This window comes from Rhizobium sp. SVR5-2C (genome assembly GCF_056755115.1).
In genome coordinates this window covers 1-57,671 of the sequence record NZ_JBNDHT010000003.1, presented here as the reverse complement: position 1 = coordinate 57,671, position 57,671 = coordinate 1, and the positions used below count along the sequence as shown (strand labels likewise).

Sequence of the window (57,671 nt, the reverse complement as noted above, 5' to 3'; positions counted from 1 at the left end):
ATGCGGCCTTGAACGAGCGCGCCCGCCAACTCAACGACATCCTGATTGCCCGCACCCGCGAAATCAACGACAGCTTGACCGGCGGTGAACGCGACATCACCGGGGCGCTTGACGACGTGCTCGCCAAGCTCAACGCCACACTCGACGAAAAAGGTGCAAGCTTCCGTCAGAGCCTGCAGTCCACTGCCGATGAGGCGATCATGGACCTCGACCTGCGCTCCGGCTTCTTCGACGAGCGTCTGCAGGCAACCGTTGGCCAGATGTCGACGGCGTTCGACGAGCGGGTGGCGGAATTTACGAACGCCTTCGATAAGCGCACCGGTTCTCTCGATGCCAAGCTGATGGAAAGCCTCGCCCGTATCAACGAGACGCTCGCAGGCGGATCGGAGTCGATCGACGGCATCCTCAATTCCAGCATCGAGCGGCTTGGCGCTTCGATCACCGATCAATCCTTCGCTTTGGCAACGGCGCTGAGCACCAGCCAGGAAGTTCTCGAAGGCGCGCTCGGCAACAGGGTCAACGAGATCTCCGAGGCGCTCTCCACGCGCACCGGCGAGATCACCACAGCCCTGCGGGCGGCGACCGGCGATATCTCCGAGGCGCTGACCTCCGGCGTTTCCGAGCTGCATGGCAGCCTTTCGGGCCGCACCAGCGAACTGACCTTTGCGCTGCAGAGCGCCAGAGAGGAAATTTCCGGAGCCCTGGCATCCGGCACGTCCGAACTACAGACGAATCTCTCGAGCCGTACCAGCGAACTGACGTCCGCGCTGCAAAACGCCAAGGGAGACCTCTCCGAGGCTCTCGCATCCGGCACCGGCGAACTACAGGCGAACCTTTCGAGCCGCACCCGCGAACTGTCCTCCGCGCTGCAGAACGCCACCGGCGATATTTCGCTGACGCTTGCCACCGGCACGTCCGAACTGCACAACAATCTCGCCGCACGTTCCACGGAATTCCGTGAAACCCTCCTTTCGACGACGTCCGATCTCACCGCTGCGGTATCCGCCGGCACGGAGCAGATCACCTCGGCATTCGGCCGCGCCGACGAGCTCAACGACGTGATCTCCCAGCGCGCCGCAGCGATTACGCAGGCGCTGGATTCTGCCCATGAGCGCATCGATGGCGTCATGGTCGAGCGCAGCAATGCGCTCGTCGACGCCCTGTCCAGCAACCACGACCGCCTGACCGACGCCCTCGATGAAAAGACGATGGCGCTTGCCATCTCGCTCGACGACAGCCAGAGCCGCTTCGACAATGCGCTTGAGGCGCGCACCAACGCGATCCTCGACACGGTTGCGGGCGTCGAGGCACGGGTTGCCGGCGCCTTCACCGACAAGACAGACGCGATCCGCAGCGCGTATACGGAAAATCAGGACAGGCTCGAACGTTCGCTCGGCCAGCACGCGGAAGCGCTTTCCTCCACGCTCACGCGCAACAGCGACCGGCTGGAGACGTTGACGGGCGAAGCGGCTGCGCGGATGGAAACGCTGACCAGCGAAGCAGCCGACCGCCTCGACGGCGGCCTTGCCTCCGCCCACGAGCGCATCCGCGCAACGCTCGATGACCGTTCGAACGCGATCAACCTTTCGCTCAACGAAGCGCATGCTCAGATCCGTGACACGCTGTCCGACCAGGCGATGACCATCAGCGCCTCCGTCGCGGCAAGCGCCAGCATGCTCGAAATGTCGCTGGAAGATCACGAAGCTTCGCTCCGCCAGACAATCGACAACAGCGCCAAGTCGCTGGACGAGCGGCTGCGCGAAGGCGTCGGCCAGATCGCCGGCCGCTTCCAGGACGCGGCGGGCGAAATCTCGCGTTCCGCAGAAACCTTTTCCACGCATCTCGATCAGTCCATCGATGGCATGACGAGCCGCTTTGCCGAAACCGGTTCGCGCGTCGAAGCCGGGCTCACGGCTCTCGAAAACCGCATCCGCGACGGCGTCGGTGGTGTCGCCGAACAGGTAGACGCCGCAGGCCTGCGGCTGTCCGGGACGCTCACGGAGAGCATTTCGCAGTTGCGCGAACTCGGCGACGATGCCGCGCTGCGCGTTACCACCGTGCTGGAGAGCACCAGCGATACGCTCGCCAGCGCAATCGATGAGCGCACAGCGCGTCTGGCAACAACGATCGACGAAAGCGCGACAACCCTGACGACCGCCGTCGACGAGCGCGCGGCAAATCTCACGGCGTCGCTGGACGATCGTGCGGCAAATCTCACACAATCGCTCGACGAGCGGGCTGCACAATTCACCGGATCGCTTGCCGATCGCACCGCAAATCTAACGGCCTCGCTCGACGAGCGCACCGCCAATCTCACCGCTGCACTTGACGATCGGACGACGGGCCTCAAGACGTGGATGGACGAACGTGCCGAAAGTCTCGCGTCTTCGCTCGACGAGCGGACGGCAAACCTTGCTCTGGCCATGCATCGCGGCGGCGAACATCTGGACGAACGCCTGTCCACAATGGATCGCGCGCTGACCCAGGGCCTCAACGCGGTGAACCAGACGATCGAGGGCAAGGCCGCTGGCCTCGCATCGACGCTTCGCACCGCCGTCGCCGACGCTGCCCAGGGCATGGACGCCGAAGCCGCACGCACGGCAGAACTGATGGCCCGTACCGGCCAGCAGTTCACCGAAGGCCTCGATCAGAGAAGCGGCGAGTTCGCGCGTGCCATGGACGAGCGCTCCGAACATATCGTCAGCCGCGTTTCCGAGGCACAGAACCGCCTTGCAAGTCAGGCTGCCGCCGTCGCCCAGACTTTCTCCGAAGCGGGCAATGCGATCGTCAACAAGGTCGCCGAGGCCGAGGGCCTCGTCAGCGGCCAGGTCAACGCCATCTCGCAGGCCCTGTCGGACGCACAGTCGTCGCTTGAAACGCGCGGTACCGCGATCCGCACGACGATCTCCTCCGCCAGCGACGAGATCGCTGCAAAGATGGCGGAAGTCGATCGCGCCCTTGAAGCCCGCGGCAGCGCAATTCGCTCCGGCCTGGAAGAGCGCGCTCGCGAGATCGACACGACTTTGACGGATGTCGAAAAGGCGCTGGAAGCCCGTGGCAATACCATCCGCTCGACACTCGACGAACGCACTCGCGAACTCAACTCGATGCTTGCCGGCCGCTCCTCCGAGCTGTCGCGCCTCATCGACGAGACCGCTCGTCCGATCATCGAGCGCTATTCGGAAACCGGCAAGGAAGCGGCGGCCCGCATCGCGTCTGCCGCAGAGCAGAGCGCAGAGCGCCTGCGCGCCGAAAACGCCGCACTTGCGAATGCGATCGTGGCACGTACGGAGAGCGCGGCCACGGCGGTCAACGCAATTGAAGGCAGCCTGCTTGCAAACGTCAACACGCTGATCGAGCGCCTGTCCGAAAACAGCGCCTCGATGGCGCATATGATGAACCGCGCGGCAGAAGATCTGACCAACGTCGACGGACGGCTTGGTGAAACCACCGCGCGCTTCACCGACTCTGCGTCCAAGGCTGCGGAAATGGTATCAGCCTCCACCCGCCTTCTCGAAGGCAAGGTCGACCGCCTCTCCAACATATCGGGTCAGACGCTCGCGCAGGTCGGCGGCATCGTCAGCCGCTTCGACGAGCACTCGAAGGTGCTCACCCAGGCGTCGACCCTGCTCGGCGCTGCGCAGTCGAACCTGGTCTCGACACTGGAAGAACGCGAAGGCGCGCTCCAGAGCCTGTCGGTCAGCCTCGTCCAGCGTTCCGAAGACATCGAGAAGACGATGCATGCGCTCTCGGGCATGGTCGAAACCGCCTTCGAACGCGCCGAACAACGCGCCAACCAGGTCGCCGGCAATCTGCGCCAGGGCGTGCAATCTTCCTTCGCCGATGTCGGCCGCGTGCTCTCGGAGACCGAAAAGCGGGCCGAGGAAGCCGCCGCCGCGCTGCGCAATACCATCGCCAAGGCCGGCGAAGAGGCGAACGCTGCTATCGAAGGAACCTTCGGCGGTGCTGAACGCCGCTCGAACGAGTTGTCGAACCGCCTTCGCGGCGGCCTGACGGCATCGCTCTCGGAGGTCGAGCGGATGCTCGGCGAGGCGGGCCGCGCTTCAGATGGCGCCTCCCAGAAACTCCGCGAATCGCTCCGCGAGGCCGTCGACGAGGCGATTGGCCGCTTCTCTGGCGCCACCGAGGAAATTCGCCGCTCGGCCGGCGAGATCCGCAAGGAACTCGACATGACGCGCAGCGAGCTGAAGCGCGGTGCATTCGACCTTCCGGAAGAAGCCAAGGAAAGCGCAGCCGCGATGCGTCGTGCCGTTGCCGAGCAGATCAAGGCGCTGCAGGACATCTCGCAGATCGTTGGCCGCTCCACGCAGCAGCTCGAAATCTCCGAGCCGGTCGCACGCGCGGCAGCCCAGGCCCAGCCCGCTCCGCGTCTGGCACCGGCGGCGCCACAACCGGCCCCACCCCCGGCTCCGGTCCGCCAGCCGATCGAGGACGGCTTGACGCTTCGCGGCACGATCGCGCCGGCAAGCCCGGCCGCACCCGCTCCGCAGCGCGCCGCACCGGCGCCGGCCACGCCTGCCCGCCAGGAAACCGGTGGCTGGATCAGCGATCTTTTGCGGGGCGCCTCGCGTGACGAAGCCGCTCAGGAAACGCCTGCGGCCCGTCCTGCTGCTCCAGCCCCCGCCCCGGCACAGCGTGCCAGCGACAACCGTAATCCCCGGCACGTCGTCGAATCGTTGAATTCGCTCTCGGTCGATATCGCCCGCGCCATCGATCACGATGCCTCGGTCGATCTCTGGCGCCGCTATCAGCGCGGCGAACGTGACGTCTTCACGCGCCGCCTCTACACGCTGAAGGGCCAGCAGACCTTTGATGAGATCAAGCGGAAGTACGACCGCGAGCCGGAATTCCGGACCGCCGTCGATCGCTATATCGCCGATTTCGAGAAGCTGCTCTCCGACGTCGCCCGCACCGATCGCGACCGCACCATCACCCAGTCCTACCTGACCTCGGATACCGGCAAGGTCTATACGATGCTGGCCCACGCCGCGGGCCGCCTGAGCTAACGGTAGCAAAGCGAAAGATTGCTGCAGAAAGGGCCGCCTCTAGGCGGCCCTTTCTCTTTGCGAGATCATGTGGCCGCGCACCTAGCGAGCTGTGTCCTCAAGGTTCGAGGCTAAGATTTGTGCACCTTGATGATCAGCGACGGCATGTCGAATTCGATCGTGCCGCCACTGGTCACGAAAGGCCTGAGCGCCGTTTTCGCCTCCTTGAGGAGCTGCTCGAACTGTTCGTCGGTCAGCACGCCGCCGAGCGTCCATACGCAGGCGCGTTCGGTCGACACCAGTGCATCAATCGACCTGAAGCGGACCTTTCCATTACGCTGGACGATCTCCGCGCCCGGTATACCCGCCCCATTGCAGATTTCACGCAGTCTCCCGGCGTCGCCGAGGCTGAAGGGCGCGCGGAACGCATCCCCCACCTCCTTGCCGAACAGCCTGTCGAGCAACGGCGCGAAGGTGCCGTATCCCGGCGAGTTTTCGACCGCATCGCACACCGCAACGGCCAGACGGCCCCCCGGTTTCAGGACCCGCATCATCTCGGCAAGCGCCTTCGGCTTGTCCTCGAAGAACATCAAGCCGAACTGGCTGACGACGGCGTCGAAGCTGTTGTCCGGCAAAGGCAGTGCCTCGGCCACTCCTTCGATCCATTCGATCGCCACCGGCTTGCGGCGCGCAACCGCCAGCATCTCCGGATTTGCGTCGAGCCCGACAACCGAGCCCGAAGGGCCGGCGATCTCGGCTAAGGCCAGCGTCAGGGCGCCTGTACCGCAAGCCACGTCCAGCACGCGGTCCCCTTTCCGCACCCCGACTTCCGCGGCGACGACCGGCCCCCATTGCGCAAACAGCGCCGGCACGAAATGGGCGTCGTAGATCTCGGCCGGACCGCGCACCTTCTCAAGTGTCGTCATAGCTTCCTCCACCTTGAAATTCAGGCAGCCGCACATCCGGTGGATATGCCGGCGGGGATAGGATACTCTCTAAGCATGGTCCAAGGCCATGACCGGACGTCTTTGTCGCTTGCCGTATCGTCCAAGATGCTCGATGCGGGGCGGTCAGATGGCGCTTCTTCGGAGGTGAAGCCGGCTGCCGGGGACAGACCGTTCGGCGCCGACCCGCTTTCGGACGTCCTGGGTACCGTCAAGCTGACGGGCGCGCTGTTCTTCCTGGTGGACGCGTCGTTCCCCTGGGGCGTGGCGGTGCCGCCGGCGCGGGCGTTTTCCTCCATCATCCTGCCGCGCGCCCAGCATATCGTGTCCTATCACATCATCCTGAAAGGCTCCGGCTGGGCCGGCATTCCGGACGTCACCTCCACGTCGTTCGAGGCCGGTGACGTGCTGGTGCTGCCGCATGGCGACCCCTATTCGATGCTCAGCGAACCCGGCCAGCCGCCGGAATTCGACGCCGAAGCGACGATGGATTTTTTCCGGGCCATGGCGGCGGGCAGGCTGCCGTTCGTGGCCAGGGAAGGCGGCGGCGGCGAGCCGCGCTGCGAATTCGTCTGCGGCTTTCTCGGCTGCGATATGCAGCCCTTCAATCCCCTGCTCTCGACCCTGCCGCGCCTCCTGCGGATCAAGCGGTCGCACGACGGGCGCGAAGGTCTCTTGAGCAGCCTCATCGACCTCACTCTTGCCGAGGCGCGCCGGGCGCGGATTGGCGGCGGCTCCATCCGGATGAGACTGAGTGAACTCATTTTCGTCGAGGTGATGCGCCGATATCTGGAGAACCTTCCGGCTCATGAGACCGGCTGGCTCTCGGGCCTGCGCGACCCTCAAATCGGCAAGGTCCTGATCATGCTCCACGAGCAGCCCGCATATCCGTGGACGCTGAACGAGCTGGCAAGCCGCGCCTGCATGTCGCGCGCCGCCCTCGCGGCCCGTTTCACCCATCTCGTCGGCCACGCCCCGATGCAGTACCTAGCGCTCTGGCGTATGCAGATTGCCGCGCGCCTTCTTGGCGACAGTTCCATGAAGGTGGCCGCCGTGGGCCGTGAGATCGGATACGAATCCGAGGCTGCCTTCAGCCGGGCGTTCAGGAAGACCGTGGGCGTCTCGCCCGCCGCTTGGCGGGGCCCTTACATGGGGTGATCGGTGAACTCGACCTTCACGCCGGTCTTGACCATCCCCGCCAATTCCTCCGCATCCCAGTTTGTCAGGCGAACGCATCCGTGCGATCCGGCCTTGTCGATGAGGGACGGTTCCGGCGTGCCGTGGATCCCGTAGGTTGGCTCCGTCAGATCGATCCAGACGCTGCCGACGGGTCCGTTGGGGCCACCGGGCAGCTTTAGGACCTTCCTGTTTTTGCCTTGCTGGAAGTTGACTTTGGGGTTGTAGGTGTAGGTGGGCATTCGAACGACGCCCTTGACCTTGTGCATGCCAGAGGGCGAAGGCGTCTCTTCGCTGCCGATCGTAGCGGGATAGACGGCAAGCAGCTTGCCATCTTCAGCAAAGGCCAGGACTTGCCCCGCTTGCCTGCGAGCTTCTATCCGCTTGACCTTACCCTCCCTCGCGACGCCGGGCATCGCGACCTGCACAGTCCCTCCGACGGCAAATGCCGAGCCCGGATTGAGCGCCTTGAGAAGGTCGATGTCCATATGAAACCGCTCGGACAGTTTCTCCGCGACGCTTGTATATCCGAGGCGCTTCATCTTTGCTTGCTTTGCGTAGTCTCCGGGAATGCGATCGACGAGACCCCTGGCATCGTCTTCCGAGATGACATAAGGCTGGATGACAGGCCCATCGTTTGAAAGTCGACCGATCACCGCGGGGTCCGGCTTTCCGTCAACCGGAAGACTCTGCATGGCCTCAAATCCGGCAATCGCCTTGGTGACATTCTCGCCGTAGAAACCGTCGATTACCCCAGGAGATGAACCGGCGCGGTCCAGAAGAACCTGGAGATGAACGATGGCGGGATCTGGTCGGGGCGCGGCCTTGGGCGGCCGCTCCGGCGAAATCGAGGCGATCGAAGCATTGTTGATGGCGTCCGGCTGAAGCTCCTGAGCACTGGCGGTGCCATAGAGGACCAATGTCAGTGATGCTGCGATGAGAGTCCTGTTCATCATGAACATCAAAGCCGCAGCGGCCGAACTTGTTCCGCCTGATGGCTTCGGGCATTCGGATCAACCTTGACCTCCGCAGATGTCCAAAGCGGGCGCCAACAATCGCCACAGTCGCGTCAATAATACCAGGTCAGCCTTGAAGGTGAACGTGTGGTTGAATTGATTTCCCAAGAGCACTTTTCAGCACTGAAGCGGACCGTCGTGCTTCCCGGCGGGCTCCGGCTTGCCTATTTCGAGATGGGCGACCCCAACGCCGTGCCCGTCCTCCTGCTCCACGGGTTTACGGACAGCGCGCGAAGTTGGAGCCTCACGGCGCCGTATATGGGGACGGGCTTTCGCGTCGTTGCGCCGGACCTGCGCGGCCACGGAGACTCCGACCGGCCTGAGGGCTGCTACACGATTCCCGAGATGGCGAATAATGTGCGGTTGCTGATAGAGGCCTTGAGCCTCACACCCGCCCACGTGGTCGGCCATTCGCTTGGCGGACGGCTTGGCCAAGCGGTCGCTGAGCGGTGGCCCCATCTCGTCCGCAAGATCGTGCTGATATCGACCTCCGCCGCGTTGCGCGAACGTCGGGGCTGGTTGTGGGAAAACATCCAGATGCTCCGCGATCCAATCGATCCCGAAAGCACATTCATCCATGAATGGTGTTCCGGGCAGTTACGGTCGACGAGAGTTTCCTCGCCCATATGAAACGCGAGAGTGCCGCACTGCCGTCACGAATCTGGCATTCGATTTACTACGAGCAGCTTGCCTATGATCCGTCAGCGCTTCTGCAGGATATTTCCGCGACGACGCTCATCCTATGGGGCGAAGAGGACATGATCGCGACTGAGGAGCATCAGGCCCGGATGAAAGATGCAATCGTTGGTGCGGAGTTCGTTTCCCTTCCCGGCCACGGCCATAACCTCCATTGGGAAGCCCCCGAAAAGGTGGCCGGCTTGATCCGGGGATTTCTGGAGCATCCGTGACAGGGCCTGGCGCGAAGCCGTCGTGTCAAACCGGCTCCTGTACGGAAATGTATCCATCTTTCATGACCGGAAGCGCTGCATTTCGCACGGCTTCAAGCATATGCCGAAAGAAAAAGGCCATCACCGCCTCAGATCGAGGTCAATGTCCAATTAACGATCTGCCCCGTCACCGCCGCGAATGCGCGGTCGAGCGCCTTCACATATCCTTCGCTCGAGCCGCCGCCCGCCGGCGTTGCTGCACGGAAGACCCTCTGCGCGCGGACGGTGCCGTTGCGGTCATTGAGGATCATCGCCGAAATTTCAACAACTGCCTGGTTGCCGGCGCCCGCGTCGATCTCGAAGGAGCGTATTTCGGTGACGACCTGATAATCGATCGCAAGGCCCTGCCCCGGCTTGCCGACGCCGCCGAGTTTGCCCGAGTTCTGGTAGGCCTCGACGAGCTTCGACTGGACCATGCGAGGCAGGCTGTCGCTCCACTGCGAGCGCGCCAAATACTGGATCACGGAAGGAGAGACACGGACAACGATCTGATCGCTGTTCAGCGGCTTCAGCGCCGTCGGCTCCTGCACGAGAATTTGGCTTCGCCTGGCCGCCGGCCCCTCACCGCTGACAGGCGCTGACAGATCAAAGGTGTCATTCTTGGCAGCTGTACCGCAGCCGGTCACTGCTAGCGCCACCAACGGCATAAGGATTGCGGTCCTCGCCAGCAAGGCACGGCACGCCCACACATGCGATACGCCCATATGCTACCTCTGCTTCCTAAATATCCATGTCAACGGCGCGTCCGGCCGTCATATTGCTTCACTGTATCGCCGCCAAAAATGAGCCGCTGCGGAGAGCGGTCGAAATTGCTGATCGCATCGTTGAGATTCTGCACCGTCCGGCGGGCATCGTTGACGAGCGCCTGCACGTCGCCCAGCCCGCCGCCCGAGAATTTCTGCAGATTGTCCGCGATCGGACCGATGCGGGCATTCAGATTGTCCGCCACCTTCTTGAAGGATTCGAGTGTTGTGCGCGCTTCCGCAAAGAGCGACTGCGAATTGTCGGTGCCGAGCATCGCGTCGAGCTTGATCAGGATGCCGTCGACGCGGGTGGAAGCCGAGTTCAGCTTGTTCGCCATCTGCGAGACGTCCTGGATCGTCTGGTCGATATCTTTCTGGTGCGCCGACACCGTATTGGCAACGTCGCGGATGGAAGCGACCGCAACGCGCGCGTCCTTGGTCGTTTGCGCGATATCCTCAACCGACCCCTTCACCTTGGCGGGATCGATCTGCGCGATCAGCGTATCGACGCGGTCGAGCGTCGTCTGCGCCTTCTTGCCGAAGTCGTTGAAGGTCGTCGCCGTCTCGTTGAACCTCTGAACAGCACCCTTCAGATCGCCCGACGCATTGGCGATGTCGGTGCTGACCTTTTGGGCGTTCGTGAGGATCGTATCGATCTTTTTGGCATCAACGGCCTTCACGAGCCCCTCGATCGCGACAAGGGTTGAATCGACACGGCCGGAGACGTTGCGCACGGTCTCCGAAAGCTGACCGACACTCTGCAGGAAGGAATCGATATTGCCGGAATTCTTCGCCAGTGCATCGGAGAAGGTTTCCGCATTCTGGAGCGTTTTCGTGAGCGACGGGCGGGCATCCTGGACAAAAGTCTGAATCTGGCCGATCGCGTCATTTGCGCGGTCGAGGATCTTGTCGGCCGTCGCCAGCAGGTTCGTCACGCTAGACTGGTCTGCGACGATCACCGCGCGCTGGCCGGTTTCCAGCGACTTCTTCAGGATGTTATCTTCGCCGACCCTGCCGCCTGAGAGCTCGATATAGGCCGCTCCCGTCAGGCCCTGGATTTCAAGGATTGCCTTGGTGGACGGATAGATGGGGGCGTCGACGCGCACTTCCGTGAACGCAAGCGAATATTGCGGATCGTCGGCGTCGATCGACAGCGACGTCACGGAGCCCACCTGAATACCGTTGAAACGCACCGGCGAGCCGACGCTGAGGCCGTTCGCGGAACCCGGAATGCGAACCACGAGCTCCGCCATCGGACCGCTCCGGCCATACTCCGCCATCCAGTAGACGAAGCCGAAGGCGGCAGCGATCACCAGAACGGTGAAAAAACCGACGATTGTGTAATTCGCTCTCGTTTCCATCGTTTACTTCCCGCTGCCGTGTTCGGCGCTCTCGGCGCGGCCAGCTGCGTTTTCTCCTTGCGGTACGATCGCGCGCGCGCGCTTACCCTTGAAATAGGCCTGAACCCACGGATCGTCATAGGCCAGCATATCTTCGATCGTTCCCTCAACCATTACTCGCTTGTGTCCAAGCACGGCAATACGGTCGCAGACGGAAAACAGGCTGTCGAGGTCGTGGGTTACCATATAAACGGTCAGTCCGAGCGTATCGCGCAGGCGGGCAATCAGCTCGTCGAATTCCGTAGCGCCGATCGGATCGAGGCCGGACGTCGGCTCGTCCAGGAAAACCAGGTCCGGGTCGAGCGCCAGAGCGCGCGCCAGTGCTGCGCGCTTGATCATGCCGCCGGAAAGCTCGGATGGATATTTGTCCGCCGCATCCGCAGCAAGGCCGACGAGCCGGATCTTCAGGTGCGCCAGCTCGTCCATCAGGGATTTCGGCAGATCCAGATATTCCCGCATCGGCACCTGGATGTTTTCCTTCACCGTCAGCGAGGAAAACAACGCGCCCTGCTGGAAGAGTACGCCGAGGCGCATGTCCAGCGCATTCCGCTCGGCCTCGCCGAGCTCATCGAAGTTCTGGCCAAGGATCTTGATCGTACCGGATTGGCGGGGCAATAGCCTGAGGATGGTCCGCATGAGGACGGATTTGCCGGTGCCCGATGCACCGACGAAGCCTAGGATTTCACCGCGGTAGATGTCGAGGTTGAGCTTGTCGAGCACGATCTTCGAGCCAAAGCCAACGGTGACGTCGCGCGCTGACAGCACGATGTCCCGCTCCTTCTTCCCGCCCGGCTCTGGTACCTGCCCGTCCACGCTGAACCCTTAAAAATCGATGGCCGCATAGAACATGGCAAACAGCCCGTCCATGAGGATGACGACAAAAATCGACTTCACGACCGAAGCCGTGACGTGCTGGCCGAGCGATTCGGCGCTGCCTCCGACCTTAAGGCCTTCTACGGCGGCGACAATACCGATGACGAGCGCCATGAACGGGGCCTTGATCATGCCGGAGAGCACGGTCGACAACGTGACCGCCTCGTGCAGGCGCGAAAGGAAGGTCGCGAAGGTGATCCCGGAATAGGCCCAGGCCACCGTTGCCGCACCGAAGAGCGAGGCGAAGTTTGCAAGCACCGTCAGAAGCGGCAGCGCCACCGTCAGCGCCACAAGCCGCGGGAAGATCAGCACGCCTATGGGATTCAGGCCCATGACCTTCAGCGCGTCGACTTCCTCGCGCATCTTCATGGAGCCGATTTCCGCCGTGATCGCGCTGCCCGAACGGCCGGCGATCATGATCGCCGTCAAAAGCACGCCGATTTCGCGAAGCTGGAGGATGCCGACAAGGTCAACGACGAAGACCTCAGCCCCGAAATACCGGAGCTGGAAAGCGCCCTGCTGGGCGATGATGGCGCCGATCAGATACGACATCAGCAGGATGATCGGCACCGCCCGCACACCCATATGATCGATCTGATTGACGATCGAAGCCGGAGAAACGCCACTGCCGCGCCCGAATTTCATCTGCGCGCCGCGCACGGCGGACCCGAGAATATACATCGCAGCCGTGAGGTTATTCCAAACCTCGACAGTCATCTCACCGATCGGCGCGAAAATTTTCTCCGCAATGCCGGTTTTCTTCGGAGCCTCGACTTCCTGCTCCGCCGGCTTTTCGGAAAATTCTTCGATCAGCTCATCGATATGTGGATTGGTTCCCTCGAATCGAACCTTCCGCCCGGCCTCCTCTCCCTGCTGCTTGAGGCGGCACAGCAGCCACACGCCAGCGGTATCGATATCCGTGACGTGGGACAGATCGAGCGTCAGATCGCCTTTGCCGTGGGAAATCTTTTCGAAGTCGCGCAGGACGAGATGGATGTTGGCGCTGCGCCAATTGCCTTCGAGATGAACGCGGCGCTCTCCACCATTGGCTTGGTCGTCAACATACAGAGAGGCGGCGCTGCGGGTCTCGGGCTTCAAAACGCTTGTGTCTTTCAGGGCTTGGGGCGACATTGCCGACTCGCGAACATATCGCTCGCGCCCGGCGCGTTAATATACCGAAAACACCTAGAATTTCCATGCTCGTAGGATTGCAATTATGCCACGCTCGCTCGAAATCGAGATGAACTCATTTCCCATCGCAGGCACCTTCACGATCTCCCGCGGTGCAAAGACTTCGGCGGAGGTGATTACCTGCGTTCTTACCGAAAACGGCAGGCGTGGCTGGGGCGAATGCGTCCCTTACCGCCGCTACGGCGAAACGATGGAAAGCGTGGCGGCACAGATCGAAGCCGCCCGGCCGCTGATCGAGCAAGGCATTTCAACTGAAGACCTGCTGCGCGCCATGCCCCCTGGCGCGGCAAGAAATGCCGTCGATTGCGCGATATGGGATCTGGAGGCCAAGCTTGGCGGGCAAAGCGTCGCCGAACGCCTTGGCCTCGGCTCTCTGCAGCCGCTCACGACCGCCTATACGATCTCGCTCGGGGAGCCGGAGGTCATGGCGGCGCAGGCGCGCGAACATTCGGCAAGGACGCTGCTGAAGGTCAAGGTCGGCACTGGCGACGACGAAAGCCGGATCCGCGCCGTGCGCGACGCCGCACCCGATAGCATCATCATGCTCGATGCCAACGAGGGCTGGCCCGAGGAAACGCTCACGCATCACCTGCGCATTTCCGCCGAAATGAAGATCGCCCTCGTCGAGCAGCCGCTGCCCGCAGGCAAGGACGAAATGCTCGCCTGTATCGAGCGCCCGGTTCTCGTCTGCGCCGACGAAAGCGTTCATCATACCGGCGATCTCGCCAGCCTCCGCGACCGCTATGACGCCATCAATATCAAGCTCGACAAGACCGGCGGCCTGACGGAAGCCCTTGCGATGAAGCGCGAGGCACAACGCCTCGGCTTCCAGATCATGCTTGGGTGCATGGTCGGAACATCGCTTGCCATGGCGCCTGCCGTGCTGTTGGCGCAGGACGTCGAATTCGTCGATCTCGACGGCCCGCTGCTTCTCGCCCGCGACCGCGAGCCGGGGTTGCGCTACACCGCCTCTCTGGTCTTTCCGCCGGAGAAGGAGCTTTGGGGCTGAAGGTAATAGGCCGTGAAGACGAGGGCCATGCCCAAGGCTGCGGCCAGCGCCATGACATAGTAGCTCGCGAGGCCGAGCCAGCTGTAGATATAGCCCGAGGCAAGCGTCATCAGTCCCATCAACATACCGTTGTAGAAGAAGTAGGCGCCTTGGGCGGATGATTCCTGCGTTGCCTGAACCGTGGCGACGATCCGGCGCTGTACACCGGTATGCACAAAGGCATACGTGCAGGAGTGGAAGCACTGCAGGAAGAAGAAGCCGGCAAAGCCCCAATGCATCGGAAACAGGATCCAGCGGCAGATGCACACGGCACAGCCGATCCGGATGAGCGTCCAGGCGCTGAAGCGGCGGTTGAGGTGCTTTGAAACGAAGAAGACCATAACCTCGGAGGCGACGCCGGCGCTCCAGAGAATGCCGACCTCGGTTCCCGAAAAACCAAGCTGGTGCCAGTAGATCGAGGCAAACGCGTAGAGCACCGCATGGCTCGACTGCTGTATCGCGACGCCCCAAAGCAGCACCAGAAGATGCGGCTGCCGGAGCGAACTGCCAGTCGCCGCCGGTATGTCGACTGGCGTGCCGCGCCGTCGCGTCGGCCCGATGCGCGGACAGTAGATCGCCATCAGCATCGTCGCGACGAAGCCGAAGATCATGACCGGCAGCACCATGGAGCCGCCCCAATGGCCGATCATTTCGCCGCCGATCAGCGTCGATGCGATGAAGGCGATCGAACCCCAGACCCGCATCGAGCCATAGTCGAGCCCCCACCGGCGCACGCCGGAAATGACGATCGACTCCACGACCGGCACATAGGGCGCGAAGGTCGCTCCCTGCATCGTGAAGACGATCAGCACCGGCCAGAACGTTGTCGTCCAGTAGAGCGCCACCGCCGTCAGCAACGACAGTCCGCCGGACCAGAGCAACACGTCGGCACGCTCCTTCATGCGGTCGGCATACATGGCAACGATCGGCGCCACGAGAACGCGCACGACCATCGGCACCGCCAGAACGACACCAATTTCATGATCCGTGAATTTGTGGACCGCGAGCCAGACGGGAAAGAAGGGAAGAACGACGCCGTTGACAATCAGGGGGGCGCAGTAAGACAGGGCGCTGAGCAGCCGAAAGCGCGGCGGCGGCCCCTTACCTGTCGGGGCGTTTTGGGCGGGAATCATTGGTTGACCTGTAGGAAACTGTGCGTCACCTAGCACATCAACCTAAGCGCGACTATGGCGAGAAATCGCCTCTCTGAAACGTTTTAGAAAATAAGTAGGGCTGTCGCCGGAAGGCAACGGCTAGATGCCTTCCCAATAAAAAATCAGGCAGCCTGCGGCTCAAGCTTGCTGTCGCGATGCTCGATTGCCAAAGGAATGGCTTGGGCGTCCGTAATGGCCTGGGAGTCCATAATCGAGCGCCAGGTAATGAGTTCGAACGTGCCGTCCTCATGCTCGGCGATCGCCGTGCAGCTCTCCACCCAGTCGCCGGTGTTGATGTAGCGCACGCCGTCCAAATCCTCGATTACGGCATGATGGATATGGCCGCAGATGACGCCGTCAGCACCGCTCTTGCGCGCTTCCTCGGCGACCACGCGCTGAAACTCTCCGATGAAGTTCACGGCATGCTTTACCTGCAGCTTCGCCCAGGCGGAGAATGACCAATAGGGCATGCCCATCCGGCGCCGGATGGCGGCCAGCACGATATTGATGCGGATCGCCATGTCATAGGCCCAATCGCCGAGATAGGCGAGCAGCCGCGCGTTGCGCACGACGACGTCGAATTCGTCTCCGTGAAGGATGAGATATTTCTTGCCGTCGGCTCCATCGTGCATCATGCGCTCAGCCACTTCGATGCCGCCGAAATGCATGCCCGGGAAGTCACGCAGGAATTCGTCGTGATTGCCTGGAATATAGACGACTCGCGTGCCCTTGCGCGCCTTGCGCAGCAGCTTCTGCACCACGTCGTTGCAGACCTGCGGCCAGTACCAGCTCCGCTTCAGCCGCCAGCCGTCGACGATGTCGCCGATGAGAAATATCGTATCGGCTTCGTGATACCGAAGGAAATCGATGAGGAAGTCTGCCTTCGCCGCCTTGGAGCCGAGATGCACATCGGAAATGAAGAGAGTACGGAAGTGTCGGGTATCCATATTGTCTTTCACAGGCGTCCTGCCCGCCCCCATCGTTCATCTGGTCTTCCAAAATCAGACTCGTGTTTCAGGAAGATGACAGGAAGGCACATTGTCGCGCCTGCGCGATTTCCACGTCGATGCCGAAATTCTGACTGGCCCGCTCAGCCGATTGTTGTATGGAGGAGTCTCGGAAAAGTGTAAGTGCGGTAGTGGAGACGGCAATGGATCATCAGGAAAAATCCAAGACGGACAAAAATGAAACGGGCGGAAACCTCGACGAACAGGCGCTTTTCTTCCACCGTTATCCCCGTCCCGGCAAACTCGAAATTCAGGCGACCAAGCCGCTCGGCAATCAGCGCGACCTCGCGCTTGCCTATTCCCCGGGCGTCGCAGCACCCTGCCTTGCGATCCGCGACAATCCGGAAACCGCCGCCGATTACACCTCGCGCGCCAATCTGGTTGCCGTTATCTCTAACGGCACCGCCGTTCTCGGCCTCGGGAATATCGGCCCGCTCGCTTCTAAGCCGGTGATGGAAGGCAAGGCGGTTCTCTTCAAGAAGTTTGCCGGCATCGACGTGTTCGACATCGAAATCGACGCGTCCACCGTCGACCAGATGGTTTCCACCGTATCCTCGCTCGAACCGACCTTCGGCGGCATCAACCTCGAGGACATCAAGGCGCCGGAATGCTTCGAGGTCGAGCGCCAGCTTCGCGAGAAGATGAATATTCCCGTCTTCCATGACGACCAGCACGGCACCGCGATCATCGTTGCGGCCGCGGTCCTGAACGGTCTGGAACTGGCCGGCAAGAAGATCGGGGATGTCAAGATCGTCACCTCGGGCGCGGGTGCCGCGGCGCTCGCCTGCCTCAATCTTCTCGTCGAGCTCGGTGCCAAGAAGAAGAACATCTGGGTCCACGACATCGAGGGACTGGTCTATGACGGCCGCAACGTGCTGATGGACGAGTGGAAGGAGGTCTATGCCCAAAAGACCGACAAGCGCGTGCTCGCCGACAGCATCGGCGGCGCCGACGTCTTCCTTGGCCTTTCTGCAGCCGGCGTCTTGAAACCGGAACTGCTCGCGCAGATGGCCGAGAAGCCACTCATCATGGCGCTCGCCAACCCGACGCCCGAGATCATGCCGGAGCTTGCGCGTGCGGCCCGCCCCGACGCGATGATCTGCACCGGCCGGTCCGACTTCCCGAACCAGGTGAACAACGTCCTCTGCTTCCCCTACATCTTCCGCGGCGCGCTCGATTGTGGCGCCACGGCCATCAACGAACAGATGAAGATGGCCGCCGTCAAGGCGATTGCCGGGCTTGCCCGCGAGGAAGTATCGGACGTCGCCGCCCGCGCCTATTCCGGCGAGACGCCGGTCTTCGGTCCTGATTACCTCATCCCCTCGCCCTTCGATCCGCGTCTCATCCTGCGCATCGCTCCGGCTGTCGCCAAGGCGGCCGCCGAGACCGGCGTTGCATCGCGGCCGATCGCCGATTTCGACGCCTATCTCGATCAGCTGAACCGCTTCGTCTGGCGCTCGGGCTTCGTCATGAAGCCGATCTTCACGAGCGCCAAGACTGCCGACAAGAAGCGCGTCATTTTCGCGGAAGGCGAAGACGAGCGCGTCCTGCGTGCGGCCCAGGTACTGCTGGAAGAAAAGATCGGCGAGCCGATCCTGATCGGCCGTCCATCGGTTATCGAGGCGCGCCTGAAGCGCTTCGGCATCCGCATTCGCCCGAATGTCGATTTCGCCGTGGTAAACCCCGAAGACGACCCCCGTTACCGCGACTACGTCGACGACTACTTCGCCCTCGTCGGTCGTGCGGGCATCAATCCGGAGGCCGCCCGCACCATCGTGCGCACCAACACCACCGTCATCGGCGCCTTGTCGGTGAAGCGCGGCGAGGCCGATGCCCTCATCTGCGGCGTCGAAGGCCGGTTCGACCGCCACCTCAAGGACGTAGGCCAGATCATCGGCAGGCGGCCGGGCGTCTGCACCTTTGCCGGCCTCAGCCTGCTGATCACCCAGAAAGGACCGGTTTTCTTCGCCGATACTTTCGTGAAATACAATCCGACGCATGATGAGATCGCCGAGATCGCCCTTCTCGCGGCCGAGGAAGTTCGCCGCTTCGGCATAACGCCGAAGGCCGCGCTGATCTGTCATTCGAATTTCGGCTCCCGCGACTCCGAGAGCGCCCGAAAGATGCGCGACGCCCTGCAGCTCGTGCGCAAGCGTGCCCCCGAACTCGAGGTCGACGGTGAAATGCAGGGCGGCTCGGCGCTATCGGAAACACTGCGCAAGCGCGCCATGCCGAATAGCGCCCTGACCGGCGAAGCCAATCTCCTGCTCTTCCCGAATCTCGATGCCGCCAACATTTCGCTCGGCATCGTCCGCACGATGATGGATGCGCTTCATGTCGGCCCGATTCTGCTTGGAACCGCGCAGCCTGCGCATATCCTGTCGACTTCGGTCACCTCGCGCGGCGTCGTGAACATGGCGGCTCTTGCGGTCGTTGAGGCTTCGCAGCCCGCATAAGTTGCTGCCAAACGGGAAAATGCGTTAGAATCCGTCGCTAGCCTGTTAACGGAAACAGGCTAGAAAGGCATACGCGGCGAATGCTCCGCCGCGTACCGGCCTGGCTTGCTAGCGGGATGATACCGTGAAACGTCGAAACCTGACCCTTGCGCTTCTATTTACCCTCGCAGCTCCCGCGGCCGCGCAGACGAATGCGATCTGCCAGGACCTGCGCGCCCGCCTCGCCAATCTGCCGGAAATCACGACCAACAGCCCCGAGCTCAACCACCACTACGCCAGCGCAATTGCCGAGCAGAATCTCGAACTGCGCGATGTCCGCGAAGACATGCGCAGGTACGGCTGCTCTGTCGACAGCATGGTGGTGATCGGCGGCGAGAATGCGGACTACTGCAGCGAATTGGAGCAATCCGAAGCGCGCATGGTCGACAACATCCAGTATCTGCAGGACCGCAGCAACGACCTGCGCGAACGGGAAGGCGTGGACGATCGCGGACGCCGGGAGCTGATGGCGGCGCTTGAAGACAATGGCTGCAATGAGGTCGAGGAATATTGGCCCGACGATCAAGCCTATGCCCCCGCGCCGAGCCCCGAAGAGCAGACAATGCGCAGCGACACGTTCATCCCGCTCGGCGTGCCGCGCGGCGAGCCGATGGCGCAAGTCACCACCATGTGCGTGCGCACCTGCGACGGCGGCTTTTTCCCGATCACCACGAACGCAACCTCGGTCGATTTTGGACGCGACGCTGCGACATGCTCGAAAATGTGCCCGGGCATTGAAACCGAACTCTTCTACCAGGACATCGCGAACCCCGACGCCGCCAACATGATCTCGGCGTCGACCGGTGCGCCTTACAGCGCCATGCCGAATGCCTTCGCCTACAAGAAGCGCGCCCCCGGCGAAAAGTCGACCTGCTCTTGCAATCTGTCAGCCTACTACGACAACATCCGCAAGAACCAGGCGATCAGCGAGCCGCCGCAGAAAGGCTCGATCACGACTATCCGGTCGAAGCCGCCGGCGACCGCCGCCGCGACCCCGGAACCGGCGCCGCAACCCTCGGTGCCGGATCGCCCCTATGATCCCGCAAACAACAAGGTCCGTCAGGTCGGTCCGCAGTTCCTGGCTGGCGATCAGGGTGCGATCGACCTCAAGAGGCCCGCAACATCCGGCGCGCAGCCGCAACAGAACTGACGGGCGCTAGCGGTTGCCCCACCGGTCGGAGAAGATCAGTTCTTCCAGAGGCAGGCGCTGCCGCCAGCCTTTCACGGCGAGCTCCGGCTCCAGGTAAAGCTCGTCGACATAGCCTGCGCACAGCCACGCGATCACCTCGATATGCGCCGGGATACCGAGTATCTCCTTCAGGTCGCTCTCGTGGAAAATGCTCACCCAGCCGATACCGACGCCCTCCGCTCGGGCCGCGAGCCACAGGTTCTGGACCGCGCAGACCGTCGAGTAGGCGTCCATGCGTGGATTGTGGGTCCGTCCGAGCACCACGCTGCCGCCGCGTGTCGGATCGCAGGTCACGCAGATGCCGAGCGGCGCCCGCAAAATGCCTTCGAGCTTCAACGAGCGGTATTTGTCGCGGCGCTCCCCGTCGAACATCTCCGTCGCCTCGCGGTTTGCGCGGTCGAAGGCTTGCCACACCTGCTGCCGAACGGCCGGATCGCGCACCAGAATGAAGTTCCAGGGTTGCATGAAGCCGACGGAGGGCGCGTGGTGCGCTGCCTCCAGCAGGCGTCCCACAACATCGTCGGGCAAGGGATCGGGCAGAAACTGATCGCGCACGTCGCGGCGGGTCATGATCGCCCGATAAACCGCATCGCGTTCTTCACTATCAAAGGCAGACGCGCCCGCAAGCGCGCCGTCATTCAAGGGTCGCATCGTCAAATCCCCAACAACGCAACCGCCCGCCGTCCGCGCGGGTCAGTCTATCCTGTCAGGCCGGTCTTCTGACTTGGCGTCACCCGCTTGCCGCAGCCTTCCCGGCCCGAAAGCCAGTGGCAGTTTTGCAGCAAGCGTCAGCCTTACAGCGTTGGGCACGTTCCGGTCTCACACCGGATTCCCGATTCTCCTGCTTGAAGCAGGCACCTGACGGCAGTCTCTATCTCCCGGATTGCTGTCCCGATCAAGCCACCGGGAAATACCGCACATAGGCAAATTCATCACCTTCCGGTGACCAGCACGGCACATTGATCGTGCCCTGCCCGCCGAAGAGTTCGAAAAGCGTGGTCAGATTGCCGCCGTCCATGTCCATCAGCCGCAGCCGCACATGAAGATCGCGCGGATGGTCGAAGACATCAGGATCGTAGGACAGGATCAGCACCTTGTCGTTCTTGGGCGACGGATGCGCAAACCAGTTGCCGTAATTGTCATGCGTCACCTGCTGGAGACCCGTTCCGTCCGGATGGATGCGCCAGATCTGCATGAGCCCGGTACGGCTGGAATTGAAATAGATCCACTGTCTGTCGGCCGACCAGTCGGGGCCGTCATTGCGCCCCTCGCCATGCGTCAGGCGCGTTTCCTCGCGACCATCTACGGAAATCGTGTAGATGTCGAAAACCTGGTCGCGGATACCGCAATAAGCGACATGCCGGCCATCGGGCGACCAGCCGTGCCAGTAGGAGGGCAGGTTCTGCGTGACCTGACGCGGCGTGCCGCCAGCCGCAGGCAGGACGTAGATGCATGACTTGCCGTATTCCGTCTTGTCCGAGATGGCGATCATCGTGCCATCCGCGGAGATGCCGTGATCGTTGTTGCAGGCGACTGCAAAACCGGTATCGACCTTCTCCAGCCCGCCAGCTCCATCCGGCCTCTGCCGATAAAGCAGCCCATCGCCATTGACCAGCAGATAGCCGCCATCCGGCGAAAAATTCGGCGCCTCGATCAGCTGATCCGTTTGAAAGACAACCCGGCTTTTACCGGTGCGGATGTTGTAGATCTCGACCGAACTGCGCATACATCCTCCCGGATTCTTGTTACCGGTCCCTGAACCGGTTGGTGATCGGATAGCGGCGATCACGTCCGAAATTCTTCTTGGTGATCTTCACGCCCGGAGCCGATTGGCGGCGCTTGTATTCGGCGAGATAGAGCAGGTGCTCGATGCGGTGGATGGTCTCGACGTCGTGTCCGCGCGCGACGATCTCCCGCACCGCCATCTCCTTTTCAACCAGGCATTCGAGAATGTCGTCGAGCACGGGATAAGGCGGCAGCGAATCCTGGTCCGTCTGGTCGGGACGAAGCTCGGCGGACGGCGCCTTGTCGATGATGTTCTGCGGGATCACCACGCCCGAAGGACCCAGCGCATCCGGCGGCACGTGGCTGTTGCGCCAGCGCGCCAGCGCATAGACCTGCATCTTGTAGAGGTCCTTGATCGGATTGAAGCCGCCGTTCATGTCGCCGTAGAGGGTCGCATAGCCGACCGACATTTCCGACTTGTTGCCGGTCGTGACGACCATCGAGCCGAACTTGTTGGAGATCGCCATCAGGATCGTGCCACGTGCACGGCTCTGCAGGTTTTCCTCGGTGATGCCGCTATCCGTACCTTCGAAGAGTTCCGACAGCGCCGCGGTAAAGCCCTTCACCGGCTCCTCGATCGGCACGATGTCATAACGGCAACCAAGCGCCTTGGCGCAATCCGCCGCATCCTTCAGCGAATCGGCAGAGGTGTAACGGTAAGGCAGCATGACCGTGCGGACGCGCTCCTCGCCGAGCGCATCGACCGCAATCGCTGCGCAGATGGCCGAGTCGATCCCGCCCGACAGGCCAAGCACGACGTTCTTGAAGCCATTTTTGTTCACGTAGTCGCGAAACCCGAGCAGGCAGGCACGATAATCGGCCTCGTCGAGTTCGGGAATGCGCGACATCGGACCCTCGGCGCAGCGCCATCCGTCCTCGCCGCGCCTCCAAGTGGTGACGGCCAATGCCGTTTCGAACTGGCTCATCTGGAAGGCGAGCGTCTTGTCGCCGTTGAAGGCGAAGCTCGCGCCGTCGAAGACGAGCTCGTCTTGGCCGCCGAGCTGATTGGCGAAGATCAGCGGCAGGCCCGTTTCGATCACCTGCTTCAGCGCCACCTGATGGCGCACGTCGACCTTGCCGCGATAGTAGGGCGAGCCGTTCGGGACGAGCAAGATTTCCGCGCCGCTTTCGGCGAGCGTTTCGCACACGCCGAGATCGTTCCAGATCTCCTCGCAGATCGGCACGCCGAGACGCACGCCGCGGAAATTGACTGGTCCCGGCATCGTTCCTTCCGAAAAGACGCGCTTTTCGTCGAATTCACCGTAGTTCGGCAGGTCGACCTTGTCCCGCAGTACCAGGATCTTGCCGCCGTCGAGAACCGCGATGGAATTGTGGCGCCCGGTCTCGCCCTGCCGCGGGAAGCCGACGATGACGCCTGGCCCGCCGTCCGCGGTGTCGGCCGCGAGGTCTTCGACCGCCTTCTGGCAGGCTCTCAAGAATGCCGGCTTCAGCACCAGGTCTTCCGGCGGATAGCCGGAAATGAAAAGCTCCGTCAAAAGCAAGAGATGCGCGCCCTGGCGGGCCGCGTCGGCGCGTGCTTCGCGGGCTTTGGCAAGGTTTCCGGCCACATCCCCGACCGTCGGGTTCAACTGGGCAACGGCAATGTGGAGCGTATTCAAAGGCGCGTTTTCTTGTGTCATGTCATTCATTTAGCGCGCACCGGCTGCCGCTGCAATCGCCGTGCCATGAAAAGCCGCGGACTAAGTCGGGCAAAAAAGCGAAACCATTGCGGAACGTCAGGGTTCATCTACCGTTCATGACGGACATGTGACATTGAGATGAAGCTTTTATGACATTGGAGTCTGACGTTGATCGCGTTGGTATTGAAGTCCGCGCAGGCACGAAGAGTTGCTGGTTTCGGGTCGAGCGTGCAATCTCCCACAGCACGCGCGGCGATCGGCATAGCATTTTCCCTATCCGTTGCCCTCCTCAGCACGATTAGCGTCGAATGGATCGCCCGCGGCACGCTCACCGATGTCGGCGAATTCCTGACATCGACAGCCCGGCCCGGCATGACGACGGTCGCCATGCTGGCGATCGTGATGCTGACCCTCGATGCCGCATTCGGACGGCGCTACCAGTCCGTATTCATCCTGGTACCGCTTATCGTGATCCCTGCTTTCGTCTCCAACCAGAAGCAGCACTTTCTCTCCGATCCGTTCTATCCGTCGGACGTGCTCTTCACCCGGCAGATCATGGAGTTGCTGCCGGTGATGGTGCGCGACAGACCGTGGATGGCCGTAGCGCTCGTCATCGGCCTTGCGCTTTCCGTTGCGGGTCTCTTCCTGACATGGCGTTATGCCTGGCGTAACTTCCCGAAGCTCTCCGCGCAGGCACGCTTGCGGCGCCTCTGCCTCGGGGTGCCTGTCATCGCCGCCTTCTGCTCGCTGATGGACTATTCGCAGTATTCCTATATCCGCGACCGCCTGCAGGTCGTGCCGATCATGTGGGACCAGAAGGAGAACTACCGCAACAACGGCTTCATCCTGGCCTTCCTCTTCAATGTCCCAATGGCGGATGTCGCCGTCCCGGCCGGTCTCAACGCCGAGGCGCTCGACGCGATCCCCGCGCGCAATTTCGGCTACCTGGCCGGCCCGCGGGAAAAGCCGGACGTCATCATGCTGATGAGCGAGTCGTTCTGGGACCCCACGCGGCTCACGAACGTTTCCTTCAGCGCCGATCCGATGCCGAATATCCGTGCCATGCAGTCCGGGCACGTGTTTTCGCCGGAGTTCGGCGGCATGACCGCCAATGTCGAGTTTGAAGCACTGACCGGCTTTTCGAACGCGTTCCTGCCCTATGGCAGCATCCCCTATCAGCAGTATCTCCGCCACGACGTCCCGTCACTTGCGACGTTCTTCCGCGGGCAAGGCTACACGGCGCGGGCACTGCATCCCTACAGTGGCTGGTTCTGGAACCGCAATCAGGTTTACAAGGATTTCGGTTTCGAGGAATTCCGCACCGAAGAGACGATGCCGCCGATGGAAAAGCGCGGCCTCTTTGCCTCCGACGACTCCCTGATGAAGGAGATCATGCGCGAGGGCGACGGCCTCGATCAGCCATTCTTCTTCTTCGCAGTCACCCTGCAGGGGCATGGGCCCTATGAGCCGGGCCGCTATGCGCGCAACACGATCGACATCCACGGAAACATCCCCGACGCCGACCGCGCGACGCTTGCGACCTATACGCAGGGCGTGAAGGAAGCTGACGACAGTCTGAAGAAGCTGATGGACTGGGCGTCGAAGCGAAATCGCGAAACGATCATCGTCCTCTGGGGAGACCATCTGCCACCGCTCGGCAACACCTACATGAGCGCCGGCTACATGCCGGATATGGTGGCCACACGCAGGGCTTCGCTCGACGTCATGAAGCGCGAACATGAAACGCCGCTGGTCATCTGGTCCAACAGGAAAGGCGTCAAGGAGAATGTCGGCACGATCAGCCCCTCGCTGATCCCCTATAATCTCCTCAAGTTCGCCGGTTTCGAGCACCCCTTCTACACAGGCCTCCTCGGGCGCGTGCAGAAGAAATACAACATCATAGACCGCTACCAGCTCGCGACACGTGACAACAAGGTGACGCCGGACTGGGTGCTCGATCAGAAGAAGCTCGATCCGCTGGTGCGCGACTACCGCTACCTGCAGCACGACATCATGTTCGGCAAGGCGCGGACGCTGGAGCGTTTCTTCCCGCAGTACGACCTGCTAGCAAGCAGGGGCTCGTGACGGTCTGAAACCGGCCGCATTGCAATTTGGCCGCGAGGTATAATACTGGCTCCAAAACGATCACGTATCGGAGCCAGGCATGCATAATTTCTCGGATTTCGTTCACCTGCATTTCGACAAGCCAATCGAGGACCTCGGCGATATCGAAAAGCGAATTCTCAAGAGGGCGCACGAGCGCAAGATCATCTCTACGGATGTCAACGCGGTTATTGCGGCTGAGGCATCTTTCGGGGAACGCGTCGCCGACGGCATCGCAAGGGTCGGCGGCTCATGGTCCTTTATCATCTGCTTCCTTGCCTTCCTGGCGATCTGGACCGTGATCAACACGATCATTCTCGTGACGGGCGCCTTTGATCCCTACCCCTTCGTCTTCCTGAACCTGATTCTTTCCATGCTCGCCGCCATCCAGGCGCCGATCATCATGATGTCGCAGAACCGGCAAGCCGAGCGCGACCGCTTCGAGGCGGCCAAGGATTACGAGGTGAACCTCAAATCCGAATTGGAGGTTCTGTCGCTGCACCAGAAGATCGACATGCGCGTTCTGACCGAGATCGCCGCGTTGCGGGAAGACGTCCAGCACCTGAACGCTGCGCTGGCGGCGAAAGGGGCTTGAACCGCTCGACCCTGGCTGACGAAGTTCAATCCTCCGGCAGCGTGAAGACCGCGCAGGGTTCGGCAATGCCGCGCAACAAGTGCTCGCCCAAGGGAATCAACGCCGTTGTCGTCTCCGCAGCGACCGCGCCGGAGATGAGTACGCTGCGGCCAAGTGGCCTGCACAGCCCTTCGAGCCGGCTCACCAGGTTGACCGCCGGGCCGATGGCAGTGAAATCCAGCCGGTCGGCCGCGCCGATATTGCCCCACAGCATCTCCCCGAAATGCAGGGCCGCGCCAAAGGGCAGCGGCGGCAGTCCCTGCGCCTGCCGTGCCGCATCGAGATGGGCCATGCCGGCGCGGGCGGCGGCAACCGCGCGGAGCGCCGCTTCGCACGCGTCGCCTGGAACGCCGGTGACAGGGAAGATCGCCAGCACGCCGTCTCCGATGAACTTCAGCACCTCGCCCCCGAACGCGTGCACCGCCCCGGTGACGCGCTCGAACCAGGCGTCGAGGGCAGCAATCATTGCCGCCGGCTCCGTCGCCTCGGACAAGGCGGTGAAGTCGCGCAGATCGGCACAGAGCAGCACGGCATGGATGGTCTCTCCGGTGCCGCGGCCCAGCGCGCCGGCCTGCACGCGGGCGGCGCTGCGCCGGCCGAGATAGGCCTCGAGCAGCGTTGCCAGTTCCGACCGCGCGGCCAAGGCGGCCAAGGGGGCTGCTGCAAAACGCGCAACCTGGCGCAACCGGCGGACCTCGGCGGCGTCGAATGGCTGGGCTCCGGCCCAGCCCAGCATGGGACTGTTCGGCGCCGGCCCGACTATCTCCTCCCGCACGTGCCCAAGCCCGGCAAGCCAGTCACGTCCAGCTTGGCTGGACGGACCGTCGTTAAACCCCAGCGCCTCGATCACCGCCCCGTTCTCCGCCCGCCACAGCCAGGTGCGTCGGGCGATGATCGGATGCGGTACCGCGAGCGTCAGGGCTCCACCGGCAAGCGGTAGGCCGTCGGCCAGCAGGCGGCCGCCAAGTTGGGCAAGGAACCGATCAGGGCCAGGCGAGGCGCCGGCCTCGTCGACCAGCCAGGCAAGGGGCGCGGGCAGATCCATGCCGGAGATCATGCCACCGCGGACGTTAGCTGTCATCCGTCAGCGTAAGGCCGCCCCTCGAAGGGCATCGGCTCCGGTACCGCGAGTTCAGGAGCGGAGATTAGTCATATCTGCCATGCATGGGATCCGGACCGGGATCGCGCCCGGCTGCGACCTCGGTCAGCCGCTTGAGGTAATGCGCCCAGCCTTCCGCATGGCCAGCGCATTGCGCGGCATTGGGCAGGCCGGTATGGGTCAAGCGCAGCAGCGTTCCGTCCGGCTGCTCGACCAAGTCGATCTCGACCAGACTCGATCCCGGCGGCACGATCTCGCTGCCGTCCCAGCCGAAGCTATAGGCCAGCCGGTGCACCGGCACCACCTCGCGAAATGAACCGCGGGCAAAGCGAGCGCCGGTGACGTTGACGAGATAGAGCCCTCCAGGCTGCGGCTCGATCTGGGCTTCCGTTCCCATCCAGCGCAAGATCTTCTCTGGATCGGTCAAAAGGGCAAACACCGCGGCCGGCGGCGCCGGAATATGCGTCTCGCGGCGAACGACAAGGGCCTCTTGCATCGGTCTCTCCTGTGACTGTCATGGCCTGCCCCGTCTGAGGCAAGGATGGACGGCAGGTTACCCGGCGGCATGTAGGCGGAAGCTCTTCCTCAACAAGGGCATCCCAATCGCCTACCGTGGTAACAAGGAACATTCGCCGGCAAGCTTAACCCCGGACATCGACAAGACGGGAGTGACAAGTGTGACGGGAATGCGATGGAATCACCGGCACCGCTGCGACCGCCGCTCAGATACCCTTGGCGTATTGCGGCGCGTCACCGCTGATCTGGTAAAAGTCAGCCTTGTCGGCACAATAGATGTGATAGCCGAAGGCAAGGCCGCTCGGCTGGTCGAAGGCGCCCGCCATGACGGATACCATCGGCGATCCCTTTCTCTGCCAGAACAGCGCCGAGCCGCAATTGACGCAGAAGCCGCGGTCGGCGGTCTCGCTCGACCGGTACCAGCGGATCGCGCTTTCGCCTTCGATCGTCAGACCGTCGAGCGGCACGTCGCACGACGCATAGTAGAGTCCCGTCTGCCGCCGGCACTGCGAGCAATGACAGCCGACCACCGGCCGGGTTCGTTTCTGCTTCGAAACCTCACCGCCCGGCAGCCGCAGCCGCCCGTATAGTCCCTCACCATGCAAGCCCCCGTTTCTCGATAGACGGCAAGACTGGCGGCTGCCTGCGGCTGCGTCAAATCCAATTGCTTGAAGCAGAGTGTCAGGGATTTTGATGCGGTCGCGGCGGGCGAACAAAAAGCCCGGCACTCGGCCGGGCTTCTCTTGTTCCGATTTTCAAGCGATCAGCCGTTGGCGACCATGCGCTTCTCGTCGCGGCCGCTCTTCATCCGCTCGGCAAGCAGGAAGGCAAGCTCGAGCGCCTGGTCGGCGTTGAGGCGCGGGTCGCAATGGGTGTGGTAGCGATCCTGCAGGTCGCCGGCCGTCACCGCGCGCGCGCCGCCGGTGCATTCCGTCACGTCGTTGCCGGTCATTTCGACATGGATGCCGCCCGGATGCGAACCTTCGGCGCGGTGGATCTGGAAGAAGCTTTCGACTTCCGACAGGATGCGCTCGAACGGACGCGTCTTGTAGTTGTTGAGCGTGATCGTGTTGCCGTGCATCGGATCGCAGGACCAGACGACCTTGCGGCCTTCCTTCTCCACCGCGCGGATGAGGCGCGGCAGGTGGTCCGCCACCTTGTCGTAGCCGAAACGGCAGATCAGCGTCAGACGGCCAGCTTCGTTCGCCGGGTTCAGGATGTCGATCAGGTTCAACAGATCGTCCGCCTGCAGCGACGGGCCGCACTTCAAGCCGATCGGGTTCTTGATGCCGCGGCAGTATTCGACATGCGCATGGTCTGCCTGGCGCGTGCGGTCGCCGATCCAGACCATGTGGCCTGATGTCGCGTACCAGTCGCCGGAGGTCGAGTCGACGCGGGTCAGCGCTTCCTCGTAGCCGAGAAGCAGCGCCTCATGGCTGGTGAAGAAGTCCGTTTCGCGTAGGCTCGGCTGGTTCTCCGCGGTAATGCCGATCGCCTTCATGAAATCCATGGTTTCGCTGATGCGGTCGGCAAGCTTGCGGTAGCGCTCGCCCTGCGGGCTGTCCTTGACGAAGCCAAGCATCCATTGATGCACGTTTTCGAGGTTGGCATAGCCACCCATCGCGAAAGCACGCAGCAGGTTCAGCGTCGCCGCCGACTGGCGGTAAGCCATGGCCTGGCGTTCCGGATCGGGCGTGCGGGCGGTTTCGGTGAACTCCGTGCCGTTGACGATGTCGCCGCGATAAGTCAGAAGCGTCTGGCCGTCCTGCGTCTCGTGCGAATTGCTGCGCGGCTTGGCGAACTGTCCGGCGATACGGCCGACCTTGACGACGGGCAGCTGTGCTCCGAACGTCAGTACGACAGCCATCTGCAGGAACGACCGGAAGAAGTCGCGGATCGTGTCGGCGCCGTGTTCGGCAAAGCTCTCGGCGCAATCGCCGCCCTGCAGCAGGAAGGCGTTGCCTTCGGCAACATTGCCAAGCGCCTTCTTCAGACGCCGCGCCTCACCGGCAAAGACGAGCGGTGGATAGCTGGCAAGCTGGGCTTCCGTTGCCGCCAAAGCGGCCTGGTCCGGATAATCCGGAACCTGCTGGATCGGCTTGTCACGCCAGCTGCTCGGGGTCCAATTCTGTGCCATGTCAATCACCTGTCCTTGCCACGGCGGTCGTCTGCCGGGCTACGCGCTGAAAAGTGAGCGGCTTATAAACCTTAACGGCCGCCTTGCATAGCCGCTTAACCCGCCCGACAGGCCTCTCAATTCCCCAATGTATGACAATCGTCAGATTCGCACCGATGCAGAGAAATCTCCCAAGGGCATTAAGGAGGATTTTATCTCCATTTGAGATAGTCACGGAATTTCAGGTTGTAATTATATTTCGGAGCAATTTATGCGTGTTTTGGGAAGTTTCTTAAAAGATAAGTCCGGCAATTTCGGCATTTTGACCGCCGTACTTCTTGTGCCGATAGTCGGCGCCGCTGGAATGGCGGTCGATTACGGCCATGCGTTGAGCGTTCGATCCGATTTGATGGATGTGGCCGACTCTGCGGCGCTGGGAGCAATTTCAGAAGGCTCGGCCGGGTACAAGGCCTATCAGGCGATGACTGAGGATGGCGAAGTGACGATCGCCGAGAACGATGGAAAAGCCTTCTTCCTTGCCCAGCGCTCCTCTTCCACCACCAGCGCCGAACTCTCGGACATGCCGATCGACGTCGACCTCAAGGTTGCCCGGCTGAACGGTCAGGTCACATCGACCACAACATTCACGGCGCAGATCCCGACGACCTTCATGCGGGTGCTCGGGCAGGACTCCATTAAGGTGTCCGGCGCGGCCACCGCCGTCTACGGCGCACAGAGCAAGAGCTACACGAATTTCTACATGCTGCTCGACAACACGCCCTCGATGGGTATCGCTGCGACGCAGACGGAAATGGACCGACTGAGCGCGATCACGGGCGCCAATGGCGGTCGTGCCTGCGCACTTGCCTGCCATATCGGCTACTACGGGAGCAACGGAAAGTTCAACGAAAATCCGGACAGTACCTATATCGCGGCACGCAACAACGACGTAACGCTGCGTATCGACGTCGTCTCGAAAGCGGCGGAAGCCCTGATCGACAAGGTAAACACGGCGTCGGCGAGTGCCGATCAGTATCACATCGCCGCCTACAGCTTCGGCAGCTATGCGCTCGAGCCGGGCTACCGCATCGAGAAAGTGACGTCACTGACCGTTGACATGGCAAGCGCCTCCAAGGCCGTCGGCAATGTCGGCCTGATGACCACAGACCACGACCATTTCAACGACAATGCCCTTACGAGTTTCGACACCGCGCTCACAGCGATCGGCAAGGAAATCAGCGGCGATGGCGGCACCGGATCGAGCGCCGCCGACCCGCAGAAGATCGTTTATTTCGTGACGGATGGCGTCGGCGACAGTCTCAAGCCCGGCGGCACCTGCGGCGGAAACTGGTATGATGGCGAAGGCCGCTGCCTGGAGCCGATCGACACCAAATACTGCACGGCTCTGAAGAACCGAGGCATCAAGATGGCAGTGCTCTACACCACCTATATCCCGCTAACGGGCGACGATATCTGGGAAAACCACATGAAGAACATCTTCGCCAGCAAGATCAAAACGAAGCTGCAGGAATGTGCCTCCGACGATCTGTTCTTCGAAGTCGGTCCGGAGGACGATATGGAAAATGCCATGACGCATCTCTTCGTCAAGGCGACCAGCGGCGGCAATGCTCTGCGGCTGACGAACTAAGAGCGTTGCAAATTCAGGATAGTCAAGCCGCTGCGGGTTCCGGAGAACGCGCAGCGGCTTTTGGTTTGTTGGTGACCTGCAAGCCTCGCAAGGCGTGCGTCAGACCCGCTCGCCGTTGCGGATACGATAGCTCGGCGCATACATGGTGACGAGTTCCTCCGCCGCGGTCGGGTGAAGTGCCATGGTGCGGTCGAAGTCGTCCTTGGTGCATCCGGCTTTCAGGGTGATCCCGAGGATCTGCGCCATCTCGCCGGCATCATGGCCGAGGATATGCGCGCCGACGACCTTCCTGCTCTCGGCATCGACGATCAGCTTCATAAGCATCCTTTCTGCCCGTCCCGACAGCGTTGCCTTGAGCGGCCGGAACTGGGCACGATAGACCTCGAGCTCCTTGTAGCGCTTGGCAGCCTCCTCTTCCGAAAGGCCGACCGTGCCGATCTCGGGCTGGGAGAACACAGCCGTCGCGATCAGGTCGTGATCCGGCTTCGTCGGATTGTTCTTGTATTCGGTCTCGATGAAGCACATCGCTTCATGGATGGCGACCGGGGTGAGCTGTACCCGGTCGGTGACGTCACCGAGCGCATAGATGTTGTCGACGCTCGTTCGCGAATATTCGTCGACCACGATCGCGCCGCGCTCATTCATCTTCACGCCTGCCGCTTCGAGCCCGAGGCCCTCGGTGTTCGGATCGCGTCCGAGCGCCAGCAGCACGGCGCCTACATGCAGCGTACCGTTCTTCAGCGTCTCGACGGCAAGCCCGCCCTCGGCTTCCGAGACCTTCTCTAGGACATCATGGCAGAGGATACGGATGCCCTTGGCAACCATCGCCTCGTGCAGGCCGCGGCGCAGATCCTGATCAAAGCGCGAAAGAATCTCCGCCCCGCGATAGATCAGTGTCGTCTCGACACCCAGTCCATGAAAGATGTTGGCGAACTCCACGGCGATGTAGCCGCCGCCAGCGATCACGATCGATTTCGGCAACTCTTCAAGATGAAAAGCCTCGTTGGAGGAAATGCAAAGCTCATGCCCGGGCAATGCCGCATGCGGGTTTGGCCGGCCGCCGGTCGCAATGAGGATGGTCTTGGCGGTGACAGTCTGCCCCGTCTTTATCAGCCGGATCGTATGCGCGTCGACGAGTTCCGCACGGGTTTCGAGGATTTCCGCATTCGCGTTCGACAGCCCCTTCTTGTAGAGCCCCTCCAGTCGCTCGATTTCAGCATCCTTGGCGGCGACCAGCTTCTTCCAGTCGAAAGAGTTTGCGCCGACCGTCCAGCCGAAACCGGCCGCATCCTCGAAATGCTCGTGATACTGCGAGGCATAGACGAACAGCTTCTTCGGAACGCAACCGCGGATGACGCACGTGCCGCCGTAGCGGTACTCCTCCGCGATCGCCACCTTCTTGCCAAGCGAAGCGGCAACGCGTGCGCCTCTGACGCCTCCCGAACCGCCGCCAATGACGAAGAGGTCGTAATCAAATGAAGACATGGAAGTATGCTCCGGATGGAATCGGCGTGGGGTGGTTCAATGGATATAGGTTCTGCGCGGGCAAAAACAAAAGCCCGGCCGATGCCGGGCTTTCACGCTTGTGCTCGTCGGGTCAGGGCTTGGCGGCCGGAGCCGCAGCCGGTGCATTTGCCGCTGGCGCGGTCTCGGGGACCGGCTGCACCTTGATCACCTTGCTAAGCTCGGCACTAGCCTTCTGCTGGAGATCGCGAGCGATGCCCTGTGCCCAGATATCGGCCGCCCTGTTGGTTTCGCGCGATGCGATCGGGCCGTCCCTCAGCAGTTTCTTGCCGACGGGCGAGTTATAGAAATCGGCAATTGCCTTCAGCTCGTCGAGAGTGAACGCCTTTGCGTAGTTCGTTGCCGCTTCCTTTTCGAGATCGGCGCGGCGCGGCGCCAGCGCAAGCGCCTGGGCGTCGACCGTCGAGCTAATCACGTCCTCGTAGTTCGGCGAATCTTGAATGAGACCAGCCTTCAGGCGTTCGGCAAGGCCCGGCAGGATGTTGTCGAACTGAGCCGTCGCGCCGATGGCCGCAACGGCCGCGCGCGCCGCCTTCAACTGCTCATCCGAAATTTCCTGCGCCTGCGCAGCCGAGCCGAAAGCGATACCGGAAAGAATAACCGTCGCAGCGGCAAACCGGCCAAGACCTGCAAATTTCTTCATGCTTCTCAATGCTCCTGTTATCTGTTCGCCCGCAGCGTGCGCGCACCCGCTGGACCTGCGATGATCGCAAGTGCCGCCATATTGAGGAAAAGTCCGTGTTCAACGACACCGGGGATGGAATTCAGCTCGCTCGAAAGCGCGTCTGCATCAGGAATGCGGCCAAAAGATGCATCGATGATGTAGTGGCCGCCGTCTGTCGTGAATTCTCCGTCACCGGATTGGCGAAGCACAAGGCTGCCGGTCAGGCCGAGCCTCGCAGCCGTCTTTTCGATCGCCATCCGGGTGGAAACGAGACCAAACGGATTGACCTCGATCGGCAGCGGAAAACGGCCAAGCGTCTCGACCAGCTTCGTCTCGTCGGCAATCACGATCATGCGGTTCGAAGCCGCCGCCACGATCTTCTCGCGCAGCAACGCGCCGCCGCCGCCTTTGACGAGGCGCAGCGCCGGGTCCACTTCGTCGGCGCCGTCGATTGTCAGGTCCAGTTCCGGAAGTTCGTCGAGCGATTTCAGTGGCACGCCGAGTTCGACGCAAAGCCGCGCCGTGCGTTCCGAGGTCGGAACGCCCTCGACCCTCAGCCCGCCGGCGACCTTTTCGGCAAGCAGGCGGACGAATTCCTCGGCCGTACTCCCCGTGCCGATTCCGAGGCGCATTCCATTCTCGACATGGGCAAGAGCCGCCTCGGCGGCCTTGATCTTCATTTCGCGGGCATCCATGCGCCGCTTACTCCGCTTGTTTCGTTGGTTGTGCTGTTTACACGCCTCCTAAGGCGAACGAAAGATAAAATAATACCAGCAAACTGAAATGCGAAAGCACCTGGCTGCGGCGTTGTGGATCATAGTCTTGGCGTTGCTTTTTCCATGCGTATCACCTACTCCGGGGCGACCGTTTTCCACAAAGAGGCGATTTCCTTGACCCCTCCCCTTGTCGTATTCGATCTCGACGGCACGCTGCTCGATACGCATGCGGATCTCGTCGAAAGCCTTAATCACACGATCGCCGCACTTGATCTCGCACCGGTGACTTATGCCGACCTCACCCATCTCGTCGGCCACGGCGCCAGGGTGATGATCGAGCGTGCATGCAAGCTTCGTGGCCACCCGCTTTCGGAGAACGAACTTCCGCCGCTGCTGGAGCGCTTCATTGCTCACTATACCGATACGATGCCCGGGCACACCCAGCCCTATCCCGGCCTGGTCGCCGCGATGGATGCGCTGAAAGCGAACGGCTACAAGCTCGCGGTCTGCACCAACAAGCTGGAATCGCTGGCGCTGACGCTTCTCCGCAAGCTCCATCTGACTCATTATTTCGACGCCATCACCGGCGGCGACACCTTTCCGGTCCGCAAGCCCGATGCGCGGCATCTGACCGGCACGATCGAACGCGCAGGCGGAGCCCCGGCGCGCAGCGTCATGATCGGCGACAGCGTCAACGACATTGCAGTCGCCAGGAATGCCAGCGTGCCATCGATCGCCGTTCCCTTCGGCTATTCCGACGTACCGGTCGAAACGCTCGGACCGAACCGGATCATCCTGCACTACGACGAACTGACCCCCGACCTCGTCGACGCCGTCATTCGTGATTTCGCGCTATCGAACGCGGCAGCTGTCTCCCGCTGAAGCGGCCGGCCCCTCAAAAGTCACTAGCGCGGCGCAGTCACTGGCCCGCGCGTGACTGCACGATTTGGGCGGTCGGACGCACACTGATCCGAAAACTCTTATCGGTTGCTATTTGACGCCGTGCCCGCTCACATCTGATCCAGCGGATCTTGGCAGCCGAAGAAACAGGATAGCCGAAAGAGCTGCGATGATCGCTATTCCGGAAAAAGCGGGTGCAAAGCTATCTGGACCAAGACGATCCTGACCGAACCCAAAAATCGTCACGCTCAGAAACAGCGCGCCGGTAGCGACGCCGAGACTTTGTGAAAGCTGTTGGGCAGTGCTCGCGAGAGAGGTGGCCCGGCTCATCTGCGCCTTGGAAACGTCCGCGAAATTCAGCGCTGCGATCCCGTTGTACTGCAAGCCGCGACAGAATCCGGCGGCGAAGAACAGGGCGGGCATCAGCAATACGGGCGTGCTGGGCGTCAGGAAGCCATGCGCCAGCATGAGCAGCGCACATAGAAAGCCATTCAAAACAAGGGCTCTCCGAAACCCCAACGCCTTCAGGAGGTAACCCGCAAGAACCCGCATCAGAAGCGAACCTACAGCACTGATGAAGGTCAGGACGCCGGAGTTGAAGGCAGTCAGACCGAAGCCGGCCTGGAGCATCATGGGAAGCAGGAAGGGAATTGCGCCTGCACTGATACGGAAAAGGTTTCCGGCAAAGAACGATAGCCGGAAGGTTGGGATATGGAGAAGCTTCAGATCGAGGATCGGGTTCTCCCTGGCGCGGGCATGTCGAAAATAGAGCAAAAGCGCGCCGGCGCCGACCAGGAGCGGTACCGATAAGCCGGGAGAGAGGCCGCCGTGACTGGCCAGTTCCACGCTGTAGACAAGCCCCGCGAGAGCAAGGCCGCTCAAGGCGAAGCCTAGCCAGTCAAAGGGCGGCGTCACGTCCTCTTTGTGATTGGGAACAAGCCGAAGGACCAAGAAAGCGCCGATCACGCCGATCGGGACATTCAAGAAAAAAATCCATCTCCAGGATGCGTAGGTCACGATGAACCCGCCCAGAGGCGGGCCGAGTACGGGCCCAAGCACTGCCGGTACAGTGAGGTAAGCCATGGCGCTGACCATGTCCGCTTTCGAAACATTGCGCATGAGTACGAGGCGGCCAACCGGGACCATCATTGCTCCGCCGATCCCCTGCAGGGCGCGGACAATAGCGAAAGCGGCGAGGCCACGACTCAGACCGCATAGGACGGACGCCAGCGTGAAGACGGCGATGGCGGCGAGAAAGATAGTGCGGGCACCAAAGCGATCGGCAATCCACCCGCTGGCCGGGATAAAAACCGCCACGCTGAGAAGGTAGGAACTGACCGCGACACTGAGATCGATCGGACTTGTCTCAAAAGCCCTGGCAATCTGCGGAAGGGCCGTGACGATGATCGAACCGTCAAGATTCTCCATGAAAAGCGCACAGGCCACGATAAGGGCTAGCGCTTTAAAATCGTTTTCGGACGCCATGCGTAGAAGGTCCTTGGTAATTCACTGCAGACATCAATTCCAGCACCGACTCACGCCTGTATAGTTGCACTGGCTTCGCTGGCATAGAAGCCGGGTTCACAGGGAACGGCCGCTGACGGCACGCGAACTGCCGCCGCATTACGACGAGTTGACGCCATTCACCTCCACGCGCTGTCGAAAGCGCTCTACGGCGAAATCCACGAAGGCGCGCACCCGAGCCGAGACCTTGCGCCCCTCTGCATGCACGATGTGGATCGGAACCGGTTCGCGCTCGTAGTCCGCAAGCACGATCTTCAGCCGGCCGGCCTCGATTTCGGGGGCAACCTGGTATGACTGGAAACGGGAAAGCCCCCAGCCCGCCACCGCGGCTGCGATGGCTGCGTCATTCGTGTTGCAGATCAGCCTGGCACTGACGGGCACGCGGATACTGTTGTCCTTCCCAAACAGCCACTCGGAATGGCCGAATAAGCCGTCGCGCCCAATGATCCTATGCCCGGCAAGGTCCTCCGGCATTTCCGGCTCGCCGTGGCGAGCGAAGTAGTCCGGCGAGCCGCAAAGCACCTGCCTGATGGACCCGATGCGCCGGGCGACAAGTCCGGAGGCAGGTAGCGCCGCAATGCGCACGGCCACGTCCAACCCCTCCTCTACGAGATTGGTCACGCGGTCCACGAATACGGTTTTCACCTGCATCGCAGGATAACGATCGAGGAAATCCAGAATCACCGGAAGCACGTGGATGCGCCCAAAAAGTGCTGGCGCGGTGACCGTGAGCAAACCGGCCGGCTGGGTGAAGCTGCCGGCCGCGTTGGCTTCCGCCTCGGATATTTCTCCGAGGATACGCCGGCAATCAGCGGCATACCCCTCGCCCGCCGCGGTCAGCTTCAGCGAACGGGTCGTGCGTACGAGAAGGCGAGTGCCGATCAGGCCTTCCAATTGGGAAATGGCTCGCGTTACCGAAGGTGGACTCATGTGCAGCACTCGGGCGGCAGGAGCAAAGCCACCGCTTTCCACCACCTGCACGAATACGCGCATCGCCTGCCAGCGATCCATCACAGCTCCTCCTTAAAGCTGATCATTTCGATAACTGAAATAGTCCACTGCCACAATTCACTCTTACCATCACCGCCTTTAATAATCATCATAGCCTGCAATTCTTCCGCAGGAGGCAGACATGAAGCTCTACTATCATCCGTTATCCGGCCATTCGCATCGTGCGCGGCTCTTTCTCTCGTTGCTCGGCATCGAGCACGAACTCGCTCTCGTCGATCTTGCCAAGCGAGAACACAAGGAAGCACCGTTCCTCGAAATGAACCCGTTCGGGCAGGTTCCGGTGCTCGATGACGATGGCGTGATCATCTGCGATTCCAACGCCATTCTCGTCTATCTGGCGAAGAAGGCAGGACACAGCGATTGGCTGCCCGAAGACCCTGAGGGCGCGGCCGCCATTCAGCGCTGGCTGTCGGTTGCCGCCGGGCAAATCGCTTACGGACCGGCGCAAGCGCGGCTTATCACTGTGTTCAACGCGCCCTATCGGCCGGAAGAGGTGATCCCGCGCGCCCATGCTATTCTGGCGCTCATCGAGGCTGCCCTGGACGGCCGCAACTGGATCGCCGCTCCGGGGCCGACGATCGCCGATATCGCGCTTTACAGCTATGTGGCGCGTGCCCCGGAGGGCGACGTGGATCTCCAGGACTATGCGAATGTCCGTGTATGGCTGAAACGGATAGAGGCACTGCCTGGCTTTGTCGATTTCCAGAGGACGCCGGTTGGATTGGCGGCCTGAGGAGGTGTGCGATGGAGAATTCGGCTTTGCCAGCATCGCCCTGGCATCAAGGCGAAATCGCTCTTCAGAAACGGTACGGCATTGAAGCGCGAATGGACGAGATCGGCCGCCGCGTCCTGCGCGACCACCTGATCGACCAGCACAGGGAATTCTATCCCCTGCTGCAGATGGTGGTTCTGGGATCAGTGGACGAGGACGGCAATGCCTGGGCCACGCTTCGCTTCGGGCCGGCGGGCTTCCTGCATGCGCCGGATTCCGGGACGCTCTCCGTCGCGTTGAACAGGGATATCACCGATCCTGCTGAAGTTGGCATGGATGACGGCGCCTCGCTCGGCCTGCTTGGCATCGATCTCGGCACGCGGCGCCGCAACCGGCTGAATGGCAAAGTGCACCGGCATGCGCATGGCTTCGACCTTTCCGTCGAACAGAGCTTCGGAAACTGCCCCAAATATATCCAGCTTCGGCAATTCCGGTTCGTTCGTGATCCGGCGGCCCCGTCTTCCGTGCCGCCTCGGGAGAGTTCCGTGCTCGACGCTGCCGCCCGCGCACTGATACCGCAGGCGGACACGTTTTTCGTCGCGACCTATGCCGACCTTCGCGGGGGCCGCCAGGTGGACGTCTCCCATCGCGGCGGACGCGCGGGCTTCGTACAGATCGGCGAGGACGGCTGGCTGACGATCCCGGACTTCGCCGGGAACCGCTTCTTCAATACGCTCGGCAACATCGCGCTCAATCCACGTGCCGGGCTTGTCTTCCCGGATTTCTCGACCGGCAGTCTCTTGCAGATGACCGGCGATGCGGAACTCTGCCTCGAGCACGCCGGCGCTCAATCCCTTGAAGGTGCTGAGCGCTACTGGCGTTTCCGCCCGCGCCGGATCGTGTGGCGTGCTGACGCCCTGCCCATTCGTTACGATCTGGTTGAATGGTCGCCGTTCACGCTGGCCACCGGCACCTGGTAGGCCTCCAAGCGCATATCTATTAACCACGTAGAAAAGCTTTTATTACAAGCCATTGAGTCGTGGTGTAAAATAAAACCAAAGCGTTACTATGCATACATTAGGCATGTAAAATTTACAGATAAATTGAAGAAAACATAATGCGATTGCGTTCATTACTTAATTTAAAGATGAAAGCACTTGATCTAAACGGCTTTACTGATCAAAGCTGCGTCGTCATTACCGATATTAGCCAGATGACAGAGCTGGAACGTGAATGGAACGAACTGTGGCTTAAAGCCAAAGGTTCCTTTTATCAAAGTTATTCAACCGCCTACCATAGCTGGAACGAAATTTCCCGCCCAGCCGGACGTTCACTCTTCTGCATCGTTGTTCGCGAAAAAGGCAAGATGGTCCTTGTCTTTCCTTTGGTAAGGTATCGCAATGGTCCATGCTGGATGATGCGTCCGCTCGGGCCGGATGCTGGACAAACCACGGACGTTCTGGTTGATCCTCAGTCGAATTACCAAGAGAACCTCAAGTTGGCGTGGCGGACAATCGAGCAATTGTCCAAGGTCGATATTGTCCGCATGCCATGTGTTAAGGTTGGATCGACTCTTGATCACTTGATCAAAAGCAAGCGAAACCTCGGCTGCGAGCCCGACATCGCACCTTTCGCCGATTTGCAGGACCAGACGAATTGGGATGCATATGCCAAGATAATCGGTGCAAACTCCCGCCAACAGCTTAATCGGAAGCGGAAAAAGCTTTCTGAAATGGGCAACTTCGAGTTTATCGAAGTCGATCCCGTTACCGATCCAACCTATGCAATCGAACTCATGGAGTGGATGTTCACTCAGAAGAAAATCTGGTCTGAGAGGGTCGGCAAACACGGGCCCTGGATAACGTCAAAAGAATATCGAAACTTTGTGCGCAAGTGGATCACAGATCCCGACAATATCCAAATGATGCGCGTCTACGCCATCGTAATCGATAAAGTGCCGATTGCATTGAAACTAGCATCTTACTCCGTATCGCATATGGATCTGATTATTGCGGCGTTCCATTCAGACCCACAATATGCGAAATATTCACCTGGATTTGTGCTGGACGAATTTTGGATGAAGATCGCTTTTGAAAAGCGCCTGAACGTAGATTTTGGCGCCGGCAATGAGCCGTATAAATTGTTTTGGTCGAGAAACGTCAAGAACGATCTGGCAAGCTATCATGTCCCACAAACGTTGATCGGAAACACGGCCACACAACTGTGGCGTTTGAAGTGCGAGACGATCGCGCACCTGGCCGAGCGTAAGAAGCGACAGGCTGACCTGGCAAACGCTGCTTAGTCGAAAGCTCGCGCTTGGTTGCCGGAGACATCACGGACGGCTGCGACCTGCGCGTAAGATCTCTATTACGGCGCTTGATCGGCTGCATTAAGAATTGTGAGGCCTTCCTTGCGAATGGCCGCTTAGGGCCGCGATGAATTGCCGTTCGCGGCATGACATCCAACGCTCGACCCCGTGAATAGAAAAAGGCGGCCCGAAGACCGCCTGCAGCGGGCTCTCAATAACAGGGCGGATAGGGGTAGTAGCCGCAGCGTGGCGCGTACGGATGGTAGTACGGGTAAGTCTCTGCAGCGGCGGCGGCACCTGCATACCAGGCGCCGCGCGCAGCGGTCCGGCGGGCGACACCTGCGTAAGACAGCGGTGTACGCGGCATTCCGATGATGTCGATGAAGACGGAAGCCGGACCGTCAGCGCCATTGAGGCTTCCCTCCAAAACCTCGACAGCGAAGGTCAGTTGCTCGCCCTCCAGCTTGGGAGATTTCAGCACCACGACTGCATCCCGTATCGTCGCTCCGTCTTTGCTGAAGGCGGATACGGTTGCATTCGGCGGGTCCTTCCCGAAGCTGTCGCTGCCGTCCGCCCATTCTTCGATAAGATGCGTGGTCAATGCATGTCCGGCGGATCGTACCGGGCGATCGGCAAAGATGATTGCGTTGGTCGAGACGCCGTTCAGCGTCAATGTCTGCCCGGCCAGGCTCGCACCGTCGGAGTTCAGAACGATCAGCGACGGAACGATTTCAGGTTTCGCCTGTCCAATTGTCTTTTGTAACGGAACATGGGCGGCGGGCGCCGATTGCTTGTCTTGCCCCCATGACATCGCAGGCACCAGGGAAAGGGCGAGGATAGCGAACAATTGCAGACCGCGAACCATTGGCATTCTCCTTCTCCAAAGAACTCGAAGCATTCGGATCGTCTGTGTTCATCACGGCAGTCTGATAGAATCTGATCAAGGCGCGGTCGCGCCATGCCGACCATTCTGCCACCTGCAAGCGCCGCTCAGATCAGGCAATGCAATTTGATATACATGCTGTTAGAGAAGGAAAACAGTAATTCATAAGAGTTACTGGGCGAACAAGCGAATACCTTCGCTATCCACCGGGAACGCCCAACCAAGTGTCGCATATGCTGACAATAGCACTTCAGGAACACCCGACAATTCGCTAGGCATTCTTGCGAGAGTCTTGGTCTCCGATCACGGAACAACTTTCATCACAAAAGAAAAGGCGGCCCGAAGACCGCCTTTTGAAATCCGTCTGAGGAGGCTCAGATCTGGGCTTCTCGCGCCTTGGTCGTCGCGTCGAAAGCCTTCTCGACGTAGGAATCGCGGTCATAGACATCGTTGAAGTATTCAACGACGCCATCCTTGTTCGGCCAGGCCGTGAAGTAGGAGATATAGACCGGGATTTTCTGCGGCACGGACACGGCCTTGTTCTGACCCGTCGCGATCTGCTTCGCAACATCCGCAACGGTCGTGTTGAGCACAGCCGCCGCCATGGCGCGCGGATCGGCAAGACGCACGCAACCGTGGCTCAGCGCCCGCATGTCGCGCTTGAAGAAGCTCTTCGAGGGCGTGTCATGCATGTAGATCGCATGGCTGTTCGGGAACAGGATCTTCAACTCGCCCAGTGCATTGTCGCCGCTCGGCGGCTGGCGCACGGAGACATTGGCTGTCGAACCGTACCAATCGACGCTGGAAGACGGAACCGCGCGACCGTTGACCGCCACTTCATAACCCATGCGGTCGAGGTAGTTAGGATCGGCGCGCAGCTTCGGCAGCATCTCGTTGATGATGATCGATTGCGGAACGCCCCAGAACGGATTGAACTCGACAGTCTCGATCTGATCCTGGAAGAAATAGGTCTGGTGCTCTTTCTGGCCGACCACCACGCGCATCGACAACTGTTCCTTGTTGTCGTTGTGGTAGTAGACCATGAAGGCCGGCTGATTGATGAAGACGTAGCGCGAGCCGAGATCGTCCGGCAGCCAGCGCGCCTGCTCCATGGCAACATTCAGTTTTTCGATCTTCGAGGCGTTGCTGTCGCCGCCCGTCATCACGCGAACAGTCGCCTGGCCGATCACACCATCCGCCTTCAGACTGTGTTCCTTCTGAAAATCCTCGACCAGCGAAACCAGCTCCGGCGAGTACTCGGAGCTGCCGGTGTAGGCGGCAAGCGTCGCGACGTGCTGTGCCTTCAGCGCCTCTGAGCCATGCTTATCGATCGCCTTGACGATATTGGCGACTTCAGGCGAACTCTCGCCCGGGTGCAGCACCCCATTGAGCGAGATGGTGATCGGTTCGTCGCCACCCGTTTCAGCATTAAGCTTGGCAAGTTCCGCTTTCAGCGCAGCGAACTGCGGGCCATCAGGCGTGCGGCTGCCCAGATAGGCGCCGACATCGGGGCTCAGGCGCGCGAGCTTCAGAACCGGATCGAGATTGACCACCTTGCGCTTGAAGTCGTGGTAGCCGGAAAGCTTGTTCGGATCGACACGGCCGCGCACCGTATCCTGGACATAGGCGAGCACCTTCGATGAAAGCTGCAGCTCGAATTGTGCGAGCGCGCGGTCGCGGGTGGCCGGATCGGGGTTGGCGGGATCGATCGCCGGCTGCTCGACAGCATAGTCGGCTGGGTCGAGGCCGACCGAACCGACGCCGGCGAGGAGGTTCATCGCCGCCTTGGCGCGGTCGTTGATCTCGGTGCCGGTCAACCAGACAAAGGGGTTCTTGGCATTGCCGTAATAGGTCTCGAGCGCCTGTGCGACATTCACATCGGCGCGCACCTTCGCTTCGATCAGAAACTGACGCTCTACCACCGGCGCCACGGCCGGCTGATCGGAAACAGATGCAACCGCCCCCGTCACCATCGGGTCGGCCGCTTTGGCGAGATCGACGAAACGCATCGCATCCGGCTTGTAGGTATAGTAGCGCGGACCGGTGACCTTCGGCAGCGGAGCGGACTGCGCATCGCCTGGCATCGGCTGATAAGGACGCGGGGTACCGAACATTGTGCTCTGGGGGCGCTCCCGATGGCCGCGGAACAGATCCATCAGCGTATAGGCATGCGCGGGCGCGGCCATTGCCGCAACGCCACAGGAAAGTGCCAGTGCGGAAACCGCACCCTTGAAAAACGATGTCATGCTTCTTCCAGTCCCAATATCACGCTGTCTTAGGCACGGGCAGAACAGCCCGCTTCAAAATTCAAATAGCCTGGCTTTTTCCGGTCCATTGGCAGAAACCGGCCTCGAGCACCAGTCGCTCCGGCACAACTTAATGTTACGCAATAAATCGCGCCGGCAAGGATTAGTTCACACAAAATTATGAAATTATTAGTTAATTTTTTACCGAATTCCGCCGGGTTACCATGCGACCGAAACGCGCTCCCGGCGCATAAAGTTTCGGTAGTGTCATAAAAATCACGACAGGCCCGCCTTAAGGCGCTCTCATCTTGTGAAAACCGGTTTTCCGCGAAGCCGTTCGGACCTATATCGTCCTCGGACAAACGCGCCTCGGCGCCTGCGACAGGAAGGCATGCCATGACCCCGACCCGTACCGAAACAGATACCTTTGGCCCCATTGACGTGCCGAGCGACCGATACTGGGGAGCGCAGGCACAACGCTCGCTCGGCAATTTCAAGATCGGTTGGGAAAAGCAACCGCTGTCGATCGTCCGCGCCCTTGGGATCGTCAAGCAGGCCGCCGCTCGGGTGAACATGGAACTCGGCCAGCTCGATCCAGCGATCGGCAAGGCAATCGTCGACGCGTCTCAGGAAGTCATCGACGGCAAGCTCGACGACCATTTCCCGCTCGTCGTCTGGCAGACCGGCTCCGGCACGCAGTCGAACATGAATGCCAACGAGGTGATTTCGAACCGCGCGATCGAAATGCTCGGCGGCGTCATGGGCTCGAAGAAACCCGTTCATCCGAACGACCATGTAAACATGAGCCAGTCGTCCAACGACACCTATCCGACGGCCATGCATATCGCCTGCGCCGAGCAGATCACCCGTCATCTGCTGCCGGCCCTGAAACACCTGCATGCCGCGCTCGACATGAAGGTCGTCGAGTTCAGCCACATCATCAAGATCGGCCGCACGCATACCCAGGATGCCACGCCGCTGACGCTCGGGCAGGAATTCTCCGGCTATGCTGCCCAGGTCGGCGCCGCGATCAAGCGGATCGAGCTGACGCTTCCCGGCCTCTATGAACTGGCGCAGGGCGGCACCGCCGTCGGCACCGGTTTGAATGCACCGGTCGGCTTTGCCGAAAAGGTGGCGGAGGAGATCGCCAGGATAACCGACATGCCCTTCGTCACGGCACCCAACAAATTCGAGGCGCTCGCCTCGCATGACGGCATGGTCTTCAGCCACGGCGCAATCAATGCGGCGGCTGCCGCCCTCTTCAAGATCGCCAACGATATCCGCCTGCTGGGCTCCGGCCCGCGTGCCGGGCTCGGGGAACTGGCGCTGCCGGAAAACGAGCCGGGCTCGTCGATCATGCCCGGCAAGGTCAACCCGACGCAGTGCGAGGCGATGACCCAGGTCTGCGCCCAGGTCTTCGGCAATCACGCCGCCCTCACCTTCGCCGGCAGCCAGGGTCATTTCGAGCTTAACGTCTACAATCCGATAATGGCCTATAACTTCCTGCAGTCCGTCCAGCTTCTCGGCGATGCAGCCGTCTCCTTCACCGACAACTGCGTCGTCGGCATCGAAGCGCGTGAGGACAATATCAAGGCCGGTCTGGAACGCTCGCTCATGCTCGTGACCGCTCTTGCCCCGACGATCGGCTACGACAACGCCGCCAAGATTGCCAAGACCGCCCACAAAAACGGCACGACCTTGAAGGAAGAAGCGCTCGCAAGCGGCCTCGTCACCGCAGAGCAATATGACGAGATCGTTCGCCCCGAGCAGATGATCGGCCCGAAATAACCTTCGGCGGTCCCATCCCGCTCCCTAGCCGTCTCGCGGGCGAAATAGCTGCACAAAAACAAAAAGGCTCGCAGAGGTCAATCGCGAGCCTTTCGCCTTTTGGTCGGCTGGGTTGGGCCTGGGAATGCCCGGGCGCAGCCTTAGTCGAGCGATATGACGAGCATGTAATAAAATCGATCTCAAAGAGAATCGACAGATCTTTTTCCTGCCCAAGAAATAATATTCAGATTAACTATTTTATAATTACATAAATAACGCATGCATAAATAATGCCATCGCCCGCGCACGACTGCGTTGTTTTAGTTGCATTTCTGCAACCCACCATGGCGAATACTGTATCATTGTGGCAACACTGGAACTTAAGTTCTTCAAGTCATTCAGTCTTTATTTTCCCGTGTTTTTCGCCCTGTAGCCACGCCGCCGAAGTCGGTGGCCCCACCGTCTTCATAAAAACACGACCTGGGATTGGGACATGCCGAATGGTTTTCCCAGGCCCCTCGAAACTTTGAATTGGAGATTGTTTATGCATATCAAGAGCCTTCTTCTCGGCTCCGCCGCTGCCCTCGCAGTGGTTTCCGGCGCCCAGGCTGCCGACGCTATCGTCGCAGCCGAGCCGGAACCGGTCGAATATGTTCGCGTCTGCGACGCCTACGGTATCGGTTACTTTTATATCCCCGGCACGGAAACCTGCCTGAAGATCGGCGGCTACATCCGTTTCGACGTCAACTACTCTTTCGGCGATATCGCTGAGAACGGCGGCGGCGAAGACTGGAACGTCCGTACCCGTGGCCAGGTGGTCTTCCAGGCCAAGAGCGACACCGAATACGGTCCGCTCACCGGCGTTGTCATTTATCAGGCGAACTTCCGCCCGAACGGCCCTGCCAATCTCACCGATAGCTCCCAGAACGAAACCCATATCGATCAAGCTTACATGGACATCGCGGGCTTCCGCGTCGGTAAGTTCGTCAACTGGTGGGATGCCGACTTCTCGGGTGAAACCGAAACCATCAACAACAACACCAACTTCAACTCCATCCGCTACCAGTATGAAGCCGGCGACTTCTACGCTGGTATCGCTGCTGAAGAACTGACGAGCTTCATCGAGCACGGCGGTAACAACATCGGTATCGACGGAGCGATCGGTGGCAAGTTCGGCGCCATCAAGGCAGAGCTTCTTGCTGCCTACGACGTCGACGCGGAATCGGTCGCCCTCCGCGCCGTCATGTACGCCGACATCGGTCCTGGCACCTTCGGCCTGGCAGGTCTTTATGCAGACAAGCCAAACAACTACTACAAGAACGGCGAATGGTCCGTTGCTGCTCAGTACGCCGTCAAGGCAACTGACAAGTTCACCATCACCCCGGCTGTCCAGTACACCGACAATATCGATACCGACGCCAACGGTGACTTCGATAGCGGTAGCCAGTGGCGCGCTGGTGTCACGCTCGACTACAAGATCGTCGAAAACCTCGCGACGAAGTTCACCGTCAACTACATCAGCAACGATCACGACAATGGCAAAGAAGACGTTGACGGCGTTACCGGCTTCTTCCGCCTGCAGCGTTCGTTCTAATCTGGTCTGACTTTCTCAGGTCGAGGCCCGCCCGGTTATGCCGGGCGGGCTTTTTGTCGCGCCGTCCCGGCCTCATGATCGCTGCCAATTGCATTTCCCCCCGTCGGGATTTAGACCGTCCCCGACTGCGTGATGCCCGTTCCCAAGAAAGGTCCATTTGATGGCTGACGATCTTTTCCCGCTCGGCAATGACAACACTCCTTACCGCAAGATCAGCAGCGACTACGTCTCTGTCGACAGCTTCAAGGGTCAGGACATCCTGACGGTTGAACCTGAGGGCATCCGCCTTCTGGCTGAAACCGCCTTTGCCGACATCAACCATTTGCTGCGCCCCGGCCATCTGCAGCAGCTCGCCTCGATCCTCGATGATCCGGAAGCGACCGACAACGACCGTTTCGTGGCATACGACCTTCTGAAGAATGCCAACATCGCGGCCGGCGGCGTGCTGCCCATGTGCCAGGATACCGGCACGGCGATCATCATGGGCAAGAAGGGCCGCAGGGTCTGGACCGAAGGCGGCGACTACACAGCGCTCGCCAAGGGCGTCATGGACGCTTACGAGAAGAAGAACCTGCGCTATTCGCAGCTCGCCCCCCTCAAGATGTTCGAGGAAAAGAACACCAAGAACAACCTGCCCGCCCAGATCGACATCTACGAGGAAGGCGTCGATTCCTACGATTTCCTGTTCGTCGCCAAGGGCGGCGGCTCGGCCAACAAGACCTTCCTTTACCAGGGCACGCCGTCGCTCTTGACGCATGACCGGATGATCGACTTCCTCAAGGAGAAGATCCTGACGCTGGGTACGGCAGCCTGTCCCCCCTACCATCTAGCGATCGTCATCGGCGGCACCTCGGCCGAAATGAACCTGAAGACCGTCAAGCTCGCCTCGACGCGCTACCTCGACGATCTGCCGACCGAAGGCTCCGAAAGCGGCCATGCCTTCCGGGATATCGAGATGGAGAAGGAAATCCATAAGCTGACGCAGCAGATGGGCGTCGGCGCGCAGTTCGGCGGAAAGTATTTCTGTCATGACGTGCGCGTCATCCGCCTGCCGCGCCACGGTGCCTCTCTGCCGATCGGCCTCGGTGTCTCCTGCTCCGCCGACCGTCAGGCCAAGGGCAAGATCACGCGCGAAGGCATCTTCGTCGAACAGCTCGAGACCGACCCGTCCAAGTATATGCCGGAGACCGATCAGTCCAAGCTTTCGGACTCCATGGTCCGCATCGACCTCAGCCAACCGATGACCGGCATCCTCGCGGAGCTGTCGAAGCATCCGGTGAAGACCCGCCTGTCGCTGACCGGAACGATCATTGTCGCCCGCGATCTGGCCCACGCAAAGATCCGCGAACGCCTTGAAAAGGGTGAAGGCATGCCGGAATACATGAAGAACCATCCGGTCTACTATGCGGGGCCCGCCAAGACCCCCGCCGGTTACGCTTCGGGCTCGTTCGGCCCAACCACGGCCGGCCGCATGGACAGCTACGTCGACCAGTTCCAGTCCTTCGGCGGCTCGATGGTGATGCTCGCCAAGGGCAACCGCTCGCGCGCCGTGCGCGAAGCCTGCAAGAAGCATGGCGGCTTCTATCTCGGCTCCATCGGCGGCCCTGCCGCACGCCTGGCGCAGGACTGCATCAAGAAGGTCGAGGTGCTGGAATATCCGGAACTTGGCATGGAGGCTGTCTGGAAGATCGAGGTCGAGGATTTCCCGGCTTTCATCGTCATTGACGACAAGGGCAACGACTTCTTCCAGGAACTCAATCTCGGCTGAGCGCCGTCAGTGGACGGCGCCCGTCTTCTGCCGATCGATCTGCTGGGCCGTAGCCATACCGCCCAGCGCCTGAACATTGGCGAGGCTCAGCGAGTCTTCGGCCTTGACGCTGGCAAGGATATCGGTACGAAACGCACCGTCGAAAAACCCGCTGTCCTGCAGCAGGAATACAGAGCCGGCGATAACGGCGGCGGCGAGGATGGTCGGCGATGTATGACGAGACGTTTCCATGATCTCATGCCTTCTGTTTGGGCCGCTCCCGGCCCGTTGAGAAGGAATGTGCGCCGTCTTCATCGTTTACAGAAGAGCGGATTTTCGACACCGACTGTCAACAAAGTGATGACAGTCGAAGACGATTTACGTCAGCAATTCTCGTAAAATTTGCAAAGCGGGTTTGCGCCGACACAATGCCATATATGAGGGATATTCATATTCTCGTTGTATTTCAATGGTATAGTATTTCCGGGCAATGCAACCACAATAATCACATCTCATCTTTGGTATATATCTCTTTAATACTTTCCCAACGAATTTAAGCTAACCAATATGAGATTGCCTTTGAAATCTCATTGAGGAGTATGCCGAATGACTGCGGCTGCAGCGCCAAAAGCGCAGGTTCCGGATGTGGCAGGTCAGATCACCTATGCCATGCGCTCAATGGGAGTCGCGCCCATCCCGCGCAATTACGAGCTCTTCTATGAGGCCTATATCGGTTCCAACCCTGCCCTGACGCGCGAACTCGCCGCCCTCGGTGGCCAGGCTACCCAGCAGGAGCTCGATGCGCTTGGCGCGCAGTACTTCACTCATTCGCCGACCCTTATCTTCGATGATGCCCACAGCCGCATCACCGGCGAGCTTGATGGTCTTCTGCGCGTTCTGCGCCAGGAGCAGACGTCACTCGAAAGCTACAACAAGCTGCTTGGCGAAACCTGCAAGCGCATGAACTCCAAGAGCGCCGCCAGCGCCGAACTCATCGAAAGCGCCATTACGCTGCTCACCGAAGCAACCGGCGATACGATGGCACATGGCGAAAGAACGGTCGAGGATGTCGTCCAGCGCTCGCAGGAAATGGATCGGGTCCGCAAGGAACTCGATGAATACAAACGCATCGCCAATACAGACTCGTTGACGCGCCTTTCCAACCGCCGCGCCTTCGACGATCGTCTCGCTGCCGTTTTCGACAATCCGGCATTGAAGCCCGTCACCGCTCTGGTGCTTGCCGATATCGACAACTTCAAGAAAATCAACGACACCTACGGTCATCCCGTCGGCGACAAGATCCTTGCGACCGTCGCTTCGGTTATCCGCGCCAACGTGCGCCGCGATGTCTTCGTCGCCCGTGCCGGCGGCGAAGAGTTTGCGCTGATCGTCGATGGCAATACCTCGGAAGAGGTCATGCACATGGCAGAGCGCATCCGCCGCACGCTCGAGGCAACGCCGTTCAAGAATTCGCGCACCCGCGTGAACTACGGCCCCGTCACCGTTTCCATGGGCGTCTGCATGGCATCGCACGCCGACGATCCGGGCGAACTTTACTACAAGACCGACATCGCCCTCTATGGTGCGAAGAATGCCGGCCGCAACTGCAGCATCCTCTACCAGGAGGGCATGCAGAAGGACTTCACCAAGAGCTGGCTGATCTACAAGGCCTAGTCCTAAGCGTCACCTGCCGATGACGCTTGCCTACCACATCGTCTTTGCCGCACGGCCGGCCCATTCGCGGTCGTAGGTCTCGTGATCGAAATCCTCCGTCGCGGCCTTCAGCATCTGGCCGGGCGTCGGCAAGGTAGCCGGGTCGACGAAATTCTCAGGGTTCCAGAGGCGCGACCGGATCAGGGCGCGGGCGCACTGGAAGTAAGCCTCGTCGATCGTGATCACCACCACGGTTCGCGGATGCTTGCCATCCATCTCGAAGCTTCCGAGCAGCGCGTCGTCGTTCGAAACGACGCCGCGGCCGTTGATACGCATCGTCGTGTTCGAACCCGGCACCAGAAACATCAGCGCAAGCCGCGGATCGCGCACGATGTTCGAAAGCGAATCGACGCGATTGTTGCCGCGCCAGTCAGGCAGGTGCACTGTCTTTTCATCGATCACGCGTACCACGCCGCCGATGTCACCGCGCGGTGAGCAATCGAGCCCCTCAGGCCCCACTGTCGCAAGCGCCATGAAGGGCGAAGCTTCGATCATCTGCCGGTAAAGCGGCGTCAGCACCTTCGTCACTTTGGCAACGGAGGCCTGTGTGAGGCCTCCTGCGTAGATCTCGCTGAGTTCCTCGACTGTCCTGATGATCTTCATGATTGCCCTGCCGCTGTCAAAGGCCGGCCACTAGCCGCCTAAGGTGACGCTACAATGACGCCCGCTTCGCCGGAAGGTCAAAAAGCGGAATGATCTCAGCATCTTTTTTGATGAGATCATCCGCGAGGAAACTTTGGATTGCGGAAAGCACCGGCTCGGCGCTGACGATCCGCCGGTGGCCGAAGCTATTCGCCCAGAGGAGCCGTACGTTCCCGCCAGACGCAGCATAGCGCCGCGCATGACCAGCGCTCACCTCCTTGTCGTCCTCGGCGTGGATCACGAGCACCGGTCCCGCCATTGTTCCGGCCACCCTTCCCGCATCGAACTCCTCAAGTCTGCGGCCGGTACGACGATGGACCTCGCCCTCGAGTACGGCCTGCGCCGCCTTTCCGAGCCCGATCATTCTGCCGAAGCCGGTAAACAGCCATTTCATCTCGCTCGGCGAGCCGATCGTCACGATCCTTCCGGCCGAAAGGGCGGCGACCTCTTGCAGCATGCCGGCGGCCGAAACCATCAATGCTGCTCCGCCGAAGGAATGGCCGACCGCCGCATCGAAGGCGCCAAACCGCGCCTCGGCGGCGGCAATCGTCTGCACGGCAAGCCCCATGTGCAGAAAGCGCCCGCCGGCCCGCCCGTGTCCTGGAAAGTCCACCCCGATCACCTCGGCGCCGCTCTCTACGAGCGCGCCGATCAGACTGGTCATGTAATCCATGCTCGATCCCCAGCCATGCGTCACCAGATACCGCCGCCGCTTGCCGGCCGCGCCGCCATTCACCCGGTAGGCCTGCGCGCGCCGCCCTCCTGGTAGCCGAAGCTCGATGCGTTCCGCCGATTGCAGGAACGCCCGTCCGGCTGCATGCGCCGCCTTTGCCTTTTCCTCCTTTGGCTTTGAGGACGGCGTCCGGCAGAAGAGCCGGAAGGCCGCCTTGCCCGCAAGACCCGGCGAAACCGACTGCAGCAGCGAAAATCCGAGGCGGGTGACCTTCAGCGTAAAGTTTGGCATAGTGGGAATCCAATAATGTTCAACACTGAACAATAAAGTACAACGATGAACAAAAATCAATCCCTACCCTGGGATCATCCGCGCTTCCGCAGTTGGATTGCGGTTGCCCGTGCCTGCCAGTTGATGCAGCAGTCATTGGGCCGTTCGCTGGCAGACCTCGACATCAAGACCCCGCATCTCGATATTCTGATCAATCTCTATCGCTTCGAGGGCATCTCCCAGCAGGAGCTTGCGCGAAAGCTGCTCGTCGGCCGCTCCAACATGAGCATGCTGTTGCCGCAGATGGAAAAGCGCGGCCTGATCGAACGCCGCGGCGACGACAAGGACAAACGCGTGCTGCGGCTTTACCTGACGGAGGAAGGCCGCAGCGTCACCGAGCGCGCCATGGTGATCCAGACCGATCTGATCGACCGGGTGCTTTCCCCCGAGCCGATCGACCAGTGCATGGCGATGGCGAGTTCCATGGAACGCATCATCGGCGTGCTGCAGCAGGATTTGCGCGACGAAGACTGACGATTAGTGAATCGTCTCAGATTGGGGAGCACCGGCAAGCGACCGGTATTCCCAGGCCGCAACGACGATCAATACCAGCGCCGCCAGGATGCCCATGACGTAGACCTCGGCAAACGGCGCGGCAAACGCAAGCAGGATCAGGAAAACCAGGCCCGCCAAGTGTGAGAGCGGCGGCCTTCCACTCGTGGCGCCCTTGAACCAGAGATTGCCTAAGAGGAACAGTCCCGAGCCGCCGAGAACCGAGGCCATGACCCCGAGATTGCCCGTCTCGTGCGGATGCGAGAACATGAACTCGACGGCCACCGCATGCACGATGATGCCGGCCAGAATCGGAATATGCGCATAGGTGAAAGCCAGCCGCGCAAGACGCCCCGGCGCCTCGTCATGCTCGATCCGGTGTGCGGCACGCGAATGCCCGAACCGGAAATAAAGCCACCACATCGCAACCGTGCCGATGAAGCCGATTGCGAAGACCAAGCCGGTCAGCGCTGAGAACGGCAGCTCAGAAAAAGTGCGGCCGGAAACGAGGATCGCCTCGCCGAGGCAGATGATGATGAACAGCGCGCAGCGCTCCGCCATGTGGGCGCCGGAGACGTCCCAGTCGGCGGCCGTCGACCTGCCGGAGCCCGGCACGAAGAATCCGGTGGCCGGACCCATATATTCGATGAGGAGTGCGAACGCCCAGACCATCAGCCGCGCCTCATGCTCCAGGAGCCCGCCGATGATCCAGAACACGCCGGCAACCGCAAGCCAGGTGGTGATGCGGACGAAGTTCACATAGTTCGAGCCGCCGGAATCCTTCATCGCATAAACGGTAAACAGCGACCGGCCGACCTGCATCAGCACGTAGGCAGCGGCAAAAAGCAGACCCTTATCGCCGAAGGCTTCGGGAATGGAAGCCGAGAGCACCAACCCGAGCAGCATGAGGACGACAAGCATGCCCCGCACCGGCATCTTTTCCGGATCGAGCCAGTTCGTCACCCAGGCGGTAAAGATCCAGACCCACCAGACGGCGAAGGTCATCAGCGCAGCTTCGGCCGCTCCAAGCGGCGTGTAATGCGCTGCCAGTGCATGCGAAAGCTGGGAGATGGAGAAGACGAAGACCAGATCGAAGAAGAGTTCGAGATAGCTGACCTTGCTGTCGGCCGGACCTCCCTTCGAACGAAGCCAGTTCTTACCTGTGGTCGCCACCATTTTTCCCCCTGATGGTCACAGTGGTTCGGTCAGCGCGGCTTTTCCGCCACGTCGCGGCTCATGCCCTTGGCTGCGAGTTCGGCCTCGTATTCCGCAAAAAGCTCCATGCCCCGCTCGCCCAGCTCCCGCAGATAGGTCCAGGTATAGATGCCTGTGTCGTGCATGTCGTCGAAGCCGATGCGCGCGGCGTAATTGCCGGTCGGCATCATCGAGATGATCGCGACGTTCCGCTTGCCTGGAACGGTCAGCTTCTGTCCCGGCCCATGACCCTGCACTTCCGCCGAGGGCGAGAGGACGCGCAGCATCTCGGCCGATAGATCGAAGCTCTGGCCATCGTCGAACGTCACCGTCAGGCGCTGCCGATCCTTGGATACGCGCAGTTCGGTCGGCCAGATATCGCTCATCGCACCCTCCATTTGTCCCAGAGCAGTAGGCAATCCGGCTTTTCGAGGCAAGCTCAATTTGCCGTGCGTCCCCGCTCTTTCCCTTGACGCAGCAACCACATCTGGCCACATTACCATGGCAACGGAGATATTCATGAACAGCCATGTCGGAACGATAGGAAATGCATCCCCTCTGGTGGCGGATGCGGACCCGATGATCGACCCCTTTGGGCGGGCGGTCACCTATTTGCGCGTCTCCGTCACCGACCGTTGCGATCTCCGCTGCACCTATTGCATGGCGGAAAACATGACCTTCCTGCCGAAAAAGGATCTCCTGACGCTGGAAGAGCTGAACAGGCTCTGTTCCGCCTTCATCGCCAAGGGGGTGCGCAAGATCAGGCTGACGGGCGGCGAGCCGCTGGTGCGCAAGAACATCATGTTCCTCGTGCGCGAACTCGGAAAGCGGATCGGCTCCGGCCTCGAAGAACTGACGCTGACGACGAACGGCTCGCAGCTCGCCCGCCACGCCGAGGAACTCTACGACTGCGGTGTGCGCCGCATCAACGTCTCGCTGGACACGCTCGATCCCGACAAGTTTCGCAAGATCACCCGCTGGGGCGACTTCGCCAAGGTGATGGATGGCATCGACGCGGCGCAGAAGGCCGGGCTGAAGATCAAGCTCAATGCGGTCGCCCTTAAGGATTTCAACGCCGCCGAGATACCGGACATGCTGCGCTTCGCGCACGGCCGCGGCATGGACCTGACGGTCATCGAAACCATGCCGATGGGCGAGATCGACGAGGATCGGACCGATCAGTATCTGCCGCTCTCCGAGCTTCGCGCCGATCTCGAGCGTCAGTTCACGCTAACCGATATTGCTTACAAGACCGGCGGCCCTGCCCGCTATGTCGAGATTGCCGAAACCGGCGGCCGCCTCGGCTTCATCACGCCGATGACCCATAATTTCTGCGAAAGCTGCAATCGCGTCCGCCTCACCTGCACCGGCACGCTCTATATGTGCCTCGGGCAGAACGATGCGGCCGACCTTCGTTCGGCGCTCCGCGCCACGGAGGATGACAGCCTGGTCTATGCCGCAATCGACGAAGCGATCACGCGCAAGCCGAAAGGCCACGACTTCATTATCGACCGCACCCACAACCGCCCCGCCGTCGCACGCCACATGAGCGTCACCGGCGGGTAACAACTTCATTCTGATGGTTGCTTAAGCCGCGCCCGCGGGATCGCCGATCGGCAGCAGCGCCGGATCGAGAGGCTCGGGGTCGTTGGGGTTCTTGTTGTCTGCCGGGTCTTGAGCCGGCGTCTTCGGGGGCTTTTCCTGGACGCGATCAGGCACGCCGGGCGTCGGTGTCGGGCCACGCGGCGTTTCAGCGGGATTTGGTACGTCAGTCGGCATCACTATCTCCTGGTGTTTAGCTGGAAGAAGCCCCGCCGAAGCGGGGCTGATGTTCAGTGCCAGGTCTGGCGGCCGTACCAATCGTCAATATCGCGCTTGACGAGGTCCTTTTCTATCCCATAGCGTTCCTGGATCTTGCCTTCGAGCTGCTCGCGGCGACCGGCGATCTGGTCAAGATCGTCGTCAGTGAGCTTGCCCCACTGCTCCTTGATCCTGCCCTTCATCTGCTTCCAGTTACCTTCGACACGATTCCAATCCATCACGTTACTCCTTTTGCTTTGCTTCCAAAAACAGAACGCCAGAGGAGGGCTTTTGTTCAAAAACAATGGCGGCTTGCCGCTCGGGCAACGTCGTTGTGCGCTGCGCAATCGAATTATTCCGGGTGTGGCTTTCATCCGATTCCCTTGCTCTGCGATCGCCTCTAAAAGGGCGGCACGAAAATCGGGAATCTCTCTTCATGCCGCGGTCTCGCAATACCCAGGGCGCAATCTTCATGAGCATGGCCATGGCCGGCTTCGCCTCCAGCGACGCCCTGTCCAAGTCGGTCATCAGCTATATGAACGCCGGCGAGATCATGTTCATTCGCGGCCTGTTCACCAGTGTTCTCGTCTATTTCATCGCCCGCTATCTCGGTGCGCTGCGCTCCTGGCGCATCATCCTGAAGCCAATCATCATCCTGCGCGTCATCTGCGAAATGCTCGCCGCGGTCACCTACATCACAGCGCTCGGCATGATGCCGATCGCCAATGCCTCGGCCATCCTGCAATCACTGCCGCTTGTGGTGACCTTCGGAGCCGCACTCTTCTTCCGCGAGCCGGTCGGCTGGCGGCGCTGGTCGGCGATCCTTGTCGGCCTCGTCGGCGTCATGATCATCATCCGGCCCGGCCCGGAAGGCTTCACGCCCGCCGCCCTTCTCTGCGTCGGGAGCGTTCTGGCAACGGCGGGCCGCGATCTTGCAACCCGCTCGATCGATCCCGAGATTCCCTCGCTGATGGTCACCGTGGTCACCGCCATGTCGGTGGCCTTCTTCGGTGCGCTGCTGATCCCTGCACTCGGCGGCTGGCGACCGGTCAGCACAACCTCGCTTTCGCACCTGGTGCTTGCGTCGGCGCTGGTGCTGATCGGCTATCAATCCGTCATCGTCGCGATGCGCACCGGCGAAGTTTCGTTCGTGGCGCCCTTCCGCTATACGAGCCTGATCTTTTCGGCGTTTCTCGGTTACATCTTCTTCGCGGAAGTGCCGGACTTCTGGACCGTCACCGGCGCCGCCGTTGTCATCGCGTCCGGGCTATATACCTTCTACCGGGAGGCCAAACGCCACGTGCCGCCGCTCGCGCAGGAATCCGAGCCGCGCAGCCCAGTCTGAGAACCGCCATGCCAGCTTTCGCCTTGCAGAACACCAACATTCCTGGCGTCATCCTTGCCGGGGGCCGCTCCTCGCGCATGGGGCAGGACAAGGCGACCGTCATGCTCGGCGGCCGCTCGCTGCTCGATCACGCGATCACGCGATTGTCGCCGCAGG

The 57,671-nt window shown here is 61.0% G+C and carries 48 protein-coding genes, 2 pseudogenes and 1 riboswitch (1 of these 51 running past the window's edge); of the genes and pseudogenes, 21 read left to right on the top strand and 29 right to left on the bottom strand.

All coding sequences use genetic code 11. The annotated features are described in order from the left end of the window. A protein-coding gene (locus tag ACPYOI_RS01580) for an apolipoprotein A-IV repeat region-like domain-containing protein (RefSeq protein WP_481422495.1) crosses the window boundary here: on the top strand, positions 1-5,027 show its 3' portion. It extends 1,168 nt beyond the left edge of the window; only the last 5,027 of its 6,195 coding nucleotides appear in the window; its start codon lies beyond the left edge, outside the window; it ends in the stop codon at positions 5,025-5,027. A 110-nt stretch (positions 5,028-5,137) separates the two neighbouring features. Here the strand turns inward: ACPYOI_RS01580 and ACPYOI_RS01575 are convergent, their stop codons facing one another. Then, positions 5,138-5,932 (bottom strand): class I SAM-dependent methyltransferase, encoded by a 795-nt coding sequence (locus ACPYOI_RS01575; protein WP_481414940.1) that lies wholly within the window; start codon positions 5,930-5,932, stop codon positions 5,138-5,140. A gap of 102 nt (positions 5,933-6,034) precedes the next feature. Between ACPYOI_RS01575 and ACPYOI_RS01570 the strand changes: the two genes are divergently transcribed. After that, positions 6,035-7,108, top strand: coding sequence for an AraC family transcriptional regulator (locus ACPYOI_RS01570; protein WP_481422494.1), 1,074 nt, complete (start codon positions 6,035-6,037; stop codon positions 7,106-7,108). Here ACPYOI_RS01570 and ACPYOI_RS01565 read toward each other — a convergent pair. Continuing rightward, positions 7,096-8,088 (bottom strand): L,D-transpeptidase family protein, encoded by a 993-nt coding sequence (locus tag ACPYOI_RS01565; protein WP_481414938.1) that lies wholly within the window; start codon positions 8,086-8,088, stop codon positions 7,096-7,098. The two genes, ACPYOI_RS01570 and ACPYOI_RS01565, sit on opposite strands and share 13 nt — an antisense overlap. 141 nt (positions 8,089-8,229) lie before the next feature. Between ACPYOI_RS01565 and ACPYOI_RS01560 the strand changes: the two are divergent. Next, positions 8,230-9,050, top strand: a pseudogene (locus ACPYOI_RS01560) (alpha/beta fold hydrolase). A gap of 128 nt (positions 9,051-9,178) precedes the next feature. Here the strand turns inward: ACPYOI_RS01560 and ACPYOI_RS01555 are convergent. From ACPYOI_RS01555 to ACPYOI_RS01540, 4 genes are read right to left on the bottom strand one after another with little or no spacing between them, the layout of a single operon-like run. Beyond that, positions 9,179-9,793 (bottom strand): ABC-type transport auxiliary lipoprotein family protein, encoded by a 615-nt coding sequence (locus tag ACPYOI_RS01555; protein WP_168831103.1) that lies wholly within the window; start codon positions 9,791-9,793, stop codon positions 9,179-9,181. 29 nt (positions 9,794-9,822) lie between these two features. After that, a complete protein-coding gene (locus tag ACPYOI_RS01550; RefSeq protein WP_481414937.1) occupies positions 9,823-11,193 on the bottom strand; it encodes an MlaD family protein in 1,371 nt (456 codons plus the stop codon). Between the two features lie 3 nt (positions 11,194-11,196). After that, a complete protein-coding gene (locus ACPYOI_RS01545) occupies positions 11,197-12,045 on the bottom strand; it encodes an ABC transporter ATP-binding protein (protein ID WP_168831101.1) in 849 nt (282 codons plus the stop codon). Between the two features lie 9 nt (positions 12,046-12,054). Next, positions 12,055-13,221: an MlaE family lipid ABC transporter permease subunit gene (locus ACPYOI_RS01540; RefSeq protein ID WP_481415000.1), complete on the bottom strand. Its 1,167-nt coding sequence runs from the start codon at positions 13,219-13,221 to the stop codon at positions 12,055-12,057. Positions 13,222-13,321: 100 nt separating this feature from the next. Between ACPYOI_RS01540 and dgcA the strand changes: the two genes are divergently transcribed. Beyond that, positions 13,322-14,305 carry an N-acetyl-D-Glu racemase DgcA gene (gene dgcA, locus ACPYOI_RS01535; RefSeq protein WP_481414936.1) on the top strand — a complete coding sequence of 328 codons (984 nt, stop codon included), beginning with the start codon at positions 13,322-13,324 and terminating at the stop codon, positions 14,303-14,305. On the opposite strand, the gene ACPYOI_RS01530 is transcribed toward dgcA, so the two are convergent. Continuing rightward, the gene (locus ACPYOI_RS01530; RefSeq protein ID WP_481414935.1) at positions 14,257-15,477 is read right to left on the bottom strand and encodes an MFS transporter; all 1,221 of its coding nucleotides are present in this window, start codon (positions 15,475-15,477) and stop codon (positions 14,257-14,259) included. The two genes, dgcA and ACPYOI_RS01530, sit on opposite strands and share 49 nt — an antisense overlap. 143 nt (positions 15,478-15,620) lie before the next feature. Beyond that, positions 15,621-16,478 carry a UDP-2,3-diacylglucosamine diphosphatase gene (locus ACPYOI_RS01525; protein ID WP_481414934.1) on the bottom strand — a complete coding sequence of 286 codons (858 nt, stop codon included), beginning with the start codon at positions 16,476-16,478 and terminating at the stop codon, positions 15,621-15,623. Positions 16,479-16,648: 170 nt separating this feature from the next. Here ACPYOI_RS01525 and ACPYOI_RS01520 point away from each other — a divergent pair, with 170 nt between their 5' ends. After that, a complete protein-coding gene (locus tag ACPYOI_RS01520) occupies positions 16,649-18,961 on the top strand; it encodes an NADP-dependent malic enzyme (RefSeq protein ID WP_481414933.1) in 2,313 nt (770 codons plus the stop codon). 124 nt (positions 18,962-19,085) lie between these two features. Further along, complete coding sequence (locus tag ACPYOI_RS01515) at positions 19,086-20,150, top strand: DUF2865 domain-containing protein (protein ID WP_481414932.1); 1,065 nt, start codon at positions 19,086-19,088, stop codon at positions 20,148-20,150. A gap of 6 nt (positions 20,151-20,156) precedes the next feature. Here ACPYOI_RS01515 and bluB read toward each other — a convergent pair whose 3' ends face one another. The 3 genes from bluB to ACPYOI_RS01500 form a co-directional block, all read right to left on the bottom strand. Then, complete coding sequence (gene bluB / locus ACPYOI_RS01510; protein ID WP_481414931.1) at positions 20,157-20,840, bottom strand: 5,6-dimethylbenzimidazole synthase; 684 nt, start codon at positions 20,838-20,840, stop codon at positions 20,157-20,159. 41 nt (positions 20,841-20,881) lie between these two features. After that, positions 20,882-21,066: riboswitch (cobalamin riboswitch) on the bottom strand. Between the two features lie 18 nt (positions 21,067-21,084). Further along, a complete protein-coding gene (locus ACPYOI_RS01505; RefSeq protein ID WP_481414929.1) occupies positions 21,085-21,915 on the bottom strand; it encodes a TolB family protein in 831 nt (276 codons plus the stop codon). Between the two features lie 19 nt (positions 21,916-21,934). Next, complete coding sequence (locus ACPYOI_RS01500) at positions 21,935-23,614, bottom strand: NAD+ synthase (RefSeq protein ID WP_481414999.1); 1,680 nt, start codon at positions 23,612-23,614, stop codon at positions 21,935-21,937. Positions 23,615-23,776: 162 nt separating this feature from the next. On the opposite strand from ACPYOI_RS01500, the gene ACPYOI_RS01495 reads away from it, so the two are divergent. Both ACPYOI_RS01495 and ACPYOI_RS01490 read left to right on the top strand, forming a co-directional pair. Then, positions 23,777-25,699, top strand: a complete 1,923-nt coding sequence (locus ACPYOI_RS01495; RefSeq protein WP_481414998.1) for an LTA synthase family protein — start codon at positions 23,777-23,779, stop codon at positions 25,697-25,699. 79 nt (positions 25,700-25,778) lie between these two features. Continuing rightward, positions 25,779-26,312, top strand: a complete 534-nt coding sequence (locus ACPYOI_RS01490) for a DUF1003 domain-containing protein (RefSeq protein WP_481414928.1) — start codon at positions 25,779-25,781, stop codon at positions 26,310-26,312. 25 nt (positions 26,313-26,337) lie between these two features. On the opposite strand, the gene ACPYOI_RS01485 is transcribed toward ACPYOI_RS01490, so the two are convergent. From ACPYOI_RS01485 to ACPYOI_RS01470, 4 genes and pseudogenes are all read right to left on the bottom strand, one after another. Next, positions 26,338-27,396, bottom strand: a complete 1,059-nt coding sequence (locus tag ACPYOI_RS01485) for an adenylate/guanylate cyclase domain-containing protein (protein ID WP_481414997.1) — start codon at positions 27,394-27,396, stop codon at positions 26,338-26,340. A 100-nt stretch (positions 27,397-27,496) separates the two neighbouring features. Beyond that, positions 27,497-27,946 carry an SRPBCC family protein gene (locus ACPYOI_RS01480; protein WP_481414927.1) on the bottom strand — a complete coding sequence of 150 codons (450 nt, stop codon included), beginning with the start codon at positions 27,944-27,946 and terminating at the stop codon, positions 27,497-27,499. A 226-nt stretch (positions 27,947-28,172) separates the two neighbouring features. Beyond that, a pseudogene (locus ACPYOI_RS01475) lies at positions 28,173-28,567 on the bottom strand (GFA family protein). Positions 28,568-28,729: 162 nt separating this feature from the next. After that, positions 28,730-30,103, bottom strand: a complete 1,374-nt coding sequence (locus ACPYOI_RS01470; RefSeq protein WP_481414926.1) for a class II 3-deoxy-7-phosphoheptulonate synthase — start codon at positions 30,101-30,103, stop codon at positions 28,730-28,732. Between the two features lie 250 nt (positions 30,104-30,353). On the opposite strand from ACPYOI_RS01470, the gene ACPYOI_RS01465 reads away from it, so the two are divergent. After that, a complete protein-coding gene (locus ACPYOI_RS01465) occupies positions 30,354-31,730 on the top strand; it encodes a TadE/TadG family type IV pilus assembly protein (protein ID WP_481414925.1) in 1,377 nt (458 codons plus the stop codon). Between the two features lie 99 nt (positions 31,731-31,829). On the opposite strand, the gene gor is transcribed toward ACPYOI_RS01465, so the two are convergent. The 3 genes from gor to rpiA form a co-directional block, all read right to left on the bottom strand. Beyond that, entirely contained in the window at positions 31,830-33,215 is a 1,386-nt protein-coding gene (gor, locus tag ACPYOI_RS01460) for a glutathione-disulfide reductase (protein ID WP_481414924.1), read from the bottom strand. A gap of 112 nt (positions 33,216-33,327) precedes the next feature. Continuing rightward, the gene (locus ACPYOI_RS01455; protein WP_168831085.1) at positions 33,328-33,897 is read right to left on the bottom strand and encodes a DUF2059 domain-containing protein; all 570 of its coding nucleotides are present in this window, start codon (positions 33,895-33,897) and stop codon (positions 33,328-33,330) included. A gap of 17 nt (positions 33,898-33,914) precedes the next feature. After that, positions 33,915-34,613 (bottom strand): ribose-5-phosphate isomerase RpiA, encoded by a 699-nt coding sequence (gene rpiA, locus ACPYOI_RS01450; RefSeq protein ID WP_481414923.1) that lies wholly within the window; start codon positions 34,611-34,613, stop codon positions 33,915-33,917. Positions 34,614-34,757: 144 nt separating this feature from the next. Between rpiA and ACPYOI_RS01445 the strand changes: the two genes are divergently transcribed. Then, positions 34,758-35,516, top strand: a complete 759-nt coding sequence (locus ACPYOI_RS01445; protein WP_168831083.1) for an HAD family hydrolase — start codon at positions 34,758-34,760, stop codon at positions 35,514-35,516. Between the two features lie 108 nt (positions 35,517-35,624). Here ACPYOI_RS01445 and ACPYOI_RS01440 read toward each other — a convergent pair whose 3' ends face one another. Both ACPYOI_RS01440 and ACPYOI_RS01435 read right to left on the bottom strand, forming a co-directional pair. Then, positions 35,625-37,019 carry an MFS transporter gene (locus ACPYOI_RS01440; protein WP_481422493.1) on the bottom strand — a complete coding sequence of 465 codons (1,395 nt, stop codon included), beginning with the start codon at positions 37,017-37,019 and terminating at the stop codon, positions 35,625-35,627. Positions 37,020-37,157: 138 nt separating this feature from the next. After that, a complete protein-coding gene (locus ACPYOI_RS01435; RefSeq protein WP_481414921.1) occupies positions 37,158-38,069 on the bottom strand; it encodes a LysR family transcriptional regulator in 912 nt (303 codons plus the stop codon). A gap of 121 nt (positions 38,070-38,190) precedes the next feature. Here ACPYOI_RS01435 and ACPYOI_RS01430 point away from each other — a divergent pair, with 121 nt between their 5' ends. The 3 genes from ACPYOI_RS01430 (at position 38,191) to ACPYOI_RS01420 (ending at position 41,083) form a co-directional block, all read left to right on the top strand. Next, on the top strand, positions 38,191-38,802 hold the full coding sequence (locus ACPYOI_RS01430) for a glutathione S-transferase family protein (RefSeq protein ID WP_481414920.1): 612 nt from the start codon (positions 38,191-38,193) through the stop codon (positions 38,800-38,802). Positions 38,803-38,813: 11 nt separating this feature from the next. Next, positions 38,814-39,761 (top strand): flavin-nucleotide-binding protein, encoded by a 948-nt coding sequence (locus tag ACPYOI_RS01425; RefSeq protein WP_481422492.1) that lies wholly within the window; start codon positions 38,814-38,816, stop codon positions 39,759-39,761. A 167-nt stretch (positions 39,762-39,928) separates the two neighbouring features. Then, the gene (locus tag ACPYOI_RS01420; protein WP_481422491.1) at positions 39,929-41,083 is read left to right on the top strand and encodes a GNAT family N-acetyltransferase; all 1,155 of its coding nucleotides are present in this window, start codon (positions 39,929-39,931) and stop codon (positions 41,081-41,083) included. A gap of 217 nt (positions 41,084-41,300) precedes the next feature. Here ACPYOI_RS01420 and ACPYOI_RS01415 read toward each other — a convergent pair whose 3' ends face one another. Together ACPYOI_RS01415 and ACPYOI_RS01410 are read right to left on the bottom strand one after the other, a co-directional pair. Next, the gene (locus ACPYOI_RS01415; protein ID WP_481414917.1) at positions 41,301-41,960 is read right to left on the bottom strand and encodes a hypothetical protein; all 660 of its coding nucleotides are present in this window, start codon (positions 41,958-41,960) and stop codon (positions 41,301-41,303) included. Positions 41,961-42,346: 386 nt separating this feature from the next. Continuing rightward, a complete protein-coding gene (locus ACPYOI_RS01410) occupies positions 42,347-44,218 on the bottom strand; it encodes a L,D-transpeptidase family protein (protein ID WP_481414916.1) in 1,872 nt (623 codons plus the stop codon). 396 nt (positions 44,219-44,614) lie between these two features. Between ACPYOI_RS01410 and fumC the strand changes: the two genes are divergently transcribed. The 3 genes from fumC to ACPYOI_RS01395 all read left to right on the top strand — a co-directional run bounded on the left by fumC (position 44,615) and on the right by ACPYOI_RS01395 (position 49,347). Further along, entirely contained in the window at positions 44,615-46,006 is a 1,392-nt protein-coding gene (gene fumC / locus ACPYOI_RS01405; protein WP_481414915.1) for a class II fumarate hydratase, read from the top strand. A 523-nt stretch (positions 46,007-46,529) separates the two neighbouring features. Beyond that, positions 46,530-47,579, top strand: a complete 1,050-nt coding sequence (locus tag ACPYOI_RS01400; protein ID WP_481414914.1) for a porin — start codon at positions 46,530-46,532, stop codon at positions 47,577-47,579. 160 nt (positions 47,580-47,739) lie between these two features. Continuing rightward, on the top strand, positions 47,740-49,347 hold the full coding sequence (locus ACPYOI_RS01395) for a fumarate hydratase (protein ID WP_481414913.1): 1,608 nt from the start codon (positions 47,740-47,742) through the stop codon (positions 49,345-49,347). A gap of 6 nt (positions 49,348-49,353) precedes the next feature. Here the strand turns inward: ACPYOI_RS01395 and ACPYOI_RS01390 are convergent, their stop codons facing one another. Next, complete coding sequence (locus ACPYOI_RS01390; RefSeq protein WP_481414912.1) at positions 49,354-49,578, bottom strand: hypothetical protein; 225 nt, start codon at positions 49,576-49,578, stop codon at positions 49,354-49,356. A gap of 354 nt (positions 49,579-49,932) precedes the next feature. Here ACPYOI_RS01390 and ACPYOI_RS01385 point away from each other — a divergent pair, with 354 nt between their 5' ends. Further along, positions 49,933-51,000: a GGDEF domain-containing protein gene (locus ACPYOI_RS01385; RefSeq protein WP_481414911.1), complete on the top strand. Its 1,068-nt coding sequence runs from the start codon at positions 49,933-49,935 to the stop codon at positions 50,998-51,000. 30 nt (positions 51,001-51,030) lie between these two features. Here the strand turns inward: ACPYOI_RS01385 and ACPYOI_RS01380 are convergent, their stop codons facing one another. Next, the gene (locus ACPYOI_RS01380; RefSeq protein ID WP_481414910.1) at positions 51,031-51,642 is read right to left on the bottom strand and encodes a pyridoxamine 5'-phosphate oxidase family protein; all 612 of its coding nucleotides are present in this window, start codon (positions 51,640-51,642) and stop codon (positions 51,031-51,033) included. 49 nt (positions 51,643-51,691) lie between these two features. Next, a complete protein-coding gene (locus tag ACPYOI_RS01375) occupies positions 51,692-52,645 on the bottom strand; it encodes an alpha/beta hydrolase (RefSeq protein WP_481422490.1) in 954 nt (317 codons plus the stop codon). Between the two features lie 45 nt (positions 52,646-52,690). Between ACPYOI_RS01375 and ACPYOI_RS01370 the strand changes: the two genes are divergently transcribed. Beyond that, complete coding sequence (locus ACPYOI_RS01370) at positions 52,691-53,158, top strand: MarR family winged helix-turn-helix transcriptional regulator (RefSeq protein WP_168831071.1); 468 nt, start codon at positions 52,691-52,693, stop codon at positions 53,156-53,158. A gap of 3 nt (positions 53,159-53,161) precedes the next feature. Here the strand turns inward: ACPYOI_RS01370 and ACPYOI_RS01365 are convergent, their stop codons facing one another. Continuing rightward, positions 53,162-54,352 carry a low temperature requirement protein A gene (locus ACPYOI_RS01365; RefSeq protein WP_481414908.1) on the bottom strand — a complete coding sequence of 397 codons (1,191 nt, stop codon included), beginning with the start codon at positions 54,350-54,352 and terminating at the stop codon, positions 53,162-53,164. A 29-nt stretch (positions 54,353-54,381) separates the two neighbouring features. Beyond that, positions 54,382-54,756: a gamma-butyrobetaine hydroxylase family protein gene (locus ACPYOI_RS01360; protein ID WP_481414907.1), complete on the bottom strand. Its 375-nt coding sequence runs from the start codon at positions 54,754-54,756 to the stop codon at positions 54,382-54,384. Between the two features lie 133 nt (positions 54,757-54,889). Between ACPYOI_RS01360 and moaA the strand changes: the two genes are divergently transcribed. Beyond that, positions 54,890-55,936 (top strand): GTP 3',8-cyclase MoaA, encoded by a 1,047-nt coding sequence (gene moaA, locus ACPYOI_RS01355; protein ID WP_481422489.1) that lies wholly within the window; start codon positions 54,890-54,892, stop codon positions 55,934-55,936. A gap of 21 nt (positions 55,937-55,957) precedes the next feature. On the opposite strand, the gene ACPYOI_RS01350 is transcribed toward moaA, so the two are convergent. Together ACPYOI_RS01350 and ACPYOI_RS01345 are read right to left on the bottom strand one after the other, a co-directional pair. Continuing rightward, positions 55,958-56,149, bottom strand: coding sequence for a hypothetical protein (locus tag ACPYOI_RS01350; protein WP_481414905.1), 192 nt, complete (start codon positions 56,147-56,149; stop codon positions 55,958-55,960). Positions 56,150-56,202: 53 nt separating this feature from the next. After that, entirely contained in the window at positions 56,203-56,409 is a 207-nt protein-coding gene (locus tag ACPYOI_RS01345) for a CsbD family protein (RefSeq protein WP_481414904.1), read from the bottom strand. 197 nt (positions 56,410-56,606) lie between these two features. On the opposite strand from ACPYOI_RS01345, the gene ACPYOI_RS01340 reads away from it, so the two are divergent. Both ACPYOI_RS01340 and mobA read left to right on the top strand, forming a co-directional pair. Further along, a complete protein-coding gene (locus ACPYOI_RS01340; RefSeq protein ID WP_481414903.1) occupies positions 56,607-57,515 on the top strand; it encodes a DMT family transporter in 909 nt (302 codons plus the stop codon). An 8-nt stretch (positions 57,516-57,523) separates the two neighbouring features. Next, on the top strand, positions 57,524-57,671 hold a 148-nt coding region (gene mobA, locus ACPYOI_RS01335; RefSeq protein ID WP_481422498.1), incomplete at its 3' end, for a molybdenum cofactor guanylyltransferase.

Excerpts from the sequence above, each read along its gene's own strand:
- ACPYOI_RS01420 (WP_481422491.1), top strand. The coding sequence starts at position 39,929 with ATGAAAGCACTTGATCTAAACGGCTTTACTGATCAAAGCTGCGTCGTC.
- ACPYOI_RS01410 (WP_481414916.1), bottom strand. The coding sequence starts at position 44,218 with ATGACATCGTTTTTCAAGGGTGCGGTTTCCGCACTGGCACTTTCCTGT.
- ACPYOI_RS01485 (WP_481414997.1), bottom strand. The coding sequence starts at position 27,396 with ATGGATCTGCCCGCGCCCCTTGCCTGGCTGGTCGACGAGGCCGGCGCC.
- ACPYOI_RS01565 (WP_481414938.1), bottom strand. The coding sequence starts at position 8,088 with ATGTTCATGATGAACAGGACTCTCATCGCAGCATCACTGACATTGGTC.
- ACPYOI_RS01435 (WP_481414921.1), bottom strand. The coding sequence starts at position 38,069 with ATGGATCGCTGGCAGGCGATGCGCGTATTCGTGCAGGTGGTGGAAAGC.
- ACPYOI_RS01340 (WP_481414903.1), top strand. The coding sequence starts at position 56,607 with ATGCCGCGGTCTCGCAATACCCAGGGCGCAATCTTCATGAGCATGGCC.
- ACPYOI_RS01480 (WP_481414927.1), bottom strand. The coding sequence starts at position 27,946 with ATGCAAGAGGCCCTTGTCGTTCGCCGCGAGACGCATATTCCGGCGCCG.
- ACPYOI_RS01550 (WP_481414937.1), bottom strand. The coding sequence starts at position 11,193 with ATGGAAACGAGAGCGAATTACACAATCGTCGGTTTTTTCACCGTTCTG.
- rpiA (WP_481414923.1), bottom strand. The coding sequence starts at position 34,613 with ATGGATGCCCGCGAAATGAAGATCAAGGCCGCCGAGGCGGCTCTTGCC.
- ACPYOI_RS01530 (WP_481414935.1), bottom strand. The coding sequence starts at position 15,477 with ATGATTCCCGCCCAAAACGCCCCGACAGGTAAGGGGCCGCCGCCGCGC.
- ACPYOI_RS01465 (WP_481414925.1), top strand. The coding sequence starts at position 30,354 with ATGCGTGTTTTGGGAAGTTTCTTAAAAGATAAGTCCGGCAATTTCGGC.
- ACPYOI_RS01395 (WP_481414913.1), top strand. The coding sequence starts at position 47,740 with ATGGCTGACGATCTTTTCCCGCTCGGCAATGACAACACTCCTTACCGC.
- ACPYOI_RS01525 (WP_481414934.1), bottom strand. The coding sequence starts at position 16,478 with ATGGGGGCGGGCAGGACGCCTGTGAAAGACAATATGGATACCCGACAC.
- ACPYOI_RS01370 (WP_168831071.1), top strand. The coding sequence starts at position 52,691 with ATGAACAAAAATCAATCCCTACCCTGGGATCATCCGCGCTTCCGCAGT.
- ACPYOI_RS01360 (WP_481414907.1), bottom strand. The coding sequence starts at position 54,756 with ATGAGCGATATCTGGCCGACCGAACTGCGCGTATCCAAGGATCGGCAG.
- ACPYOI_RS01350 (WP_481414905.1), bottom strand. The coding sequence starts at position 56,149 with ATGCCGACTGACGTACCAAATCCCGCTGAAACGCCGCGTGGCCCGACA.
- ACPYOI_RS01430 (WP_481414920.1), top strand. The coding sequence starts at position 38,191 with ATGAAGCTCTACTATCATCCGTTATCCGGCCATTCGCATCGTGCGCGG.
- ACPYOI_RS01505 (WP_481414929.1), bottom strand. The coding sequence starts at position 21,915 with ATGCGCAGTTCGGTCGAGATCTACAACATCCGCACCGGTAAAAGCCGG.
- bluB (WP_481414931.1), bottom strand. The coding sequence starts at position 20,840 with ATGCGACCCTTGAATGACGGCGCGCTTGCGGGCGCGTCTGCCTTTGAT.
- ACPYOI_RS01380 (WP_481414910.1), bottom strand. The coding sequence starts at position 51,642 with ATGAAGATCATCAGGACAGTCGAGGAACTCAGCGAGATCTACGCAGGA.
- ACPYOI_RS01500 (WP_481414999.1), bottom strand. The coding sequence starts at position 23,614 with ATGACACAAGAAAACGCGCCTTTGAATACGCTCCACATTGCCGTTGCC.
- gor (WP_481414924.1), bottom strand. The coding sequence starts at position 33,215 with ATGTCTTCATTTGATTACGACCTCTTCGTCATTGGCGGCGGTTCGGGA.
- ACPYOI_RS01390 (WP_481414912.1), bottom strand. The coding sequence starts at position 49,578 with ATGGAAACGTCTCGTCATACATCGCCGACCATCCTCGCCGCCGCCGTT.
- ACPYOI_RS01455 (WP_168831085.1), bottom strand. The coding sequence starts at position 33,897 with ATGAAGAAATTTGCAGGTCTTGGCCGGTTTGCCGCTGCGACGGTTATT.
- ACPYOI_RS01385 (WP_481414911.1), top strand. The coding sequence starts at position 49,933 with ATGACTGCGGCTGCAGCGCCAAAAGCGCAGGTTCCGGATGTGGCAGGT.
- fumC (WP_481414915.1), top strand. The coding sequence starts at position 44,615 with ATGACCCCGACCCGTACCGAAACAGATACCTTTGGCCCCATTGACGTG.
- ACPYOI_RS01445 (WP_168831083.1), top strand. The coding sequence starts at position 34,758 with ATGCGTATCACCTACTCCGGGGCGACCGTTTTCCACAAAGAGGCGATT.
- dgcA (WP_481414936.1), top strand. The coding sequence starts at position 13,322 with ATGCCACGCTCGCTCGAAATCGAGATGAACTCATTTCCCATCGCAGGC.
- ACPYOI_RS01415 (WP_481414917.1), bottom strand. The coding sequence starts at position 41,960 with ATGCCAATGGTTCGCGGTCTGCAATTGTTCGCTATCCTCGCCCTTTCC.
- ACPYOI_RS01470 (WP_481414926.1), bottom strand. The coding sequence starts at position 30,103 with ATGGCACAGAATTGGACCCCGAGCAGCTGGCGTGACAAGCCGATCCAG.
- ACPYOI_RS01375 (WP_481422490.1), bottom strand. The coding sequence starts at position 52,645 with ATGCCAAACTTTACGCTGAAGGTCACCCGCCTCGGATTTTCGCTGCTG.
- moaA (WP_481422489.1), top strand. The coding sequence starts at position 54,890 with ATGAACAGCCATGTCGGAACGATAGGAAATGCATCCCCTCTGGTGGCG.
- ACPYOI_RS01490 (WP_481414928.1), top strand. The coding sequence starts at position 25,779 with ATGCATAATTTCTCGGATTTCGTTCACCTGCATTTCGACAAGCCAATC.
- ACPYOI_RS01555 (WP_168831103.1), bottom strand. The coding sequence starts at position 9,793 with ATGGGCGTATCGCATGTGTGGGCGTGCCGTGCCTTGCTGGCGAGGACC.
- ACPYOI_RS01575 (WP_481414940.1), bottom strand. The coding sequence starts at position 5,932 with ATGACGACACTTGAGAAGGTGCGCGGTCCGGCCGAGATCTACGACGCC.
- ACPYOI_RS01440 (WP_481422493.1), bottom strand. The coding sequence starts at position 37,019 with ATGGCGTCCGAAAACGATTTTAAAGCGCTAGCCCTTATCGTGGCCTGT.
- ACPYOI_RS01425 (WP_481422492.1), top strand. The coding sequence starts at position 38,814 with ATGGAGAATTCGGCTTTGCCAGCATCGCCCTGGCATCAAGGCGAAATC.
- ACPYOI_RS01520 (WP_481414933.1), top strand. The coding sequence starts at position 16,649 with ATGGATCATCAGGAAAAATCCAAGACGGACAAAAATGAAACGGGCGGA.
- ACPYOI_RS01400 (WP_481414914.1), top strand. The coding sequence starts at position 46,530 with ATGCATATCAAGAGCCTTCTTCTCGGCTCCGCCGCTGCCCTCGCAGTG.
- ACPYOI_RS01365 (WP_481414908.1), bottom strand. The coding sequence starts at position 54,352 with ATGGTGGCGACCACAGGTAAGAACTGGCTTCGTTCGAAGGGAGGTCCG.
- ACPYOI_RS01345 (WP_481414904.1), bottom strand. The coding sequence starts at position 56,409 with ATGGATTGGAATCGTGTCGAAGGTAACTGGAAGCAGATGAAGGGCAGG.